Here is a 57671-nt window from a genome sequence, read left to right on the forward strand (position 1 = left end):
GCCGCGGACTTGAACAGAGCAAGCGCTGTCAAGTCCGCTCGACTTGCATGTATTAGGCACGCCGCCAGCGTTCGTCCTGAGCCAGGATCAAACTCTCCAAAAAGTAGTTCGATTGCTCATTTGTTTCAATTGAAATGACGGGCATTTCAATTGAAAGTTTAATTCAAAACGTTGACGTTTTTATTGATTTTGTTCAGTTTTCAATGTTCAATTTGTTTCTTGTTCGCCGCTTTTGTCAGGCGACTTAAATAATATAACATGGCTGAAAACAAAGAGCAAGTCTTTTTTAAAAAAAGACATCATTTTATATTTTTATCTGTTTTGCAATGTTCTCGATAGATAAATCTCTTCTTTTAACAAGATCAATCACTTCTCCATTATGCAATTGCACAAGTGGTCTTGTTCGATGCATTTGCTGAACAAATAATACTTTTGCTTCACGACCGTCTGACAATGTAACGACTGTTTCTGGTGCCAAATCCATTACGAGTGAAAATAATGCATTCATGATGGAAAGATCGAATTTCCCCAATAAATCCTGTTGAATGATTTCAACAACTTTAAAAGTTGACTTGGCACCTTGGGACAACCGTCACCTCTTATTGATAGTCTTTATACCCAATTATAATAAACACCAATAATAAATAAACAAAAAAGCACAGAAATAGTAATTTCTGTGCTTGATCTCTTTATTCTTTTGTTTCTTCTTCCGAATAGACTTCTTCCGCTTCTTCCTCAATCAATTCTTCATCTTCTTTTTCCACTTTTGCTACAGTAGCAACCGTTTCATTCTCACCAAGACGAATCAGTTTGACACCTTGTGTATTACGTCCGGTGATTGAGATGGTACCAATATCCATCCGGATCATCACGCCTCCCATTGTAATCAGCATGAGATCCTCTTCACCGGTAACGGTTTTCACCGCGATCATTGCCCCGTTCTTTTCAGTAATGTTGCATGTTATTAATCCCTTACCGCCGCGCGTTTGAATACGGTATTCAGATTCAGGAGTTAACTTGCCATATCCATTTTCTGTAACGATTAAAATATAATCATTTTCTTCAACGAGCTCCATTCCAACTGCATGATCGTCTTCTGAGAGTGTTATTCCTTTTACACCGGTTGAGGATCTGCCCATTGAACGGACATTGTCTTCCGGGAAACGAATCAGCATCCCCTGTTTCGTTCCCACGACAATATGTTTTTGCCCATCAGTTAATTTAACAGAAATAAGTTCATCTTCGTCTCGGATATTGAGCGCAATTAATCCATTTGTCCGGATATTCGCATAATCCATAAGTGGCGTCCGCTTCACGATTCCTTGCTTTGTAGCAAAAAATAAAAACGCATCATTGGTGAACTCTTCCACAAAGAGCATGGAGTTAACCCACTCATCCTGCTCAACACCAAGTAAGTTCACGAGCGGAATTCCTTTTGCTGTACGGCTGAATTCTGGAATTTGATATCCTTTCAGCCGATACACTTTCCCTTTGTTTGTGAAAAAGAGAATTGTATCATGGGTCGAGGTTGTAAGCAGCTGCTCAACAAAATCATTTTCGTTTGTACCCATACCTTGAATACCACGGCCGCCGCGTCTCTGACTACGGTATGTTGAAACGGGCTGACGCTTAATATAGCCTTTGTGTGTCAAGGTAACGATAATTTTTTCAACTGGAATTAAGTCTTCATCCATTAGGTCACCAGGAGCACCGTCTGTAATTTCTGTGCGGCGTTTATCGTTAAACCGCTCTTTAATTTCAGTCAGCTCTTCGCGGATGATTTGAAGAATTTTTTCTTCGTCTGCTAAAATGGCTCTTAATTCGGCAATAAGCGCAAGCAGGTTTTGGTATTCTTCTTCAATTTTTTCACGTTCCAGGCCTGTTAAACGCTGAAGACGCATATCTAGAATCGCTTGCGCCTGCTTTTCAGATAGACCGAACTGTTCCATCAATCCTTCGCGGGCTATATCGGTTGTTTGAGAGCCGCGAATCAAAGCGATAATGCGGTCGATATGATCAAGCGCAATACGCAGTCCTTCTAAAATATGAGCACGCGCCTCTGCTTTATTTAAGTCAAATTGTGTACGGCGGCGGATGATCTCCTGCTGATGAGCGAGATAATGCGTTAAGCATTCTTTTAAGCTCAGTACTTTCGGATGTCCATCGACAAGCGCCAGCATGTTAATACCAAAGCTTGTTTGCATCGCCGTGTATTTATATAGATTATTCAATACCACACTTGCATTTGCGTCACGGCGAATTTCCATGACGATCCTCATGCCTTCACGGTCGGATTCATCGCGAAGATCAGTAATGCCGTCTATCTTTTTATCACGGACAAGCTCCGCAATTCGTTCGATTAATTTTGCTTTATTCACTTGATACGGAATTTCCGTAACAATAATCGTTTCTTTTCCATTCGCTTTTTCTTCAATTTCAGTACGGGCCCTTAGGATAATGGAACCGCGGCCTGTCTCGTATGCACGGCGGATCCCGCTGCGCCCCATTAAAATGCCCGCAGTCGGAAAGTCAGGTCCAGGTATGAACTCCATCAGATCAAGCACTGTTAAATCGGGATTTTTACTTACAGCAAGAAGCGCATCAATCACTTCGCCGAGCTGATGGGGTGGAATGTTTGTCGCCATTCCGACCGCAATACCAGATGCGCCGTTCACAAGCAAGTTCGGAAAACGCGCCGGCAAAACAACTGGTTCACGTTCGGATCCGTCATAGTTGTCTTTATAATCAATCGTATCCTTGTTCAAATCGCGCGTAATTTCCATAGCGATTTTAGACATGCGGGCTTCTGTGTAACGCATCGCTGCAGCCGCATCCCCGTCAACTGATCCAAAGTTTCCGTGTCCATCGACAAGCATGTACCGGTAGTTAAAATCCTGAGCCATCCGTACCATTGTTTCGTACACAGCGGAGTCACCATGCGGGTGGTACTTACCAATAACGTCCCCAACAATACGGGCGGATTTTTTATATGCTTTATCCGCTGTCATTCCGAGGTCATTCATTGCATATAGAATACGGCGGTGGACAGGCTTTAATCCGTCGCGCACGTCAGGTAATGCCCTCGAAACGATGACGCTCATGGCATAATCTAAAAATGAAGAACGCATTTCCTGGCTTATATTAATCTCTTTTACATTGGAGCTTGGCGTATCAGCCATGAAAAAAATCCTCCCTTTTAAAAAAGTGGGAGCGCCCGCATGAACGGGCGCCATTTCAATTTCTCCCGCATTAACGGGCAGTAAAACCCCAGAAAAAGCGAAGCAGGGGATCAACTGCCCGTGAATACACGATTGATTAAAGGCCGGCATAAAGCGGCGCTTTTCACATAAATCCCTCTTTATTTCAGCGTTGAAAGTCCTACTTGAAATAAAGAGAAAATTTTATATATCAAGATTCTTAACGTATCTTGCATTATCTTGAATAAATTTACGACGGGGTTCTACTTTGTCACCCATTAATATTTCAAATGTTTCATCCGCTTCCATCGCATCTTTCAATGTGACCTGCAAAAGGGTACGCGTGGAAGGGTCCATCGTTGTTTCCCATAACTGGGTCGGGTTCATTTCACCAAGGCCTTTATAACGCTGTAAAATCGGTTTTGCATTGGTAGGCAGTGTTGCCATCACTTCATCGAGTTCATGATCATTGTATGCGTAGCTAATTTGTTTCCCTTGCTGTACTTTGTAAAGCGGTGGCTGAGCGATATACACATAACCCGCTTCAATTAACGGACGCATGTAACGGAAAAAGAACGTTAACAGGAGTGTCCGGATATGAGCACCGTCCACATCGGCATCCGTCATAATAACAAGTTTATGATAGCGTGCTTTTGATAGATCAAATTCTTCGCTAATACCCGTACCTAGTGCCGTAATCATTGCACGCACTTCATTGTTCGATAAAATTTTATCAAGGCGGGCTTTTTCAACGTTTAAAATTTTCCCGCGCAGCGGCAAAATCGCCTGAAAGTGACGGTCACGGCCCTGTTTGGCTGATCCGCCCGCCGAGTCTCCTTCTACGATGTACAGTTCGCTGATTTTTGGGTCTCGAGATGAACAATCCGCGAGTTTCCCTGGAAGGCTTGATACTTCAAGGGCACTTTTTCGACGTGTCAATTCACGTGCTTTCTTTGCGGCGAGACGAGCCCGCGCTGCCATCATTCCTTTTTCAACAATTTTTCGCGCTATTGTCGGATTTTCCAGCATGAATGTCTCAAAACGGCCGGCAAAAACAGAATCAGTCACCGTACGAGCTTCTGAGTTCCCAAGCTTCGTTTTCGTCTGTCCTTCAAACTGGGGATCCGGATGCTTAACAGAAATGATCGCTGTCAATCCTTCGCGCACATCTTCACCTGACAAATTCGTATCGACCTCTTTAACAAGGCCGTTTTTACGTGCATAGTCATTAATGACACGCGTCAGCGCCGTCTTAAAGCCGGATTCATGCGTTCCCCCTTCATGGGTACTAATATTGTTCGCAAATGAATATATATTACCGACATAACCGTCGTTGTACTGCAGGGCAACTTCGACATGAATCCCTTCTCGTTCCCCTTCCATGAAGATCGCTTCTTCGTGCAGTACTTCTTTCGTACGGTTCAAATGTTCAACATACGACTTAATACCGCCTTCGTAATGATATTCATTTTGTTTGCCTTCACCACGCTTATCTTCAAGCGTGATTTTAATGCCCCGGTTTAAGAATGCAAGTTCACGCAAACGCTGTGCAAGCGTATCGTAATCATATACAAGTGTTTCAGTAAAAATTTCTCCATCCGGGCTGAAATGAATGTGAGTGCCAGTAATATCAGTTTCACCAATTACCCTTAGGTCTTCCTGTGGAACACCGCGCTTAAATGCCTGGTAATGAATTTTTCCGTCACGGTGTACATATACTTCAAGAATCGTTGATAGCGCATTTACGACAGAAGCACCGACACCATGAAGGCCGCCTGATACCTTGTAACCGCCGCCGCCAAATTTCCCGCCAGCATGAAGAACGGTCAAAATGACTTCAACAGCAGGACGTCCCATCTTCTCATGAATACCGACCGGGATACCGCGTCCGTTATCTTTGACGGTAATGCTGTTATCTTCTTCAATGATGACATTGATTTCCGTACAGAAGCCAGCAAGTGCTTCGTCAATACTGTTATCGACGATTTCCCATACGAGATGATGGAGACCCCTTGCACTTGTCGAACCAATATACATACCGGGACGTTTCCTAACGGCTTCGAGCCCTTCGAGGACCTGTATTTGATTGGCATCATAGGAAGGTGTCACATTGTGTTGTTCCATTGTCAAATCCAGTCACCTTCTCTTTCAGTAAAAATGTTATTTAATTTGTTGAATTGCCCCGCTTGTAACGCTGTATGCGGAAGCAGCATTTAATGTATCGTGTTCAATTCCGTCCGTGTTCGTCGTCGTCACAAACGTCTGTACTTTCCCGTGAATCGTATTCAATAAATGTGACTGGCGATAATCATCAAGCTCGGATAATACATCATCGAGCAATAAAATCGGGTATTCTCCTATTTCTGACCGAATCAATTCAATTTCAGCAAGTTTCACCGCAAGTGCAGTTGTTCGCTGCTGTCCCTGCGATCCAAAAGTCTGAATGTTTTTTCCGTTCACATAAAAGAGAAGATCGTCTCGATGCGGTCCAGTCAATGTCACACCGCGGTCCACTTCTCTCGTGCGTCCTTTTTGAAACATTTCTTCAAGAACGGATTGCATCTGCTCTTCATTTTGCTCCTCACGAATACCGGCAGCTGGTTCATATAAGATATCGAGCGATTCGATACCACGAGAAATCCCTGAATGCAGCGGCCCTGCCCATTTTTGAAGCATTCGAATAAACTCAAATCGCTTTTTCATCACTTTCACAGCCAGTTCAATCAACTGTTCCGTAAGCACTTCAAGCATGGTGTAATCAGATGCACGTTTCGTTTGCAGCTGTTTTAAATAATGGTTCCGCTGTTGCAGCACTTTATGGTATAAGCTTAAATCATGTAAATAAACAGGGGAAACCTGCCCAATTTCCATATCAATAAAACGCCTTCTTACTTGTGGACTGCCCTTCACCAGCGTCAAATCTTCCGGCGCAAACATCACTACGTTCATATTGCCAATGTAACGGCTTAGACGCGTCTGTTCTAGATGATTTACTTTCGCTTTTTTTCCTTTTTTTGAAATCAGTAGTTCTAACGGGAGCGACTGGTGCTTTTTCTGCACCCTCCCTTTTATTTTAGCATAATCAGATTCCCAGCGAATTAAATCTTTATCATTGGATGTCCGATGCGATTTAGCCATTGCCAATACGTAAATGGATTCGATTACATTTGTTTTCCCTTGCGCATTTTCACCGATGACGACATTGACGGTATTGTCGAATTCAACGAGAAGCGATTCGTAATTTCGGTAATGTTCAAGAGCTAGTTGTTCAATGTGCATGTAAGCATAACACCTTTCGCTGACGGTTAATCGGTTTCTTCCTCAGATCCAAATACAACTTCATATACACCGTCACCCGAAATCTCCACACGGTCACCTTCCCGCAGCTTCCGTCCTCTGCGATTATCTTCTTCCCCGTTAATAAAGACTTCGTGTTCACTTAAAAACCATTTTGCCATGCCTCCTGTTTGAATAACACCTGCAAGCTTTAAAAATTGACCAAGCGTAATAAAATCCGTATCAATACCTACTTTTTTTGTCGTCATATTTTCTTTTCCTCCGTTAAAAAACCCAATACTTTATTTTACTAAATATATGCCATAAATACAAAAAAAGCGGAGCACACGTGCTCCGCTTTGCTATTCGATACATCAATACGTACGAACAGGCAAAATCAATTGCAATATTGAATCATCATGAAGCGGACGAATAACGAATGGGCGCATTGCTCCCGTAAATTGAATATCAATTTCTGCCCCTTCAATTGCTTTCAATGCATCCATCATATATTTAGCACTGAACGAGATTTTCAGTTCTTCACCCTCTGAAGATATACTGTTTACTTGCTCAGTTACTTTTCCGATTTCAGGGGAGTTAGATGAAATTTCGATCGTTCCAGACTCTCCGCTGCTCATTTTGACTACGTTGTTACGTCCTTCACGTGCTAAAAGCGACGCGCGATCGACTGCCTGTAAATATTCTTTCGTGTTCAATTCGATTTTCGTTTTGTACTCTTCTGGAATCAAACGACTTGTATCAGGATAATTCCCTTCAAGGAGCCTTGAGAAAAATAATACATGTTTTGAACGGAAAAGCACCTGATTATCTGTCATCACAATTTCCACCGGTTCGTTTGTGTCATCCAATATTTTGCTCAGTTCTGTCAAGCTTTTCCCCGGAATCACAACATTGTACTCACCTGCCGGCAGTCCCTCAGCGGTCGTTTTCCGCAAAGCGAGACGATGGCTGTCCGTTGCAGTACAGATTAGTGATCCATTCTCGATTTTCCAGTTGACCCCAGTCAAAATCGGACGTGTTTCAGAAGTTGATACTGCAAAAACGGTTTGACGAATTAACGTTTTAACAAGATCAGCCGGTAATTTAAATACATTTTCATCATCAATTTGCGGCAAATGAGGATATTCATCTGCATCCTGCCCGTTCAAACTGAATTCAGCATGTCCGGAACGAATGATCGTTTGGAATGAAGATGATGTCTCAAACTCAATAATGGATGCCGGCAGCTTGCGGACAATTTCATTAAAAAAGCGTGCATTTAATACCACACCTCCCGTTTCTTCTACGAGAGCAATTTCTTTTTCACCTTCATTTTTCGGGATAAATGATTCGATCGAAATATCAGAATCACTTCCTGTTAGTGTAATTCCATCGTCAGAAGCATGAATTTTAATCCCCGTCAAAATAGGAATTGTTGTTCTAGAACTTACCGCTTTTAAAACATCCTGCACGCTGCCAACAAGGCGGTCTTTTTGTATGGAAAATTTCATATGTACCCCTCCGATACTATATTTGAATAGCATTCATTTTAAAGACTTGTTTTTTATTTTTATATTAAAAAAATAATAGCAGTAGTAGTAGGGCTTGTTGATTTGTGGATAACCGTGAAAAAACGAAATAAAGACAGTCTATCCACATGTGGACAGACTGTTGATGAGCGCCCTTTATTATTCACAAGTTATTAAGCTTTTAGAATGGTAATGATTTCTTTTATTTTTTGCTGAACAACGGGATCTGTGTCGAACAGCTTTGATATTTTTTCATGGGCATGAATGACGGTCGTATGATCACGTCCCCCAAACTCTTCACCGATTTTAGGAAGCGAGAAATCGGTCAGCTCTCGTGACAAGTACATAGCTACTTGGCGAGGGAATGCAACAGATTTCGTTCGTTTTTTTGCTGTGAAATCCTCAAGACGGATATTGTATTGCTCGCCGACGACCCGCTGAATATCTGGAATGGTAATGACCTTTGGCCTTGATCCCGGAATAATGTCTTTGAGCGCATCAGCAGCAACGTTTGCGTTCACTTCTTTATTGATTAAAGAAGAATAAGCAACTACGCGGATAAGAGCTCCTTCCAGTTCACGGATGTTTGTATCAATTTGATTGGCGATGTACAGCATTACTTCATTCGGCACATCCAGATTTTCAGCACGCGCTTTTTTACGAAGAATGGCGATTCTAGTTTCTAGATCCGGCGGTGTGATGTCCGTAATCAATCCCCATTCAAAACGCGAACGAAGGCGATCTTCAAGCGTGGGAATTTCTTTCGGAGGCCGGTCACTAGAAATGATAATTTGCTTGCTTTCCTCATGAAGTGTATTAAAAGTGTGAAAGAATTCTTCCTGCGTCTGTTCCTTGCCGGCCAAGAATTGAATATCGTCAATGAGCAGCACGTCTACATTCCGATATTTGTTACGAAACTCAACGGCCTTATTATCGCGGATCGAGTTGATAAATTCATTTGTGAATTTTTCTGATGACAAGTAGACGACCTTGGCTCCTGGATTATGTTCAAGTACGTAATGGCCAATCGCGTGCATTAAATGTGTTTTTCCTAGACCGACACCCCCGTATATAAACAGTGGATTGTAAGCTTTCGCTGGCGCTTCTGCAACAGCGAGTGAAGCGGCGTGGGCAAAACGGTTCCCAGAACCGATAACGAATGTGTCAAATGTATATTTTGGGTTCAGCATGCTCTGAATGGTATCCTGTCCGTTAGTTTTTTCGTTCTTAGGTTCAGACCTATGTTTTGGCGGTGCGTATGTGTCGAAATCATGGACGTCCGGGGAAATAAAATAAACATCTAATTTTTCTCCCGTTAACTCGTCAATAATCTCCGACATAAGGTGCGTATAGTGCCCTTCCAGCCAATCACGGTTGAAAAAATTAGGAGCAGCAACTACAATAGCGTCCCCATGAAGAGAATGAGCTGTTGTTGATTTTACCCACGTATCAAAACTTGGTTTGCTAATTCTCGTTTGAATATTCTCAAGCACTTTGCTCCAGAGATCATCAATATTTTCCATATGGCACCCTCTTTCTTGCTCCCTGTGTACTGTGTTTAATATTTGTACAATGTAATTACAGAAGAAATTAATAATTATGCATGGCAATGATTGTGAATAAATATATAATAAGATAAAACTAGTTTTTTCGACAAATTCTACAGTGTGTGGATAAACTTAAAAACAGGGTGTATATAGTTTTTCCACAATCTATCCACAATTGTGGATATTTTTATTCTGTGTACGAGTTATCCAGAGTGAAAACAAAATAATAATAGCAGAAATAACGAGCAGTTGCAATGACTGGAATGAATTATCCACAAGGTAAAAAACAATGTTAGAAACATTGTCCACAGGGTGAGGACTTGTGAAGAACAGGATGGAGTAGTTGTGGATAATCTAAAAGTGCCGTCGAATGCTGTCCACAATGGTCAGTTACTAAATAAAATGCGCAGGTTGTATAATAGAATTCCGCAGAGAAAAGACAGTGAAAAAAACGGATCAAATCCCTTTTCTAAAATTCAGTTGACAGGATGGATGCTCGTCTTTATAATTAACAAAGACTGTTTTGAAAATATGAATTTGAAAACCTCAGGGAGGTGTTTAAATATGAAAAGAACGTACCAGCCTAACAAGCGTAAAAGAAGCAAAGTTCATGGTTTCCGTGCACGTATGAGTTCTAAAAACGGCCGCCGTGTGTTAGCAAGCCGCCGTGCAAAAGGCAGAAAAGTACTATCTGCATAAGACCACTGACCATTTCAGTGGTCTTTTTTTCTAAGTATTGCTGTGCGAATGAAAGAACCAGCAGGTGTCATAATGAGAAAATCATTTCGGATTAAAAAAAATGATGATTTCCAAACGGTCTTCAGTAAAGGAAAATCGTTCGCAAATCGCCAGTTTGTTGTTTATATGTATAAAAAAGAACAAAATGTACCGTTCCGGATCGGTTTATCGGTTAGTAAAAAAATCGGCAATGCCGTAGTACGAAACCGAATTAAGCGATATATAAGACAAAGTTTTACGGAACTGAAAATGGATATCCGCCCTGGGTATGATTTCATTATCATTGCAAGAAAGCCTGCTGCGGACATGTCATGTATAGAAGTGAAGAGCAGTCTAACTCACGTGTTGAAACTGGCCAAAGCGCTAAAAGGAAAACAATCAAATAAACAAAATAAAGAGTAAGCCAATGACAGGGGGCGTAACGCTTTGAGTAAAAGAACGCTTTCATTCCTGATTCTGGCTCTTTTTTCTGTATTGCTTGCCGGCTGTACAGAAGTCAATCAGGAAATTACAGCGGATAGTGAAGGGTTTTGGAATGAATACGTCATTTATCCGTTTTCACAATTTATTACAGCTACTTCTAATTTAGTAGGTGGATACGGACTTGGGATTGTAGTTGTAACAATCATTATTCGAATTATCATTTTGCCGCTCATGATTAAGCAGACGAAAAGTGCCAAAGCGATGCAAATGGTTCAGCCCGAAATGCAGAAGCTGAGAGAAAAATACAAGTCTAAAGACGCACAAACACAGCAAAAACTGCAGCAGGAAACAATGGCGCTGTTCCAAAAACACGGCATTAATCCACTTGCAGGCTGTTTTCCAATTTTGGTTCAAATGCCGATCATTATCGGTCTTTATCAGGCAATCATGAGAACAGCGGAAATTAAAGAGCATACATTTCTATGGTTTGATCTTGGTTCACCGGACATTATTTTGTCTATTCTTGCCGGTGTATTTACGTTCTTCCAGCAGAAATTGATGATGGCTGGAACAGCAAATCAAAATCCGCAGCTGGCGATGATGCTATGGCTCATGCCGATTATGATTATTATCTTCGGAATTACGCTTCCGGCTGCTTTATCATTATACTGGGTAGTTGGCAGTATCTTTATGATCGTCCAAACACTTGTGATTAATGGTCCGAACAAGGTTCAGGATCCATCTATTATGTAATAAAAAAGACATTGTCTGTTAGACAATGTCTTTTTTTATGTAGAAAAAGGAATACTATTCCTTTGTGTAATGATTTTAAAAAGTTATAAACATGTGGATGATTCTCTGTCTTTTTTTCAATCCACAGCTGTGGTATTCTATTTATTTAGGAAATGAAAATCAAGCAATTGGCTACTATAGATAAAGTTAATCGGAAAGAGGTGAAATGGATGGAATTTGATACAATAGCCGCGATTTCAACGCCGCCTGGTGAAGGAGCGATTGCGATCGTTCGTTTAAGCGGCGATGCGGCAATCGAGATTGCCGATAGAGTGTTTCGGGCTCCTGGGGAAAAAACGTTGTCCACAGCAGCGAGCCATACAATTCATTACGGACACTTAATTGATCCATCCACAAACCGGGTGGCGGAAGAAGTAATGGCATCCGTAATGAAAGGACCGAAAACTTTTACACGTGAGGATGTTGTAGAAATTAACTGCCACGGCGGGATTACAGCGGTAAACCGTGTGCTGCAGATTGTCTTAAATGAAGGAGCGCGTCTTGCTGAACCGGGAGAATTCACAAAACGTGCTTTTTTAAACGGACGAATAGATTTGTCGCAGGCAGAAGCCGTCATGGACTTAATTCGAGCAAAGACAGACAAGGCGATGAACGTAGCGCTCAATCAAGTGGAAGGGCGGTTGTCTAAACTCATTCGAACGTTGCGTCAGGAGATTTTAGAAACACTTGCGCAGGTAGAAGTGAATATTGACTATCCGGAATATGATGATGTCGAAGAAATGACACATCGAGTGCTTTTAGAAAAATCCCAGTTTGTGCAATCTGAAATTGACAGACTGCTTCGGACAGCCGAACAGGGCAAGATTTTACGTGAGGGATTGTCGACTGTCATTGTCGGCCGGCCGAACGTCGGAAAATCATCTCTTTTAAACGCACTCGTCCAAGAAAATAAAGCGATCGTCACGGATATTCCCGGAACGACACGTGATGTGATTGAAGAATATGTAAATGTACGCGGCGTGCCGCTTCGTCTTGTCGATACAGCAGGCATCCGCGAGACAGAAGACATAGTTGAGCGAATTGGTGTGGAACGATCAAGAAAAGTTTTGAAAGAAGCAGATTTAATTCTACTTGTGTTAAACTATTCGGATGAACTGACAGAAGAAGATGAAAACTTATTTAAAGCAGTTTCTGGCATGGATGTCATTGTGATTGTAAATAAAACGGATTTACCGCCGAAAATTAATATGAATCGTGTTAGGGAGTTAACAAAAGACGGCAAACTTGTTACAACATCGCTTTTAGAAGAACAGGGGATTGATGAACTCGAAGAAGCAGTTGCATCGCTCTTTTTTTCAGGAGCTGTTGGCGCACAAGATATGACATATGTGTCAAACTCGCGGCATATTGCGCTCTTAAATCAAGCGAACCGGTCTATTACCGATGCTATTAATGGTGTAGAAGCCGGTGTGCCGATTGATATAGTACAGATTGATTTGACAAGAACGTGGGAGCTGCTCGGTGAAATTATCGGGGAAAGTGTCCATGAAAGTTTGATTGACCAGCTGTTTTCACAATTTTGCCTCGGGAAATAATAAAGGAAAGGAAGTCAGTACATGAATTATTATGATGCAGGCGAATTTGATGTAGTCGTCATTGGTGCAGGACATGCAGGGGTTGAAGCGGGTCTTGCTTCTGCACGCGTGGGTGCTAAAACGTTAATGATTACGATTAACCTGGACATGATTGCCTATATGCCATGTAACCCGTCTGTTGGTGGACCGGCAAAAGGAATAGTCGTCCGGGAAATTGACGCTCTCGGCGGCGAAATGGCTAAGAATATTGATAAAACACACATCCAAATGCGGATGTTGAATACAGGAAAAGGTCCAGCTGTACGTGCGCTGCGTGCGCAAGCGGATAAAGTATTGTATCAACAGGAAATGAAGAAAACCATTGAAAACGAACCGAATTTGACGCTTATTCAAGGAATGGCGGAACGTTTAATTATCGAAGATGGGGAATGCAGGGGTATTATTACGCAAACAGGCGCAATGTACCGCTCCAAAGCGGTCATCATTACGAGCGGAACGTTTCTGCGTGGGGAAATTATCCTTGGCGATTTGAAATACTCAAGTGGACCGAATAACCAGCAGCCATCTTTAAAATTGTCCGAGCATCTTGAAGAGCTCGGCTTGGAGCTTGTGCGCTTTAAAACAGGTACACCACCGCGTGTAAACGCCCGGACAATTGATTATTCGAAAACAGAAATTCAACCTGGGGATGATGTCCCGAGGGCGTTCAGCTATGAAACAGAAGATTACATTACGGACCAGCTTCCGTGCTGGCTCACGTATACGAACGAAGAAACACATAATATTATCGGTGAGAATTTGCATCGTTCTCCGATGTATTCCGGCGTGATTAAAGGGCGCGGACCACGCTACTGTCCTTCAATAGAAGACAAAGTTGTCCGTTTCAACGACAAACCGCGCCATCAAATTTTTCTTGAACCAGAAGGCCGGAATACAGAAGAAGTATACGTGCAGGGATTCTCGACAAGCTTACCGGAAGATGTGCAGTATCGCATGCTTCGAACAATTCCAGGTCTTGAAAAAGCCCAGCTGATGCGTGCTGGTTATGCGATTGAATATGATGCAGTGGTTCCTACGCAGCTGTGGCCGACACTTGAAACAAAACGAGCAAAAAATTTATATACAGCAGGTCAAATTAACGGTACGTCCGGTTATGAAGAAGCAGCTGGACAGGGTCTCATGGCAGGTATTAATGCTGCATGCCGCGTTCTTGGCAAGGAAGAAGTTGTCTTAAGCCGTTCTGATGCTTACATCGGTGTCATGATCGATGACCTTGTGACGAAAGGAACGAGCGAGCCATACCGCCTGTTAACATCCCGTGCTGAATACCGCCTTCTTTTGCGTCATGATAATGCGGATCTTCGCTTAACAGAAATCGGTTATCGTCTTGGCACTATTTCTGAAGAGCGCTATGCGAAATTTACAGCGAAAAAAGCGGCGATTGCCGAAGAAATCGATCGTTTAAAAGTAACGATCATTAAGCCGGATGAAAAAACACAGGCAGTCATCCGTGAAGCAGGCGGAAGTGAATTGAAAGACGGGATTCGCGGTGCGGAGCTTTTACGCCGTCCTGAAATGACATACGAAGACATTAAAAAACTTATTCCGGCTGATATCGAGTTGAGTGAAGAAGTTGAAGAGCAGGTTGAAATCCAAATTAAATACGAAGGCTATATTGAAAAATCGCTTCAGCAAGTGGATCGCATGAAAAAGATGGAGAATAAAAAAATACCGGCTGACATTGATTACGACGCGATTAGCGGCATTGCGAATGAAGCACGGACAAATTTAAAAGAAGTGCGTCCGCTTTCGATTGCCCAGGCATCCCGTATTTCCGGCGTCAATCCAGCCGACATTTCCATTTTGCTTGTCTATATCGAACAGGGCCGTGTTGCACGGACTGGAAGTGAATAAGGAAGGTCTATATGAAAATCGATCAATTTCAATCACAGCTTGCTGAAAAAGGGATCACTCTCTCAGAAGAGCAAATGAAGCAATTTCAACGGTATTATGAGGTGCTTGTCGAATGGAATGAAAAAATGAATTTAACGGCGATTACCGATCAGGAAGATGTGTACGTAAAACATTTCTTTGATTCATTGACTGCTGCGATGCATACCGATTTAACGAAGCCGTTCCGCATCTGTGATATCGGAGCAGGTGCCGGTTTTCCCAGCATTCCGCTGAAAATCGCTTTCCCACAGCTTGACGTAACAATTATTGACTCGCTCAATAAACGAATTACGTTTTTGAATCATCTTGCTTCTGAATTGAAGCTTAAAAACGTTCATTTTGTACATGGACGGGCAGAAGAAATGGGACAAAAATCTGAGCATCGCGGTCAGTATGATATTGTCACAGCCCGAGCCGTTGCCCGTATGTCCGTCTTATCTGAGCTATGCCTGCCTTTTGTCAAAACAGGCGGGAAATTTGTTGCCATGAAAGCGGCCAGTGCAGCTGAAGAAATGGAAGCGGCAGCGAAAGCCATTAACGTACTGGGCGGAAAAACGGAGAACATCTTTTCATTCCGTCTTCCTGTTGAAGACAGTGAGAGGACAATTATTGTGGTTCGAAAAGAAAAAGAAACGCCAAAAAAATACCCGCGCAAACCGGGAACACCAAATAAAACACCAATTGAATGATGATAGCAGGAACAAGGCGCCTCATGGCGAATACTATCAGGTGGAGAATAGAGAAGGTGGTGTAGTCATGAAGCGTCCTTTTTCCCGTTTGTTCGGAGGGAAAAGTGAACAGTCATCCGATGTCGCAATCATGATGCAGGCAGATGAAGTAAAAGAACTTCCCGTAGAAAGCATTCAGCCAAACCGGTATCAGCCTCGTATTGTTTTTCATGAGGAGAAAATTCAAGAGCTGGCCTCAACGATTGCTGTCCATGGCATTATTCAGCCGATTGTCGTACGACAAATAGAAGACCGGTATGAAATTATAGCCGGTGAAAGAAGATTTAGAGCGGCGTTAAGTCTCGGACACTCTGTTGTTCCGGTGATCATTCGCTCGTTCTCAGATGAGCAGACGGCATCCGCAGCTTTAATTGAAAATGTACAGAGGGAAGAACTATCGCCGATCGAAGAAGCAATTGCATACAAAAAACTGCTCGATTTAAATGAGATGACACAGCAGTCACTCGCTGCAATGGTTGGAAAAAGCCAGTCGTTCATCGCAAATAAGCTTCGGCTGCTAAAATTGCCGGAAGATGTGCAGCAGGCAGTGGCTGAAAAGCATATTACAGAACGTCATGCACGTGCGCTTTTACCGCTGAAAAAGCCGGACTTACAAAGCGAACTGCTTCAAATCATGATCGAAAAGCAGCTGAATGTAAAACAGACAGAAGACCGTGTTGTAAAAATGCTTGAAAAAGAGCAGCCAAAGCCGCGCAAAAAAGCATTCAGCCGGGACATCCGTATTGCGGTGAATACAATTCGTCAATCACTGTCACTCGTACAGGAAAGCGGGATTCACGTGGAGCAGATAGAAGAAGAAAGCGATGACTTTTACCGGATTACCATTCAAATACCGAAAAAACCGCAACAATGAAAAACGAAAAGCCGTTTTTGCTCAACTGAGTCGAAAAACGGCTTTTTTTCTTATGAAAAAAAGCAAAAAAACGTTTATTTTGTTAAAATAAGAAACAGACAACACCGACAGAAGAAAGCAGGTGGTTTCCAATGGGACAAGTAATAGCGATCGCCAATCAAAAAGGCGGCGTAGGCAAAACAACAACATCCGTTAACCTCGGGGCTTCTCTAGCCTCGCTTCAAAAAAAAGTCTTGCTTCTTGATATCGATCCACAGGGGAATGCAACAAGTGGTGCGGGCATTGAAAAAAGCAGCGTGGAACAATGTATTTACGACGTTCTTGTAGATGATGTGGAACTGTCGGAAGTAATTAAAAAGACAACGGCAGAAGGGATGTACGCAGCGCCAGCAACAATCGCGCTTGCAGGAGCAGAAATTGAGCTCGTATCTGCCATTTCGCGCGAACTTCGCCTTAAAAAAGCGATTGAACCGCTCCGTGAAAGGTATGATTACATCATCATTGACTGTCCGCCGTCGCTCGGGCTATTAACGATTAACGCATTAACGGCAGCCGATTCCGTAATAATCCCTGTTCAATGTGAGTATTATGCGCTTGAAGGATTGAATCAGCTCTTAAACACAGTGAACCTTGTTCAAAAACACTTAAACAAAGATTTATATATTGAAGGTGTACTATTGACGATGTTTGATGCGAGAACGAATTTAAGTATTCAAGTGGTAGAAGAAGTGAAAAAGTATTTTCGCGATAAAGTATATCAAACGGTCATTCCACGAAATGTAAGGCTTAGTGAGGCACCAAGTCACGGAAAACCGATACTGCTTTACGATGTTCGTTCGCGTGGTGCAGAAGTGTATCTAGACTTTGCAAAAGAGGTGGCTGCACATGGCTAAAGGACTAGGCAAAGGGCTGGATGCGCTTTTTAAAGATTTAGGAACAGATAAGGATCATAATAGCAGCGTTCAAGACATTTCTGTTAAAGACATCCGCCCAAATCCGCACCAGCCCCGTAAAATTTTTAATGAGGAAGCAATTGACGAATTAAAGCAATCTATTCAATCTCATGGCATTTTACAGCCGATTGTGCTTCGCAAAAGCATAAAAGGGTATGAAATTGTTGCCGGCGAACGCCGCTTCCGTGCAGCAAAAGCAGCGGGACTGAAAGAAGTCCCAGCCATCGTAAAAGAGTTAACAGAAGAGCAGATGATGGAACTGGCACTTCTTGAAAACTTGCAGCGTGAAGATTTGACAGTGATGGAAGAAGCGGCGGCCTATCAGCTAATTCTTGATAAGTTAAGGATTACACAGGCAGACCTCGCCGCAAGGATTGGAAAAAGCCGTCCGCACATCGCTAACTATGTTCGTCTGCTTGGTCTTCCAGCTGAAATTCAAGGGTTTATCGCAGAAGGGAAGCTGTCAATGGGGCATGCACGTGCGCTTCTTGGAGTAAAACTAGAAAAACAGCAAAGTGAAGCGGCTAAAAAAGCTGTCAATGAAGGCTGGACCGTTCGTCAGATGGAAGACTGGATCCGCAAACTGAACAAAAAAGTTTCACGTGAAACAAAACCGGTAAAAAGAGATGTTTTTATCCTTGATCGGGAAGAGGCATTAAGGGCCCGGTTTGGCACCCCTGTACAAATTCGCCAGTCGAAAAGCGGGAAAAAAGGCAAAATAGAAATTGAGTATATGTCCGCTGATGATTTAAATCGTATTCTTGAATTGTTGGATCAAGAAACAAAGTAATGAGATACTCGCCAGATTAAGCTGGAAAAAACACGAAAAGACAGCAAATATCTGGCTTTTCGTGTTTTTTTACACTGTATTCACTCCGCTGTTTTTTTAAAATATATGGTCAGTCAGTTCATTATGAGACAGCCGGTAATACCCTTTATTTGAAAAAGAAATGGAGCTTGGCACGTATACTTTATAATTCGGGTTCGCCAAATTTTCTTCTACTCTATGCTTTTCATCCATTTCAAGAACCATTTGAGGATTGTATTCTTTTGTCTCAGCAAAACTTGAAACGTTTTTTACCAAAACAGCAGCCTCCTTTTTATTCATTTCATTAACCTTACACAAGATGATTTTGCCCATTTACCTCAGAGTTATACTTACTCCTAGAAAGGACCTGTGGCTAAACTTGCCGGGCAGGTGAAGGAAACGTGAAGGATCTTTTGAAGAAAGCTGGGGGAGGAACTTCATAATCACCTCACTGTAAATGTTGGTGGTTTCCTGATAAAATGGTGACGTCTCAGGAAACAGCAAGGAGGGTTTCTTTTGGAAGAACAATCATTAACTACGTATCAGCGCGCCCTTGAAAAGTTATGGGCGAAATTTACAAATGAAGAGACATGGCTGGCGTTTGGTGAAGGGTCGATTAAAATTATTTTAACCATTTTCGCCGCCATGTTAATCGTGAAAGTGGGTAAAATTGCAATTCGCAATTTTTTTGCGATTCGCTCGAAAGCACCGCTCACTTTTTCGGAACGGCGTGAAAATACGCTTTTAAAATTGATTGAAAATGTTCTCGCATACGTCGTGTACTTTGTTGCGCTTATTAATATTCTGGCTGTACTATCCTTTGATGTAAAAGGGTTGATCGCTGGTGCCGGTGTACTCGGTTTAGCCATTGGTTTTGGTGCTCAAAACCTCGTCCGTGACGTGATAACTGGATTTTTTATCATTTTTGAAGATCAATTTTCCGTTGGTGATTTCGTACGGATAGGTCAATTTGAAGGGACCGTTGAAGAAATTGGACTGCGTACGACAAAAATTAAACAGTGGACCGGTGAACTGCATATTTTACCGAATGGGAGTATTGTTGAGGTAACAAATTTCTCCTTGCATAATAGTGTTGCAGTAGTGGACGTTGGTATTGCCTATGAAGAAAATATTTCTGAAGCAGAGCGGATTATTAATGAATTACTGGCAACACTTCAAGATAAATATCCAGAGATTGTTCAAACACCGAAGCTGCTGGGCATTCAAATGCTGGCCGCATCCGATGTGACGCTGCGTATTACGGCAGAAACGACACCGATGAATCATTGGTATGTTGCACGAATGATGAGAAAAGAAATTAAAGATTGTCTAGATGAACATGGTATTGAAATTCCGTATCCGCGCATGGTGATGTATTCTAAAACAGAAGAATCAGGAGCAGAAAAGCGGAAAAATGGGGGAACAGCGTGATGGAAGAAAAACAATTTGAATTAAATGATGTTGTTGAAATGAAAAAACCCCACCCATGCGGCGCGAATCGATGGAGAATCATTCGGCTTGGCATGGATATTCGCATTAAATGTGAAGGCTGCGGCCACAGCGTAATGCTGCCACGACGTGAATTTTCGAAAAAAATGAAAAAAGTAATTGAACAGAGCGGCGAATAAGCCGCTCTTTCTTTTTTTACGGACACACAATGGATACATGGGTTAGTAATGGGCTCATAAACCAATTGCGCCGGAAGGAAAAAAGACCCCGTCTAATGCTTGTTCCTCTTGCGCATGATCTGAAATTGCCTTTTTCTGATTCAGTCCATATAATGGGGAAAGGTTGAAAAATATTGTCCGTGGGCCCTTAGGAAGCCAGTTAAGAAGGCGCTGGAAATTTATCCTTTGATCCTAGGGTTACAGGAAGTGGGTCACAAAGGCGTTGCGGCAGCATGACGTGAATGCAGCCTTTGATCCTTTAAAATGATAAGGAGTGAACAATATGGCATTAACAGCAGGTATTGTGGGGCTTCCGAACGTCGGAAAATCCACATTATTTAACGCAATTACGAAAGCAGGAGCAGAATCGGCCAACTATCCGTTTTGTACAATCGATCCAAACGTGGGCATCGTGGAAGTGCCGGATGAACGTCTTGTGAAATTAACAGAATTGGTCTCGCCGAAAAAAACAATTCCAACAGCCTTTGAGTTTACCGATATTGCCGGCATTGTAAAAGGGGCAAGCAAAGGAGAAGGACTCGGCAACAAATTTTTATCACACATTCGTGAAGTAGATGCAATCTGCCAGGTTGTCCGCTGTTTTGATGATGAAAATATTACACACGTATCCGGAAAAGTGGATCCGATTGATGATATCGAGGTCATTAACCTGGAATTGATTCTTGCGGACCTGGAATCAGTGGATAAACGTTTAGCTCGTGTGGCGAAACTTGCAAAACAAAAGGATAAAGAAGCGGCAGCGGAACATGATGTACTTGTCATTGTGAAAGAAGCGCTTGAATCGGACAAGCCGGCCCGCTCTATTGAATTTACGGAAGAGCAGCAAAAAATCGTGAAACAATTACACTTGCTTACGGCAAAACCGATGCTGTATGTGGCGAACGTAAGTGAAGAAGAAATTGCGGATCCATCAGGCAATGAGCACGTCCAAAAAGTGCGCGACTATGCATCAGGTGAAGGCTCAGAAGTCATTGTCATCAGTGCAAAAGTGGAAGAAGAAATTGCCGAACTTGATGACGATGAAAAGGCAATGTTCTTAGAAGAGCTTGGCATTTCACAATCCGGTCTTGATCAATTAATTAAAGCCGCGTATTCATTGCTCGGACTTGCAACATATTTTACGGCAGGTGTGCAGGAAGTACGTGCGTGGACATTCCGCCAGGGAATGAAAGCGCCGCAATGTGCGGGGATCATTCATACCGACTTTGAGCGCGGCTTCATCCGTGCCGAAACAGTTTCTTATGATGACTTGGTATCAAACGGCTCAATGAATGCCGCCAAAGAAGCGGGTAAAGTACGTCTGGAAGGAAAAGAATACGTCATGAAGGATGGCGACGTCGTTCATTTCCGTTTTAACGTTTAAATGGTTCTCTTGCGGCCCGCACTGAAAATACGCTGATTCACTTAGCATAGGTAATCATTACCAGATAGCGCCCGCAGCCGGAAAACAAATTATTGAGCATTAAATAGCTCCACCGGATTAATTTTTCGGTGGAGTTTTTCGTTATAGGGGTGATTTTTTGAAAGATATAGGCTATGCGGCCTTGATTGCTGCTTTTTTATTTATGACTGTGCCGCTCTGGCTTTCACATAAACAACGGCTTGGAATATCAAAAGACATCATTGTGGCGTCAATCCGCTCTTTTGTGCAATTAATGGCGATCGGCTATATTATTACATTTGTATTTTCATTAAAATCCCCTGTTGTCTTCACTCTGCTTATTCTGTTTATGATCATCGTCGCAGCGAGAACCTGTGCAAAGCGGGGAGGCGAATTCCAACATTCATTTTTGATTGCTTTTTTAGCGATTGTAACGGCTGAAATGGTTTCTGTCCTCATATGGGTATCATTCGAAATAGTTGTGTATGAAGCGCAATATATTTTGCCAATGAGCGGGATGATTATCGGCAGCTCAATGGTCGCGGTCAGCTTAACATTCGACCGTTTAAAGCGGGAATTTGATTTGACGAAAGAGTTGATTATGGGAAAACTCGCGCTCGGTGCAACGAATCGGCAGGCATCGCAAGACTTGATTGAGACAACGGTGAAAGCGGCATTGATTCCAAATGTGGAAGCGATGAAAACAATTGGTCTCGTTCAATTGCCAGGCATGATGACCGGGGCAATCATAGCCGGTGCTTCCCCCGTCATTGCGGTTAAATACCAGCTTGTTATTTTATTAACCGCGTTCGGAAATGCGGCTATTACCTCAATTATGGTCAGTAATATGACATATCCAGCTTTTTTTAAACAAAGAATGTTTTAAAAATTGCATAATTCAAACATACGTTCTATAATGGAGATGCCTCTGCCAAGCTGCCATGAGTTGTTGGATAATGTTGCGCTGTTGAGAAATTCATGTTATAATTTCAACTTGTGAGTAATGAAAACTTACTCTTAGGCCCGTAGGAAGCGGGTCACAAAGGTGTTGCGACAGGATGTCGCGTTCTAAACCTTTGATCCTTGCCCTTTTAAAGGGCCGCATAGTCCACGAGGAGGTGAACGAAGATGAGAAAGTACGAATTCATGTACATTATCCGCCCAAACATTGAAGATGAAGCGAAAAAAGCGCTAGTTGAGCGTTTTGACGGTATCCTTACTTCTAATGGTGCGGAGATCATCGAGTCAAAAGATTGGGGTAAACGCCGTTTAGCGTATGAAATCAATGATTTCCGTGAAGGCTTCTACCAACTTATTCATGCTAAAGCTGAAAATGCAGCTGCAGTTGAAGAGTTTGACCGTCTTGCGAAAATCAGCGATGACATTATCCGTCATATCGTTGTTAAAGAAGAAGAAAAATAATCATAACGTAATAAATACACATCTTTTTCAAAATGTTTCAATTTGAAACATTTTAAAAGAAAAGGAGTTGATTCTGATGATAAACCGAGTGGTTTTAGTCGGCCGTTTAACGAAAGATCCAGAACTTCGCTATACGCCAAATGGAGTTGCGGTTGCGACGTTTACGCTTGCGGTGAACCGTGCGTATACGAATCAACAGGGCGACCGGGAAGCGGACTTCATTAATTGTGTGATCTGGCGTAAACCGGCTGAAAACGTGGCGAATTTCCTTAAAAAAGGAAGCCTTGCCGGTGTTGAAGGACGTATTCAGACACGCAATTACGAAGGCCAGGATGGAAAGCGCGTTTACGTGACAGAAGTTCAGGCGGACAGTGTCCAATTTCTCGAACCAAAATCCGGCGGTGGTGGAGGCAGCCAATATGGCAATGCTCCTCAACAGCAGGGTGGTGGTTATGGCGGCGGACAGCAGCAAAGCAATCAGGACTTTCCATTTGGCCAGCAACAGCAGAATCAACAGCGCGGCACTAACAATGCCGGTTATTCTAAAATGAATGAAGATCCTTTTGCAGATAACGGTCAGCCGATCGATATTTCAGACGACGATCTTCCGTTCTAATCAATTAAGAGGAGGGGAAACTCATGGCAGGACGCAGAGGTGGACGTAAGCGTAAAAAGGTTTGTTATTTCACATCTAACGGTATTACACATATCGACTATAAAGATGTTGATTTGCTTAAAAAGTTCGTATCTGAACGTGGAAAAATTCTTCCACGCCGCGTTACAGGAACAAGCGCTAAATACCAACGTCGTTTGACGATCGCAATCAAACGCTCACGGCAGGTAGCACTTCTTCCATTCGTTGGAGAAGAAAGATAAGAATAGAAACAAACACAATGTTGAATTGACAACATTGTGTTTTTTTTATGAAAAATGTGAGAAAAATACATTAAAATAAGCAAACCATAGAAGAAACTTAGCACGAAATCTACATTTGCTTAAACAATTCAGAATCATTGAACTTTTTTAACAAATAATTTACAAAGGCTCAATATTGCTTTAGGTCAATAACACTATAATGGGAAGAAGGGATAGGGAGAAAGGTGTAGTGACTGAAGTGAAAACCATTCGAATGAAATTTGTTGTACCTATTACAATTGTTTTGGTTTGTGCATTTACCTTTATCATTTTTTTTACAGGGTGGAAAACGGAACAGAAAATAGCAGAAGATGCGACAGAGCAAACAGAAGGATTCGTTAAGGAACTGAACAATTCAGCAGCTGTTTTTTTACAAAAGTATGAAGAAAGTATTCAATTGCTGTCAGAATCAGATCAAGTCATTCAATATGCAAATACATATCGTACATCCACTCAGCCAAACAGTGCAGCAGACAGACAGATTCAAACGGTTTTTAACCGCTATACAGAAATATATAAAGATGCGCTGAGTGTATATTATGCTTCTGAAAATGGCGTATTTAAAATAGCGCCGTCAGCAACTTTATCGGATGACTTTAATCCGGTGGAATCCACGTGGTATAAGCAGGCTTTTGAATCAAAAGATCCGGTCTGGAGCGAGCCGTATGAAAGCGAATCGGGCGATTATGTCATCACGATTTCTAAAGCGATTGTGAGCGGTGAGAATGTTCTTGGGGTTATTGGAACGGATATTAATTTAACGAGTATGACAAATCGGATGAATGAACTGAACATCGGATACGACGGCTATCCAGTCATTTTATCAAATGAGGGAAAGGCTATCATTCATCCGACGGAAAAAGGGCAAGACGTCTCGAAAGACCCGGTGATGGCTGGCATAATTAAAGGGGAACAGAACGGTGTTATCGAAACGGCTAACGGCCTTGTCGTGTACGATACAGTCAGTAAAACGGGTTGGAAAATTGGTGCCGTCTATGAAAAAGAGAATTTATTTAGTGTGTCAAATGACTTGAAGAAAAATCTCGCGATTACTGCATTTTCGGTTCTTCTCTTAGTGATTATCGTCGTATCGATCTTGACTTCAAAAATTACAAAGCCGATCAAAAAGCTGAATGAATCAGTCCGTCAGGTGGCTGAGGGGGATCTTCAGACGCATGTACGTGTACCCGGAAAAGATGAAGTGGCATCGCTCGGCAGAAATTTTAACAACATGGTAGAAAAAATGCGCGGTATAGTAGGAGTAACGGATGATGCAGCGGCCAATTTACGTGAGTCGATTCAGCATCTAAACATTGCAGTGCAGGAAATCAATGAATCCGGTACGCAGGCCGTTTCGGCACTGGAAGAGCTAACGGATGGCACTGTACGCGCGGCAAGTGGATCGAAAAAAGCGGCCGATCGTTCAAGTGAACTTGGCCATTTAATCAGTTTGATATCAGAAGAATCAACTGCAATGTCCGAGCTGGCGCAGCAGGCTGCAGGAGCTGCCGGGAAAGGAACAGCGCATGTGGCCGCTGCAGCGTCTTCAATTGATGCATCAGCTGGCCGGATGGACGCTGCAATGACCGCGGTCCGCACACTGGCGGAAGATATTACCCGCATTGAAAGTATTGTTCATGTTATTGAAGACATCTCGGCTCAGACGAATTTACTCGCATTGAACGCATCGATTGAAGCGGCGCGTGCAGGAGCTCATGGGAAAGGATTTGCCGTTGTCGCTCAGGAAGTGAGAAAGCTCGCGGAACAGTCGAACAAAGCAGCAGGTGAAATTCATAAAAAAATTGCGGCTGTACAAAGTGGTTCTGAGCATGCTATCGATACAATGGGACAAGCAGGCGATCATATAATGGGGCAAACTGACGCAGTGAGGGAAACAGAAAGTGTCTTTGCGGCTCAAGTGGAATTGATGAGCAAGATGGAAGCTGCCATTACAGAAATTGCGGATAATATACAAACCGCCAATAAGGAAAAAGACATCGTGGTTCAAACGGCCGGTCATTTAGCAGAAGAGGCTCGTTCATCTGCTGCATCGTGCGAAGAAGTACAGGACAGGACGAAAACACAGCTTTCAGCGATTGAAAGCGTCGCAGCGGCGTCTGAACAGCTTGCTTCATTAAATGAGGAATTGATTAGTGCCATCCGTCAATTTCATATATAAAAGATAACGTAACAGTCCGATCTTTTGTTCGGACTGTTGCGTTTTTAAAGTTGAATGGACATCAAAAGGAAGGTAGAATAAAGAAAGAGAATACCGGATTTACGGTGTATGAACGGAGTGTTGTAGTGGGAAAGACGAAAGTGATTACAGAAGGGGCAATCATGCTGGCGCTATTTACGGTGCTGCTTCTTATTTCAGTTTATGTACCGATTTTATCAATTGTCGGCGTCTTGTTTTTGCTCTTGCCTTTTTTTATTTATAGCGCGAAATATGAGATTGCTCCGGCGTTCATGCTGCTTTTTGGTTCAGTGGCTATTACGTTTTTAATTGCCGGCCCTTTTATTTTGCCGGTGGCCTTCATGTACGGCATAACGGGTGTCGTAATGGGAATAATGGTGCGGAAGAAGTATGATAATTGGATTATTTATATGGCCGGAAGCTTGACGTTTCTACTGAACGTTATCGTGCATTACGTCGGTACCATTTGGCTGTTTGATCTATCTTTTGTAGATGAATTTGGTGCGCTCTTTTCCCAGTCGGTAAAAGATACGAGTGCAATATTAGGCAGTGAACCGGTTTACAAGCCGGAACAAATTAATGAAGCCATTCAATACATTAATGCGATTTTACCAGCATTATTTGTTATGACTTCGTTTGTCATCGTGTTTCTATTAATGCGTATCAACTACCCAATCGCAAAGAGACTGGGGATTCAAATAAAGCCATTCAATCCATTTTGGACTGTAAGGCTTCCGCGGTCTATTTTATGGTATTACCTCTTTTTTATGATCGGGGCACTGCTTGTCCAACCGGAAGATGGGACAATGTGGTATGACATCTATGTAAATGTGATGTTTATTTTGCAAGCCTGCTTATATGTTCATGGTTTGTCATTCGTGTTCTTTTTTGCACACATTAAAAAATGGCCAAAAGTTATTCCGATCATCATTGCGATTTTATCGATTCTAGTCATTCCGGTCCTTTATATTATTCGTTTATTAGGTATAATTGACTTAGGATTTGATTTAAGACAGCGACTGCAAAAAAAGCCGTAATATGCTTTTTAAAATCGGCTCCATTAAGTACCTTAATGGAGTTTTATAATTAGGAGCTGAAGCTATGCTTTCGTATTATAACAGGCGAATTATACAATTGCCGTTAATCTTTATCGCGGTTGTGCTCGCTGCCGCCTCAATCATGCTTCTGGCATACAATTACCTGGCGGGTGTTGTGATGATTGCGGTTACGATTTTTCTTCTCCTGTTTTTGTATTTATCAGAGAAAAGGCTCCATGATGAAGTGGAGAAATATGTGGCTACGCTGTCTCTTCGGCTGCAAAAAGTGGGCGATGAAACGCTTCAGGAGCTGCCAATTGGAATTCTTCTTTACAGTAAAGAATATAAAGTGGAATGGGCGAACCCCTTTTTAACGTCTTATTTTAATGAGAATACGATTGTTGGAGAGTCACTTTATGAAATCGCGGAACACATACCTGCTGCCATTAAAGGAGAGAAAGAAACCATTATTTCGCTCCACGACAGCCTGTTTCGTGTCATAGTGAAGCCGGAAGAGAGGCTTGTGTACTTTTTTGATGTAACAAAACAGGAGGCAACTGTCCAGCAATTTGAGGAAGAAAAGACCGTGCTGAGCATTATTTTTCTTGATAACTATGACGATGTAACGCAGGGAATGGATGATCAATCACGCAGCAGTTTAAATAGTCTTGTGACCTCTTTGCTCAATAATTGGGCAAAAGAAAATGGCATCTATTTAAAACGTACGTCTTCCGATCGTTTTTTCGCTGTTTTGAACGAACGAATTCTACAATCACTCGAGGAAACAAAATTCTCGATTTTAGATGTAGTACGTGAAGAAACAGCAAAGCATCATGCTCCGTTGACGCTTAGCATCGGTATCGGACAGGGAATCATTCCCCTTCCAGAACTCGGTGACATTGCCCAATCCAGTCTAGACCTGGTGCTGGGACGCGGCGGGGATCAGGCGGCGGTTAAGCAAGGTGACGGGAAAGTCAAATTTTACGGCGGAAAAACGAATCCGACGGAAAAACGGACGCGCGTGAGAGCACGGGTTATTTCGCATGCGCTTCGTGATATTGTCATTGACAGCGATAAAGTAATTGTAATGGGACATAAATATCCAGATATGGATGCGGTAGGGGCTTCGATGGGGATCCGTCATGTTGCTGAACTTAACGGCCGCGAAGGATATATTGTCATTGATTTTTCACAAATAGATACGGCCGTGAAGCGGCTTCTGCATGAATTGAAAGAGCAAAATCCAGTCCTTTACTCCCGTGTAATTACACCGGAAGAAGCGATGGAAATAGCGACAAGTAAAACGCTGCTTGTTGTTGTTGATACACATAAGCCATCACTAGTTATTGAAGATAGACTGCTTTCAAAAGCAGACCGTGTTGTCGTTATTGACCATCATCGTCGAGGAGAAGAATTTATTAAAAATCCGATTCTTGTTTATATGGAACCATATGCGTCATCGACAGCCGAGCTGGTTACAGAACTGCTTGAATATCAGCCGAAAACAAAAAAAATATCGATGATTGAAGCGACAGCGCTTTTGTCTGGCATTATTGTCGATACAAAGAGCTTTTCCCTCCGCACTGGTGCGCGTACTTTTGAAGCTGCTGCTTATTTGCGCACATATGGGGCGGATACCATTTTGGTTCAGAAGTTTTTAAAAGAAGATATCAACACGTACATTCAGCGCGGCCAGATCATTGAAACCGTCTATTTTTATAAAGATGGCATAGCCATCGCCAAAGGTGATGACCATCATGTATACGATTCGGTATTGATTGCCCAGGCAGCCGACACGCTCCTCACTATGAACAATGTAAAGGCATCATTTGTCATTGCGAAAAGAGGAGAAGAAACGGTCGGCATCAGCGCCCGATCACTCGGTGAAGTAAATGTCCAAATTATTATGGAACAAATGAACGGCGGCGGCCATTTAACAAACGCAGCGACACAAATTAAAGACGCATCAGTCGAAGATGTTGAGATGGAACTATGTCGTGTAATTGACGAATTGACTAAAGGGGGAACGGAAGAATGAAGGTTATTTTCTTAAAAGATGTAAAAGGAAAAGGAAAAAAAGGTGAAGTGAAAAACGTGGCGGACGGCTACGCGCATAACTTTTTAATTAAAAACGGTTTTGCAGTAGAAGCGACGGCAGGCAATAAAAATATACTCGATGCACAGAAGAAGAAAGAAGCGGCCGCTGCAGCGCAGGAGCTGGAAGAGGCGAAAAAGTTAAAAGAAACCGTTGAAAACATAACGGTTGAACTGCATGCGAAAACAGGTGAAGGTGGCCGTCTTTTCGGTTCTGTCACAGCAAAGCAAGTTGCAGATGAATTGAACAAAAAACATAAAATTAAAGTGGATAAACGAAAAATGGATCTGCCGGACGGCATCCGCGGTCTTGGCTACACAAACGTTCCGGTTAAATTGCACAATGAAGTAACGGCTACTTTGAAAGTACACGTCTCAGAAGAAAAATAAATAAATAACAAATGTGATCGGATTTTTTTCTGGTCACATTTTTTGCGCAAGGAGGCTCGAAAATGAACGATGTATTAACGGACCGCGTACCGCCGCAAAATATTGAAGCAGAACAGGCTGTACTAGGAGCGATCTTTCTAGAACCTTCTGCGTTAACGGTTGCTTCTGAAATATTAATTCCGGAAGATTTTTACCGGAGTGCCCACCAGCAGATTTACTTAACGATGCTGAAGCTTGGCGATCACGGGAAAGCGGTCGATGTTGTAACGGTAACGGAAGATCTTGCCGCCGCGAAACAAATCGAAGATGTCGGCGGAATTTCATATTTAAGTGAACTTGCGGCCTCGGTACCGACGGCTGCCAATATTGAATATTATGCCCGAATTGTTGAGGAAAAATCACTCCTTCGTCGTCTAATTCGGACGGCAACAACGATTGCACAGGACGGCTACGAGCGGGAAGATGAAGTTGAAGGGCTGTTAAGCGAAGCGGAAAAAAGCATTATGGAAGTGGCACAGCGAAAGAATGCTGGCGCGTTTCATAACATTAAAGATGTACTTGTACGCACGTATGACAATATCGAACTGCTACACAACCGGAAAGGCGATGTGACCGGAATTCCAACCGGCTTTTCGGAGCTTGACCGAATGACCGCCGGTTTTCAGCGCAACGATTTAATTATTGTTGCGGCTCGTCCATCGGTTGGTAAAACCGCTTTTGCGCTGAACATTGCCCAAAACGTCGCGACAAATACAGATGAGACTGTTGCTATTTTCAGCCTTGAGATGGGTGCTGAACAACTGGTCATGCGGATGCTTTGCGCGGAAGGCAATATTAATGCACAAAGCCTGCGGACGGGTGCTTTAACGGATGAAGACTGGCGCAAATTAACGATGGCAATGGGCAGTCTGTCCAATTCTGGTATATATATAGATGATACACCTGGTGTGCGCATCGGTGAAATACGGTCGAAATGCCGTCGTTTGAAACAGGAGCAGGGCCTCGGGATGATCTTGATTGATTATTTGCAGCTTATTCAGGGAAATGGCCGCTCGGGCGAAAACCGCCAGCAGGAAGTATCGGAAATATCTCGATCGTTAAAGGCGCTCGCCCGTGAACTAGAAGTGCCTGTTATCGCACTTTCTCAGCTTTCCCGCGGCGTTGAACAGAGACAGGATAAGCGGCCTATGATGTCTGATATCAGGGAATCCGGTTCAATCGAGCAGGATGCCGATATTGTCGCGTTTTTGTATCGTGATGATTATTATGATAAAGAATCGGAAAATAAAAATATGATTGAGATCATTATTGCGAAGCAGCGGAATGGTCCGACGGGTACAGTCGAGCTTGCTTTCGTAAAAGAATACAATAAGTTCGTCAATGTGGAGCGTCGTATGGATGAAATGTCTGCACCGCCCGGAGCATAAGAAGTCAGCGAAACGCTGGCTTTTTTTTGTGTAAAAACGAATGAATTTTAAAAAATATTATAAAAATGTTCGTCTTTTCTGTTTGACGAACACCGTTTTTTACTGGTAAAATAATTGAGGTTGATAAAACGTTTTTCATGAACCTTCGGAGGTGCAAAAAAATGTCATCAGTAGTAGTAGTAGGAACACAGTGGGGCGATGAAGGAAAAGGGAAAGTCACGGATTTTCTTTCAGAAAATGCAGAGGTCGTTGCCCGTTATCAAGGCGGAAACAATGCAGGCCACACAATTAAATTTAATGGTGTTACATACAAACTTCATTTAATCCCATCAGGAATTTTTTATTCGGATAAAATTTGTGTGATTGGCAACGGCATGGTTGTGGATCCAAAAGCGCTTGTAAAAGAACTCGAGTATTTGCATGGACACGGTGTATCCACAGATAATCTTCGTATTTCAAACCGGGCGCACGTCATTCTCCCTTATCATTTGAAAATTGATGAGGTGGAAGAAGAGCGCAAAGGCGCCAACAAAATTGGTACGACGAAAAAAGGAATCGGTCCTGCTTACATGGACAAAGCAGCCCGTATGGGAATTCGTATGGCAGACCTTTTAGACCGTGAAACATTTGAAGAGAAATTAACGCATAACATTGCGGAAAAAAATCGTCTTCTTGAACGTTTTTACGAAACAGAAGGGTTCAAGGTGGAAGATATTCTTGATGAATATTATGAGTACGGACAACAAATTAAACATCTTGTATGTGATACATCTGTTGTATTGAATGACGCGCTGGATGAAGGCCGACGTGTATTGTTTGAAGGCGCTCAAGGCGTAATGCTTGATATCGATCAGGGGACATATCCGTTTGTTACGTCATCAAACCCGGTCGCAGGAGGCGTGACAATCGGTTCCGGCGTTGGTCCGACAAAAATTTCGCATGTTGTTGGCGTTTCGAAAGCGTACACTACACGTGTTGGTGATGGCCCATTCCCAACTGAGTTGAACGATGAAATCGGTGATCTGATCCGTGAAGTTGGACGTGAATACGGTACAACGACAGGCCGTCCACGGCGTGTTGGATGGTTCGACAGCGTAGTGGTCCGCCATGCCCGCCGCGTTAGTGGTTTGACAGATCTTTCATTGAACTCAATCGACGTATTGACTGGGATTGAAACGTTGAAGATTTGTACGGCTTACCGCTACAAAGGCGAACTGATTACCGAGTATCCTGCTAACTTGCGTACGCTTGCTGAATGTGAGCCAGTATACGAAGAGCTTCCAGGCTGGACAGAAGACATTACAGGCGTGAAAAGCTTGAACGAACTTCCTGAAAACGCACGTCACTACATCGAGCGTGTTTCCCAGCTTACAGGCATTCCATTGTCCGTGTTCTCCGTAGGACCGGACCGCAATCAGACGAACGTTGTAAGAAGCGTTTGGAGTTAATAAAAATCTTCACCGACTTCCATTAGGAGTCGGTGTTTTTTTCTTGAGAACAATTTTATTGCTAAAAAGGTTCATTACTCCGGTTCCACCCTATTATAGGGCTTGCTGCCTAATAATGTTAATTTCCCGCATAAAAAGACGATTGTTGTCTTAGAATGTTTGGGAATAGACGCAAAATTGTCAAAATTTCTTCGCCTTGTTCGTTTTTTGCGACAAAATGTATTGTCACTCCCATAGGCATGTGATACTATTAACAACGTTGCTGGTAAACAATTTGGTCCGGTAGTTCAGCTGGTTAGAATGCCTGCCTGTCACGCAGGAGGTCGCGGGTTCGAGTCCCGTCCGGACCGCCATTTTTACTTTAACCTATCGTTATGTTCTGTCTTGGTGGCGGCCGTCCTCACCTTAGTATGTCCTCTAGAATAAACGGCCGCTATATTTTTTAACAGAATTTTGAAAGATATTTTTGATTATATTTTACTACGGCTCAGTAGCTCAGTTGGTAGAGCAAAGGACTGAAAATCCTTGTGTCGGCGGTTCGATTCCGTCCTGAGCCATAAAAAAAGCATCGCGGTGATTTCGCTCCCGTGGTGCTTTTTGTTATTTTCCGCAATGTTTACCGGTCGGACAACGGATGTCATTGAAGCGCTGTTCATGGTAAAGTTAAGAAAGGCGAAAGAAGTACAAATATGATAAAATATAGTATTTGAAGCCATCTTTATCTCATCGAAAAAGAAGTGAGGGAAATAGATAATGCAAAAGAAAATATTGGTTGTAGATGATGAAAGACCAATTGCAGATATTTTGCAGTTTAATTTAAAAAAAGAAGGATATGACGTTCAGTGTGCCTACGACGGGGATCAGGCAGTGGAGATGGTAGAAGAAATGCAGCCGGATCTTGTTCTGCTGGATATTATGCTTCCGGGACGTGATGGAATGGAAGTATGCCGTGAAGTGCGAAAAAAATATGAGATGCCAATCATTATGCTGACCGCGAAAGATTCTGAGATTGATAAAGTTCTTGGTCTTGAACTCGGTGCGGATGATTATGTAACAAAACCATTTTCAACACGAGAATTAATCGCGCGGGTAAAAGCGAACCTGCGCCGTCATCAGGCAGTGCCTGTACAGGTAGAAGAAGAATCAGATACGAATGAAATTGTGGTAGGGGCGCTGACCATTCATCCGGATGCGTACATCGTTTCAAAACGCGGGGAGACGATTGAATTGACTCACCGTGAATTTGAGCTGCTTCATTATCTGGCGAAACATATTGGCCAGGTGATGACTCGGGAGCATTTGCTGCAGACCGTGTGGGGCTATGACTACTACGGAGATGTTCGGACAGTAGACGTGACCGTGCGCCGGCTGCGTGAAAAGATTGAAGATAACCCGAGCCACCCATCTTGGATTGTGACGCGAAGAGGAGTAGGATACTACTTACGCAACCCAGAGCAGGAGTAACGTTGATGAAACGGGTAGGTTTTTTTCGTTCAATTCAGATGAAATTTGTCCTTATATATGTGCTGCTGATTTTATTTGCAATGCAGATTATCAGCGTATATTTTGTAAACTCTCTTGAAGAAAAATTTATTGCAAACTTTAAAAGCTCCCTTCAGGAACGGGTGAATTTGCTTGAATATAATTTGCGGGAAGGAATGTTGAAAGAACGGGACGAGGAAACAATTACGCTCGAACAGGATATTCGGCATATATTAGATGACTTTTCCGCCCCTGATATCATTGAAGTACGGGTGATCGATGAACGAAGCCGGATTATCGGTACATCAGATGTGACGAACCAGGGAGTTGTCGGGCAAAGAATGACCGAAATTGCTGTGAAGCGGGCGCTTTCTGCCGGCTCGGCGCAAGATAATATGCTCATTAATGAACGGACAGGCCAGCGTGTTTGGGTCTTCACCTCGCCAATTTTATCCAACAGTGAAGTGATTGGTGCGGTGTATTTAATTGGCAATGTTGAAACAGTATTCGGCCAGCTCGATGACATTAATGAAATCTTATTTTCTGCGGCAGTTCTGGCACTGGTCATTACAGCCGTGTTAGGTATTACCTTAGCCAGAACAATCACCCGTCCGATTACCGATATGAGGAGGCAGGCGGTTGCACTAGGAAAAGGGAACTTTTCACGGAAAGTAAAAGTATACGGACAAGATGAAATCGGCGAGCTTGCCGTGACATTTAACAACTTGACAAAGCGGCTGCAGGAAGCACAGGCAATGACAGAAGGCGAACGCCGTAAACTCTCATCGGTTCTTTCTTATATGACAGATGGTGTTATTGCAACTGACCGCCGAGGGCGCGTCATTTTGATTAATGAACCAGCTTCAAAAATGCTGAATGTTTCACGTGAAACAGTGATTTCACAACCAATTGTGACACTTTTAAATCTGGAAGAAGACTATTCATTTGATGATTTATTAAATGAACAGGATTCGGTCATTCTTGATTACAGCACACACGACAGACCGTATATTTTACGGGCGAATTTTTCCGTTATTCAAAAAGAAACCGGTTTTGTTAATGGACTTATTACCGTTCTGCATGACATTACGGAACAGGAAAAAATTGAAATGGAACGCCGTGAGTTTGTGACGAACGTTTCACATGAACTCCGCACGCCGCTTACGACAATGCGCAGCTACTTAGAAGCACTTGCGGAAGGCGCGTGGCAGGATCCGGATATTGCCCCGAACTTTCTTGATGTCACACAGACAGAAACAGAGCGGATGATCCGGCTTGTAAATGACTTGCTTCAATTATCAAAATTCGACAGCCACGAGTATAATTTAACGAAAAAAGATACAGACTTTATCGAGTTTTTTAATAAGATAATTGACAGGTTCGAAATGACGAAATCACAGGAAGTGACATTCCAGCGTAAACTGCCGCGTTATCCGATTTACGTCACAATCGACCAAGATAAATTGACACAGGTGATTGATAATATTATCTCTAATGCGTTGAAATATTCACCGGAAGGCGGACTTGTTTCATTTAAGGTAGAAGAGCACGCCAATACCATTCAGGTGAGTATTAGCGATCAAGGGATGGGCATTCCGAAAAAAAGCCTTGAGCGTATTTTCGAGCGTTTTTACCGTGTAGACCGGGCTCGTTCAAGAAAAATGGGCGGGACAGGTCTAGGATTAGCGATTGCAAAAGAACTTATTAGCTCGCACGGCGGTCACATCTGGGCGACAAGCATTGAAGGAAAAGGGACAACCATTTTCTTCACACTGCCTGCGGATCTTTCCGAAGAGGATGATTGGGAATGAATTATGAAAAAATCAAATCCATTGCCCTGGCGTTGCTTGTGCTCATAAGCCTGGCATTCACGTGGGGCATCTGGAACTACCAGCCTTCTTATGAAACGATTAGAGAGGATTCGTCTGAAATTGTAAAGGAAGTGGAAATTGGCCAGCAGCAAAAAATCTCTGTGCTGCTGAAACCGTCCAAAATTATCGTCCATTTGCAGGATAATCATTATGGGACAGTGGCCAAGGAAGAATTGACATGGGTTATGGAGGAAATGGCTTCATGGACATTTTATGAGCCTGAAAATATATCAAGTTCATTGAGTGAGCGGCAATTTGACGAGCTTCTCAGCGGCAATTCACGAGTGGAATTGTTCTTCACATCAGACATACCATTCAATACGATAAAAAATGTATTTGTATTTAATGATTCGGTAGTACCAAATGCTGTCTTTGACCGGATTGTCATTAGCGGAGCAGAAGGACAAGGCAACCATGCATCTGTTTACTTCGTATCTGTAGAGGAACGGCTTGTCTTTAAAAGCGAGATTGAATCACCATCACTCTTAGCATTTAAAACGCGCTTTTTAAAAAAATCGGATCGTCTCGAACCTTACATTTCACATGAAATTCCGAACGGGTCCCGTTTATTTGTAAGAGAAGAGCCGCCTGTATTGCCTGTCCAAAAATATTTACCGGCACCAATTGATACTGATAAGTTTAAAAAAGCTTTATTTACGGATCCAAGCTATGTGAGACGAGGATCAAGGTCCGGACAAGATGAATATACGGACGGTTCGAGCATAATGAGCGTCAATCAGAGCACCAGAGTGATCGAGTATGTGGATCTGGCACAGGAAAGTGAAACGGGTCAGGAGATTACACTCGATCAACTCATTGATAAAAGCATCAGCTTTGTCAATGACCATAACGGCTGGGTTGATGATTACCGTCTTTTCAGTGCAGAAGCGGGTTCTTCTGAAATCAGCTACCGGTTATTTTCCGGTGATTTTCCGGTTTTTAACTCGCTGGGAATGGCAGAGATAAAGCAAAATTGGGGGCGCGACAGTATTTTTGAGTATGAACGTCCATCCTTTACGATTCACAATCCCCTTCCAGAAACGGGCTCTCCGGTTAAACTGGATAAAGGCGAAGATGCACTGAAAAAAGTGCTCGCCAAGGATATTGATCCGACGTTATTGACTGATATGCGAATTGGCTATGAAATGACAGATCAGCCGGAAATTTTAGCGCTAGAGCCTTCCTGGTACTACCGATATAATGGCATGTGGCTGCGGCTTGAGCCAGATGAAGGGGGAGCAGCTGATGGATTGGAATAAAACGAAAACATATTTTATCGCGGTCTTTCTCGTGCTCGATCTGTTTCTGGCGGTCATGTTTTTTAATAAATTCGATGCAACCCGGTTTGAAGTTATTAAGGCAACGTCCATTGAAGATAAACTAAAAAACGATCGGATTGAATATGAAAAAATGCCGGCTGATGCCGGTGAATTATCGATTATTACAGCAAAACCGAAAACATTTTCCAAATCGGATTTTCTTTTTTATACGAATCAAACGATTAAGATTGATAGCATTGACAGTAATGGAACAAAAATTGAAAGCGTATTGGACAAACCGTATGAGACAGATGGGGCAATGCGGGATAAAATGATTTCGTTTGTGAAAAACAATGTGCTTTTGGGCGAGCAATACTCGTATTGGAAGCGGGATCGTGAAGAAAAAACGGTTATTTTTTATCAGCAGTATGACGATAAAAAGCTTTTCCAAAATATAAGCGGTCTAGTCACCTTGAAGCTTGATGATAAAGATAATATTATCAGCTATACGCAGACAATGCTTTCAAATATTGATGAACACACAGATGAGGAAGCGATATTAACAGCTTTCCAGGCAATTGATGCCCTGTATCAAAATGGGCTTATTCAACCGGATACTGAGGTTGCGAATGCTGAACTTGGTTATTATACTCTCGTGCAGCTGACGGAATCGCAGGTGCTGTCACCAACCTGGTATTTTCAGTTGAGAAAAGACGGTGAAACGAAAGAATTTTACGTCAATGCCTATAACGGATCGATTTATCAGACGGAAAAAGAGTCGTAATGAACTGGAGTGGGATAGATGACGATTCAATTTAGTGTGCTTGCAAGCGGAAGTACCGGCAATGCGATTTACGTGGAATCTGACGGTCATTCATTTCTTGTGGATGCGGGATTAAGCGGAAAAAGGATGGAAGAGCTGTTTTCTTCGATTGGCAGACAGATAGCAGACCTTTCCGGTATTCTTGTCACACATGAACATAGTGATCATATTAAAGGACTTGGCGTGCTGGCAAGAAAGTATAAATTGCCGGTGTATGCTAATTCAAAAACATGGCGGGCAATGGACCGGTTGACTGGGACGATTGATGACAGCCAGAAGTTTGTTTTTGAAACGGAAACTGTAAAAACTTTTGGTGCGCTCGATATTCAGTCATTTGGCGTTTCACATGATGCGGCTGAGCCGATGTTTTACATTTTTCACAAAGGTGACAAGAAACTCGTTTTGATTACGGACACAGGCTATGTCAGCGACCGGATGAAAGGCTTGATTGATAACGCCGACGCGTATGTATTTGAAAGCAATCACGACGTGCAGATGCTGCGCATGGGGCGTTACCCGTGGAACATTAAACAGCGCATTTTAAGCGACGTAGGCCACGTGTCAAATGAAGATGCCGCCCTCGCGATGAATGATGTGATTGGACCAAAGACGAAACGAATCTATTTAGCACATTTAAGCACAGACAATAACATGAAAGAGCTGGCGAAAATGAGTGTCACACAAACGCTGCAAATGAAAGATGCAGGAGTCGGTGAACAATTCGATTTGTTCGACACTGATCCGAAAATTCCAACGCAGCTGGCGGTTATATAAGAACGGTCACAGAGAAACTATTCTGTGATCGTTTTTTTGGGGTTCAGAAGGGTAAAGCAAGACTGAATAATGGACGAATCTGGTGCGAACAATGTAATATAGTTTTACACTTTAGAATACTTAGTGGGGTTTTATAAAAGGAGGAATCTATGATGAAAGATACAATTTTGTTTAGTCCAGTAACCTTGGGAACGATCGATTTCGGTAATCGGGCAGGGGTCGCTCCTATGACAAGAACAAGTGCAGCCTATGAAGGTTTGGCAACCGATCAGATGGTATCTTATTACGAGAAATTTGCCCGCGGCGGTTTCGGTTTTATCATTACGGAAGGAATTTATCCAGACGATAAGTATAGCCAGGGATATATGAACCAGCCGGGAATTGTAAATGATGATCAGGTGCAGTCATGGAGAAAAGTAGTGGAGGCCGTTCATCAGCAAGGAAGCAAGATCATTGCGCAGCTTATGCATGCAGGTGCTCTTTCTCAGGGAAACCGTTTTGTCAAAGAGGCCATGGGTCCTTCTGCTGTTAAACCAAAAGGGGAACAGTTAGGTATTTATGGCGGTGAAGGTGCCTTCCCGACACCGAAAGAAGCAGCTAAACAAGATATAGCGGATGTTATTGCTGGTTTTGTAAAAGCAGCGCAGCGTGCGAAAGAAGCAGGATTTGACGGAATTGAAATACATGGGGCGAACGGTTACATATTAGATCAATTTTTAACAGACTATATGAATCAGCGTACAGACGAATACGGAGGCTCTACAGAAAATCGGGTTCGTTTAGCTGTGGAAGTCGTCAAAGCTGTTCGAGAGGCTGTTGGACCCGACTTTACAGTAGGCATTCGCATTTCCCAGGGCAAAGTGAATGATCATACGCATAAATGGGCTGGCAAAGAGAAAGATGCAGAAATTATTTTTGGACAGCTGGGCCGTTCAGGTGTCGATTTTATTCATGTGACAGAATACAAAGCATGGGAGCCTGCATTCTCTGAAGGGCAGGGAGCAAGCCTTGCTGCATTAGCTAAAAAGTTTGGTAATGTACCTGTCATTGCAAACGGACACCTTGAAGATCCTGAACAGGCAAGCGCGATCATCGAAAAAGGCGAAGCCGATGCGGTGACAATTGGCCGGGGCGCACTTGCGAATAGTGATTGGGCAATTAAAGTGCAAAAGGGCGAGAAATTGGAAGAGTTTGATCCAGAAAAAATCTTAAGCCCGGATGCAAAAATAAAAGATTTTGAAGCATAAACGCAACGGGACTGCCTAAAAAAGCAGTCCTTTTTTTGATGAATAAGGGGGAAAGGGCATCGGGCTTCATCGTGTTTGCATATCGGTTGCACATCTTTTTGGCAAAGTCGTATAATTTTTTCAGAATAGACAGAATGAATGGTGAAACAATAAAAGGATGGAAAGGATGAGGCATATATGGGTTATTATGATGAGGGGCGCTCGGATCGTCACAAACGAGGTGGAAAAGGCGGTTATTTTTTATCCGGGCTGGCCGGTGTGATCATAGGAGCGGTACTGGTGGTGACGACACTGCCGTCCATTGCTGATTATCAAAATGATGATACGGCATCAATTGTTGAAAATAATACATCTGACAATCGAAATGCCAAGCAAGTATCGCTTGATGTGACGACAGATGTGACAAAATCAGTCGACAGAGCAAAAGATACCGTCGTCGGCATTACAAACATTCAAGAGTCGATGAATTTTTTCGGCTCAGAAGCAACGACGCAGGAAGCCGGTACAGGAAGCGGTGTGATTTATAAAAAAGAAGGCGGCAAAGCGTTCATTGTGACAAATTACCACGTAATTGAAGGTGCACAGCAGCTGGAAGTGACACTTGCCGACGGCACGAAAGAACCTGCTGAGCTTATTGGCGGTGATGTATGGACAGATCTGGCTGTTTTATCGATCAGAGGGGTAAACGTCGAGAAAACAGCTGAATTTGGCGACTCGGAAGCATTGAAAATCGGCGAACCGGTTATTGCCATCGGGAATCCGCTCGGCCTGGAATTTTCCGGATCGGTTACGCAGGGTGTCATCTCCGGTCTTGAACGCGCCATTCCAGTTGATTTAAACGGCGATATGATTAACGACTGGCAGGCGGAAGTTTTACAGACAGACGCGGCAATCAACCCTGGAAACAGTGGTGGCGCACTCGTGAATATTGCGGGACAGGTTGTCGGCATTAACTCGATGAAAATTGCCCAGAGTGCAGTTGAAGGAATTGGGCTCTCCATCCCGATTGATGCGGCTCTTCCAATCATTCAGGACCTTGAAGCATATGGAGAAGTGAAACGTCCGGCAATGGGTGTGACACTTCAAAACGTAAGTGAGCTGCCATCTTACCATCAGCAGGAAACATTGAAGCTGCCTGAAAACGTAAAAGAAGGCGTGATTATTGAGCAGGTGCTGACAAATTCGCCAGCAGCCAAAGCAGGACTGCGGGAATACGATGTCATCACCGAACTGGACGGCGAACCGGTGAAAGACGTTATTGACCTGCGTAAATATATGTATAACAATAAGAAAGAAGGCGACAGCGTTACGGTTTTTTACTATCGCGATGGACAAAAGAAGGAGACTGTATTAAAACTAGTGGCCGAAAGCGATTTGTAATGGAGGAAAGAATGAATGTATTGTTGCTCGGAACACGTTGAACTGGCACTTGATATTGCTGTTGACGAAAACGAAACCGCACCTGTTATCGAAAAAACGGACGAAGAAACAGCATGCGAGTTTTGTGAAAGAGTTGCCATATATATTGTGGGAAACTAATATTCGGACACAAAATGTGGATGAATCCTGTGGGTATGTGGATAATAACGAAAAATTCCGGTTGTCAACAGGTGGACAACCGGAATTTTTGCGTCGTTTTTTACAATATAAGGTAAAATATATACAATATACACGGCGAGAAACATAAAAATATAAAATAGTGTATAGTAAATGATAAATAGCAAGCTTGTTGATATGTGGATAACTACTGTGGAAAACTTGTTTATAATATGTTTGTAAAGTGGGGTTAATGTGTGAATATCTCTATTATAACTGTCGGAAAGTTAAAGGAAAAGTACTTAAAACAAGGAATTGATGAATACGCCAAACGACTTTCCGCATATGCAAAAATCGACATTATCGAAGTACCGGATGAAAAAGCACCAGAAGTGTTAAGCGATGCGGAAATGATCAAGGTAAAAGAAAAAGAAGGAGAACGCATCCTCTCAAAAATCGGCCAGGATACATACGTCATCGCCCTCGCCATCAACGGAAAAATGAAATCCTCCGAGCAGCTTGCCGCTGACCTGGACAAACTCGCTACATACGGCAAAAGCAAAATAGCATTCGTGATCGGCGGCTCGCTCGGACTAAGTGACACCGTTCTGCGCCGTGCAGATGAGAAGCTGTCGTTTTCCCCTATGACCTTCCCGCACCAGTTAATGCGATTAATCCTGGTGGAGCAAGTGTATCGGAGTTTTCGGATTAATCGGGGAGAACCGTATCATAAGTAAGTGAGGTTTTATTTAACGATATTTAAGGAATGAGCAGTCTTACTAATTAGAAGTAAGACTGTTTTTATTTTTATCGAAATGTTAAAATAAGGTAATTATAATCAATGGAAAAATATTTTAACATTGAAAGGATAAGATAAAATGGTTAATAAAGAAGATTTCTATATTGATATTAAAAACAGAGCAAAGGATATTTATGACCAATATCAATACCTTGTAAAAGAGCTTCTTAAAAGTGATACATCAAACTATAGGTTAGAATTTTATCTTAAAGATGATTCAAGTCTAGGTGGAAAAGCTTGGTCTAAAAATAATTTAGACAATATACAGATAAATAAAGGGGTTATAGATAATTATTTTGATTATTTTTATGGATTTACAAAAATGCAAACAGATGATTTTTTAGAAAAATTACATATTGAAGATGTGGAAGAAGCATCTTATGAGTTTATAAAATTTGATGGGAATGGGAATCCTAATCTTTTCGATAGTAAAGTTATAGATTACAAATTAGCTGGGTTACTTACAATTTTTGTTTCTCGTTTTATTATTACCCATGAGCTAGGTCATCTACTTAACGGGCATTGTGAGTATTTAAATTCAAAAGAGCAGAATGATATTCATTACATTCCAATGTTTGAAAAAGATAATAGTAAAAATATAAAAAACGTTTCGTCATTAGATTTTAGAACTTTAGAAATGGATGCAGATGCATTTGCCGCAACTGATAACTTTAGAAATTTACTCTTAATTTATGAAAAATTTGAAGACATGGTTGATAAGGATTTAAATATAGAACCGATAGAATTATTTTATTGGTGGTCATTTGCTATTAGAAGTAATTTTTTAATTACACAAAAGATTTTAAATGATGAAGAATATAGACCTGATAAAAAGCATTTGCCTAGTGTAGCACGTTGGGTTTTAATACTAGGCTCAATAATAAGTATTATAGATGAAGGGGTATATAAGATAAATTATAGAACTGGAGACAATAAAGAAAAATTATTAGAATATATAACTAAGGGATTCGTATTTGCTGAAAAACAATATAATGAGCGTTTTTATACGAATTTTAATTCTTTAGAAGAGTCCATTAATAGTACAGATTATAGTAATTTCGTAACAGCAACTCAAATGAATTGGGAGAATCTTAGAAATGAATTAAGTAAATTTTCAAGATTGCCTTTGTATAAATCAAATAATGTTTAAAGGTAAGCAGCATTACTAGATATTTAATAATGCGGTTTTATTTTAGAGGATTTTCTAAATTAATATCAAATAAAGCGGAGAAACGAACCATATGTCAGTTCCGCTGTTAAAATACCCAATAACGCCGTTTTAAAATTCCCCAATAATATCAGATAATCGTCACATAGCTTGAAAGAATGAGGATTGTATGTGGCGGTGCTGAAGACAGGGGAATTTTTTATGATTAGAGAATTACATCAAAAAGGATGGACGAAAACGGCGATTGCCGAAAACGGGCTTTGACCGTAAAACGATCAGCAAATACATAAAGAGTGATGAACAGCCCAAAACAAAAAGAAGAAAGAAACGAGAAAGCAAGCTTGAAGCTTTTAAGCCCTACCTTCTGCAGCGCGTGCAGGAAGGAACAACAATTGTGTCGTCCTGCTTGAGGAAATCGAAGCGATGGGCTACGAAGGAAAAAGTACGATTCTGCGTGACTTCATTCAGCCCTATCGGGCTCAGCCAAAGAAACAAGCCACGGTTCGCTTTGAAACACCTCCTGGCAGACAGGCACAGATGGACTGTGCAGAAATCGGTGAATATGAAGTGGATGGCCGTCAAAAGAACGTTTATGCATTTATCATGGTCTTAGGTTATTCACGCATGAAGTATATTGAGTTCACAACAGATATGAAAATAGAAACCTAGATGAAATGTCACATGAACGCATTCAGTTATTTTAACGGCATCCCTGCGCAAATTTTGTATGACAATATGAGGACCGTCGTCACCAAGCACAGTCCTCTGGAGATCCGATTCAATCGCATTTTTGAAGATTTTCTCGCCTACTATGGCGTGGTACCAAAAGCATATAAGCCATATCGGCCCCAGACGAAAGGAAAAGTGGAAAGAACCGTACATTACTTAAAGAATAACTTTCTTCAAAGAAAACGCGAAATGACACTGGAAGCATTGAATCGCGATATCCGGATCTGGCTGGATCAAACCGCCAATAAAAAGAAGCATGAAACAACTCAAAAACCGCCGGTTCAGCGGCTGCAAAAAGAGCAGCCATTTCTACAGGGGTGGGGTGTAAAACCGCTGTTTCCAACGATCAAATGGGAATCCCGCGAAGTCAGCAAAGACTGCTTTATTTCCTACTTGGGCAATAAATATTCCGTGCCTTTTCGATTCGCTGGCCAACGGGTAAAAATCAGACTCACACTGGAACAGCAGCTTGAGATTTACGATGAGCTGGAGTGTATAGCCCAGCACCCTCTTGTATCTGAAAAGGCAAAAACGTCTATGAAAGCAGAGCATTTCGAAGGAATTCATTCTACAAAAAAAGAGCAGAAGCAGAAGAATCATCATGGTTTGGCGACCCCCGATTCTTCCGTTTCTACTCCTGTTCCAAATGTGGAAACCCGCTCTCTCGCTGCCTATGCCGCATTCGAAGAAGGTGATTCAGAATGAAAAAACTTCTTGAAGAACGCCTGGCTCTGTTAGGCTGGAAATATACAGCCAGCTTGATGACATCGTTGAGAACGCATCTAACAATAATGTATCATATTTTGATTTTCTCGACACGGTTGTTTTCCGGGAATGGGAAAATCGAGAAGCTGGCTTATTAGCAAAACATATTCAGCGCTCGAAGCTTCCTTATACAAAGACGATTCACGACTTTGATTTTAGTTTTCAGCCAAGTGTCAGTGAACAGCGTGTAAAAGAGACATTAACCCGTCTGTTTATTAACCGGATTCTTTTAGGACCGCCTGGTGTTGGAAAGACTCATCTCGCTATTTCATTCGCCTTGGAAGCACTAACTCAAGGATTTACGGCCTTATTCTTGACGGCTGAAGAAATGGTGGCAGAGTGCCGGAAGGCAGAAAGCAAAGGAACTCTTACCCGCCTGATCAACCGCTGGAGCCGCCGTCCGGACTTGATTATTCTAGATGAAGTCGGATACTTTCCTTTTGATGAGCTGACAGCTAATGTGTTTTTTCAAGTAGTATCAAAACGGTATGAACATGGAGCAATGATTTTAACCTCTAACAAGTCCTTTATCGAGTGGGGGAAGATTTTTGGAGACGACGTTTTAGCCACAGCGATCTTAGATCGCCTTCTGCATCATTCGGTTACATTCAATATTAAAGGGGATTCGTACCGAATGAAAGAAAAGAAAAAAGCCGGAATTTTATTCCGGCATAAACGGGGATAATTAACCGGGCATTGACAGGGTATGAAAATCTATCTTATAAAGTGAGAAAAAAGATTGAGGAGTATTTACAAGCAGATTGAGAGGTCACTAAACGATATTCCTAATGAATGTAAAAAATCTAAGAGCAAAAGGTAGAAGAATGCTTTCATTCCTCTACCTTTTTATTTGAACTCAAAAAGTTTAGTGTCCTTTATAATATGGTATTAATGGCGGATGCATAGGGTCATCAGGGGTCATATGTTTTTTTATTATACTGACCTTTTTAGAAATCTTTTCTGGAATAGGATAATATTCTTTATCTACAACAATAAATTGTAAATCTTTCAACTCATTTGCTGCTAACTTATAAAGAAAAGTATAAAAGCCTCTAAAAATGTCTTCATTTTCTCGTTCACTAATATTTTTCATTGGTGTATCAATCATGAGGAAACCTGGGAGAGGTACTTTCCTTTGTTTTGCTAAGCGGTGTATTGCTAAAGCAAAGCAACATTTAGAGAACTGCATTTCATATACATCATCATCTTTTGCACGATAGATTTTTGGAATGAAGTCATTTGTGCTAATTGATACGATATCACTTTGGTTAACACCTGGAAGACCTACTTCGACTAAATTTTCAAGGAATAATGACTTAAGCTCTTCGAGGTTGGTATTATCCTTTTCTGCTTTTTCTCTTGCTTCCTTTAGTTCCCGTTTTAAGCGTGCCTCATCAACTAATAAATTATCGGCCTTCTCTTGTAACTCCTTTACTTGATTTGTTAATGGGAGTAATTTATGTAGCGCTAGCTTTTCAGCTTTAAGCTCTCCTAATGTACGTTCATAAGATTTTGCTTTTGCTAAATAAATTGAATCATAAGTAGTTTGTAATTCAAGTAGATCCTCATCAATTACTTGTTTTTCCTCTTTAATTCTACGTAATTCTTTTAACATGGCATCCCTTTGTCGGTTAAGGCGAGTAATAGAATCTTGTAATTCAATATATCTAGATGTTAAGTCAGTTTTTATTACTTCTATGTTATTACTTTCAAAATAATTTTTATCATCAAATGGAACTTTACATAAAGAGCATTGTTTGTTATTAGGGACCCTATTTATTAATTCACGTTCACACTGAGGACAAGTTAAAAATTCCAAATCTTTTAGAGTGTTCCTAGCAATTAACGACCTATTAACTTTCATCTTAGCCGATGCAAATTCACCTAAAAGCCTTTTCCTTTGTGCTATTTGTACCTCAATATCATAAACTGATGTATTAAGTTCATCTAAAAGAATTGCATAAGATCTTGCTTCTTCTCTTAGTTTGTCTACTGGATGGCTATTCTCCTGTTTGATCTCTTTATTGATATTATTAATATTAATTTTTACTTGTTGATTATCCTCATCGATATCCTCAATTCTTTTTAAGATAGTAGAAGTCTCTCCTATCTGGTTCTCTTCTAAAAACACATGTAATTGTTTTGCGGTTGAATAAAGAGTAGCTTTTTCATTGCGAACCTCAAGCAGCTCACTTTCTAGTAAAGCAACACTTTCTTGGTGAAAGCCGAGGATTAATCTCATTACATCTCGACTTTTTAGTCTTTTAAAATTGTTTGCTTCCTTTTCCAAATGAAGCATGGAACTATCAATCTCGTCCTGATTAAGGTAGCAGTACCACATTAAATCTCTAAAACTCAAACGGATAAGATCTGTGTTTTCAGATTTTTTACTCTTCCGAACAAGGGGAGGTTGAAATCCACCTAAATAAAATAATAGGTCCGTTAATAATATTATGTTAGTGTTTGGTACTAAAGGCTGGGGGTTTTCCTGCTTATTAATTGGGGCAATTACGTTTAATACCTCTTGTTTTTGGAGGTCAACCCACTCAACCTGTACTTGATTTGAACCCTTTTCTCGAAAAAGGGTAACTTGATTATTGCCTAGTACAAGTTCTAATTCAGCATTAATGAATTCTTGTTGGAGAGCAGGTGTTACAACAAGTTCATTACCTAAACAATAGTCTATTAATTGTAATATGGTTGATTTACCAGCACCCATTTTTCCGTAAAAATAAGTAATATTTTTTGCAAAGGGAATTTCTATTATTTCTTTTCTACAAGTAAGCGTTAAGTTTTCTATTTTCAAATTCATATTTTTATTTCCTCTCCCTGTTTCATTGTAACCATTTCAGGAAACACTTCATAAAAAAAATTCATAAGTTTCTTTGAAGAATATGGACCAAAATGCCTTTTTATTAGTCCACTCCTTATTACATAATCTTGAAATTCAGAAAAACTAGAAATGTCCTCTACTGTTTTATGACCAGTTTGAGTAATGGAGACATTAACTGTTTTTCCACTAATAATATAAGCAATTAAGCCTTTAGCTTCGAGAATTGTAAGGAATCTCCGATACCTACTATCCCATGGCCCATAATTGAAATGCATTAAATTTGTCTCTACACTTTCTCTTTCATATACTTGTATATCTATTTTAGGTATATCCTTGTCCTTTTTTAGCTTCATTAGAGCTCTTTCTAAGGCTACTGGATAACGTAAGAGAAAATCCAATTTTACTAACTTATTTATCCCATCAATAGTTTGCTTCTGATTTCGGCCTGCCATTTTATCAATCAAGATAAGAATCCTAATTATATTTATTTCATCATTCTCATCGAGTCTAATTATTCTTTCGAGTAGTGATTGATCCATGCTTTTTTCCAACCTCCTGTTGGCTCTTCGCTAAAAGCAACCTTGCATTCATTTGTAAGTATCCCGACTATGCCCTTAAGGATTTCATAAGGTGTTTGATAGACATCATGATGACGATTTTCAACTATCTTTTCCAATCTGTCTTCAATATCGTGAAGCATTATTACACCATATGGTGACCCTTTTAATTTGCTCCTAGATTTTGATTCAATAGCTTGGTTTTTTACAATCGTACGAATTTGGTCTAATTGTTCTAATGTTTCAGTAGGATTTTTAGTTTTATAATAATTTTTTAAAATATAAGTCTCTGAAGATGCCCTTAAGTCATCCATGATTTCAATACTATCGTCTTCAATTAGCCCACATTGCATTTTATAAAACATAAGGTCTGATGTAGAAGAATTGATTTGGATAGGAGGTCCTTTTCTTGAACTAAGAAACAAGTTTTTTGTAAGCGGCTCAGTTATTAATCTGTTAATACTATTTATAGAAATCCTCTTAGTATTTATATACACTTTATCAAGTAGCTGCTCGTTTTCATCTACAAAGGAAATATAATCTTGAAGTGGATTTTCAACCCTCTTAGATGAAGAAAAATAAATTTGACTAACAATAGAATCAAGGATGATTTTTAATTTAGGTAAAGGTGTTTGAAAGCATTCAACCATTCTACCTAAATGATCGGTTATAATTTTTGATTCTATATCTTCAATACTTGGACCTTGTTGAATTTCAATCATGGATAAGACACTAATGACATCATGCTCATTTGACTTGCTTTTTTCACATAGCGATTTAAAAAATTTTTCTAATGTACCTGGCTTGAAGGGATCTTGTGTTTTCTTAGTCTTTGCCTGATTTATTAGGTTATTTAAACTTTTTCCTGTCCCATCATTTCTTGTTGGACAATTAGATACAAAAATAAATTTCTTAAACGAACCTGGAAAATCGTTATTTAGTTTAATGAACCTTAATAGGCTTTTTGTTACTGACTCTTCCTCCAATTCTAATGCCCCGTCTGATATTTGCTTTGTCTTTATTTGTATTCCTTCAAATTTCCCATCATTACGAACACCTAGAATATCTTCATGGTGTTCACATAGTAATTCTTTATAAGCTATTTTTCCTGAAGTCATTTGTATAGCAATAAGAGCAGTATATGTATGCTGGTATCTAAATCTTCTCTGTACTTCATCACCAGGATCAGTAATAGAAAGAACTTCATCAGGCGATACCGATTTTTTATTTACTTGAGGTGTTTCATCGCTCATCGACTATCCTCCTACAGTTCTATAAAAGTAAAAATAATTCATAGTAATTACATTCTACAAAATTTTACAAATACCTCTGCTATTCTTCTTTAAAACTAGTAGTTTAGCAGGATTTCTCTGTGATTTATTGAATAATAGAAATAAATGTAGAATATGTAAGGATAACATGAAAGGGAGGCTTTTTTAATGCCAAACCATTTATCTGTAAGAATTGCCTGGCATGACAATGGTTGGAATGGGAGAGTATGTAATAATCCAAAAGAAAATGTTTATTGTGTAGGAAGATACTCATTTCCAGGAGATGTTATTGCCAGTAAACGTAACCTAGAATGGGAAGAGGAAAACAGCGGTGTACATGCATCAGAGTTACCAAGAGTCCTCCCATGCTCATATAGTATCAATGCTTTCGGTGACAGTGAAATTACTGCTGAGAACGAACCACCAGTATTTTTTAATGATAATACAAAAACAAAAAAATGGAATATGCCGCCATACTCAATTAATACATGGCCATATGAGGCAATGTATGATGAAAGCGCTAAAAGGAATGGAAGATTCGATCCTGAGTTAAGAGCAAAAAATATGAGGGAATACTTTGCCGATCTAGAGCAAGGTACTTCGTTAATTTTTTATTATGCCAACTATGATAACCCTTTTAGCGGGGAGGATAAAAAATATGTGTTGGTAGGAGTGGCTCGCTTAAAAGAAATTGGAGATGAAATGACTTATGAAAACCAAAGTGAAGAAAGCCTAAATAGATTCGGAGGATTTGTATGGGGCCGTGTCATTCAATCTAATTATGCCGAAGAGGGTATGAGAATCCCTTATCACCGTTACATGGACAATGAGGAAATCCTTTCAAAGTTAGCTTTTATTCCTGAAAATCAACGGAACTTCAAATATGGTACCCGTAAATTTAGTGATGACGAAGCGTTAGGGCTAATTGAACGCTTTTTAGATATTGCACATACTCTGAAAGAGCTTGGAGATACCACAGAAGACTGGAACCAAAGAATAAACTGGTTAAGTAGTTTAATAAATGAGCTATGGGAACACAGAGGCTTGCTGCCTGGATTACCAGCAGTTATGAACTATGTGAATTTTTCAAAAGCAATTCCATATGTAAAAACACAAATTGCCAAAACTGATATTAGGGAAATCAAAGAAACGCTTTTTGGTTTGCTTGAAGGAAAAGTTGAGGCGCCACCGTCTTTGAATATTGATAAAACAGAATTGAAAAAAATACAAAGACATTGGAAAATCAAAGATGATGAAGAACGAACGATACTTAAAGACGTTCTTCCACGATTCGATCTTTCAAAAGAGCAAATTGAAAGAATTGTTAGTGAGAATAGAGATGAATCTGGAGTATATTCATCTTTAAGTGAAATAATTGAAAACCCATATTTACTGAATGAAGAGTATATTGGTGATGACTCGGATGATAGAATAACATTTTATAAGATTGACCATGGTGTTTTTCCTTCCCCTGACCTAGGAGAAGAGAGCATGATGGATACAGATGACCCAAGAAGATTAAAAGCCCTTTGTTGTGAAGTACTAAAGCAATTTAACCAGCATGCATTCTTGGATGCAAAACAGATTTTAAACAAGTTGAACAAAAGTCTGTCACATATGCCCGAATATAAAAAGGATTCTTTTACATTGCGGCATATAGAAGTAGATGAAGATGAGCTGGCAAAAAGCCTATACATAAGAAAGACGGATCAGTCAATTTATCTATATCGTAAACATGTATATGAGCTAGAAAGACAAATTGAAAAGGTTATTCGTACTTTACTTTCACGGTCTAAAATTAAGCTCAAGTACCCAGTAACAGATAATGATTGGGAAAATATGCTTTACAGTCCTAAAAGTCCTATTCTTGAAAAAGCTCCAGAGCAATATAAGAATATATTAAATGAGCAAGTCGAGATTTGCCGACAGATATTTAGGCAGCCAATATCTATTATTCATGGAGAAGCTGGGACAGGGAAAACAACAATACTTAAATCTATTATCAATGGAATAATGAAAGCTCACGGTGAAGGAACAACATTTCAGCTATTAGCTCCGACAGGAAAAGCTGCTGATCGATTAAGGGAGAGAACAGGCAAGGCTGCTGAGACGATTCATTCATTTTTGGCAAAGCGTGGCTGGTTAAATAATAATATGACCTTTAAGAGAAGCGGCGGAACTGTAGAGACGAATGTGACTACCTATATTATCGATGAAGCTTCTATGATAGACGTCAATTTGTTAGCTACACTGTTTAAGGCGATTAATTTGAATACGGTACAAAGGTTAATTTTTGTTGGTGACGTGAATCAGCTTCCACCAATAGGAGTAGGTAAGCCTTTTTCCGACATTTTACACTGGTTAAAAAGCAAATTTCCTGAATCAATAGGAATGCTTAAAACTAATTGTAGGCAGCTAGAAAGTGGCGGTATATCTTTAAAGCTTGCCAGCCTTTATACGGAAGGTTCTAATGTGGAAAAGGAGATCAACTCTGAGGATGTACTACAAAAAGTACAAAAGGGTGGAAAAATCGATAAAGATTTATCCGTAGTTTACTGGAATGACGGAGAAGAACTTAAACGGAAGATATACCAAACCATCATTAGTGATATCGAGGAAATGAGAGGAGAAAAAGTTGACCCAGAACGGCTTTGGGAAGACTTTAAGATACTCAACCAAGAAGACGGGAATCACAGTGCAGAGGCTTTCCAAATCATCTCACCTTACAGAGGTGAAGCATTTGGTACGGAATCAATTAATCAGTTAATCCAAGATGTTTTTAACGGATCTAACAAAACAAATAAAGGAAATCTCGGTGGAGTTAGTTACTTCGACAAAGTGATTCAATATAAAAATCGTCCGAAGTCAAACCCATATTGGGCTTATAACATGCAAACAAGATCAAATGAAAAGGTTCAAATATTTAATGGAGAATTAGGATTTGTTCATGTGCATCCGTTTGACAAAAAGAAATGGTACTGGAATAACTTTCGGTTACAACAGTTCCAAGTTCTATTTAACCGAAAAGAACATTACAGAGTAAACTTTAATTCAAAGTCGGCAGTAGAAGAAAACTTGGAATTAGCGTATGCGATATCGGTCCATAAGTCACAAGGAAGTGAATTTAAAAGAGTCTACTTTGTGCTGCCGAAAAGTAAAAAACGTCTACTTTCAAAGGAGCTTTTTTATACAGGTATTACAAGGGCACAAGTGCATACAACTCTGTTTGTAGAAGAAGATATATCACCACTGCTAAGTTTGAGCAGAAAAGAAGCATCTGAACTAATTAAGATCAACTCATCTACTTTTGAATTTGAACCAATACCATTAGAGTTTTTCGATATGGATGAATGGTACGAGGAAGGTAAAATACATAGGACACTTTCTGACCATATGGTTCAGTCAAAAAATGAAGTTATTATTGCTAACATATTGTTTGAAGAGGGCATCCCTTTCCAATATGATGTGCCTTTATATGCAGATGATGGAACATTCTATCGACCAGACTTTACTCTTCAATACAGAGGAGATGAATGGTATATAGAACACCTTGGCATGTTAAATGTTCCAAGTTATCGTGAACATTGGGAAAAGAAAAAGAAATGGTACGATAAACATGGCTTCTCTCAACGCCTCATTGTGACAGCTGACTTAAATGGGGTTGATGCAAAAGCTTGGAGAAATGTGATTCTTGATAGTCTGAATAAATAAAAAGCAGGAGAGGGCAACTCCTCTCCTTAGTTATTTACCCTATCCAACGTTACGGTGAACCGTACCACAAGTGAGATGATGGTTTCCTTCGTTAATATAAAATCTAAAAGCTCATGATGGTCTAGCTTCAGGAGCTTTATTTAAGGTTGTGTGACCGCGCGACAGAAAGGAACAGTTTACGATAGATAAAGTGACACATATTACTGGAAGTTAGCTCAGGCAGCTTGTCGTTTGACATGGAGCCTCTGCGAACATAATTTTATGAAAAAGCCAGTCACAGCAATACTTTTGCCTGCGGAATTAGGCTATTACGTTCGCCTCTCCATGTAAAACGCACGTCTTTTACTGGTAAAAAGTGTCGTGCTTTTATCTATCAGAAGATGTCTCATCTTATCTAGGGGTTACAGTTTGCATCAAAACATTGGAAATTCTCTTTATCCCTTACTCATTTCCAACAGGATACTTCTGTGTATTTTTTTTTAATTTTTCTTCGATAATTTGTGTTACATCTAAATCAAGGTCTGAACATAGCATTAGAGAGTAGATCAATACATCGGCAATTTCTTCTGCAATATTTTCGGAATTTACTTCTAATGCTAGTTCACTGTTTTTCCATTGAAAATTTTCCAGTAGTTCTGATGCTTCAAGGGAGATGGAGATGGCTAGATCTTTTGGGTTATGATATTGACGCCAGTTGCGTTCGTCTCTAAAATTATTAATTGCTTTTATTAATGCCTCTATTTCACTCAATGTTTTCATTCCTTTACTAAAGAGAGTAGCTTACTTCTAAGTTTTTGATCCGTGGCATATATATATAGGCCATGTATTCCGCGTTTCATTAATATATTAATAGAATTTAAAATGATTTCCTCTTTTACCTTTTCGTTTTCCTCAAGTGATAAATCCTTTCTGGAGCGAAATGCTTCGGTATCTTTATATTTAGAAGTATCTATAAGTAATTGATCCTTCTCTTCATCATATCCGATAGAAGGGCCTAGAATAACACCCACATAGTTTAAATCAAATCCTTGCACAGTATAAATGGAGCCGACTTCCTTAATGGTATGAGGCTCTTCTGCCCAAGTCACATTATTTTTTGTAATATTCCATGGCATATTTAGTCCGCTTTCGTCTACATAATATTCCGCCCCATCTTTCTTATGCAGATAATCAAATGTTGAAACGATTCGTGAAAGCCCGTATTTATTATTTTTATTTTCAATCGCCGCTTTAAAATCTTGGCTGTTCTGAAAAATTTTAATTTCATAATTTTCATTTTCTGTTTTAGGGAGGGGTAATAACTGTTTTGAAACAAAATTATCAATCCATTTTGGGATATCAGGACTAGCATTAATTCTAAACTGATCCGTTAATTGAAAAGTTTCTGCCTGATACTTTTGTGTAATATGTTTTAATAAATCTTTATTCCAATAGCTTTTAATTTTCAAAACTTGCTTTGGATCGAAAATGATGACCGATATTTTACTTCTTTTAATAATTTCTTCGAGTTGATTATTAGAAAATTGTTGTAAGAATCTTCCTTGCTAAGCAGCAAGTGGGCCTCGTCAACTAAAACAATGTCTGCCGTGTTAGAAGTCTTATCCATTTGGTTAATGAAAGGAGTAGGTTTTAAAAAATTTTTCTTTTTTAAATTAGGTAAGCTAAATGCAATACTTTGATAAGTTTTAATCATTTCCCCATGGTTAACCAATAAATAATTGTTTGTATCAGCTAATTTAGAACTTTTGTCATTAGCATAGTCTTGAATCGTGTTAAATAGTGAACTTAATAAGACACTTTTACCTGTTCCGGCATCTCCTTCTATTAAAAAAACGTGATGTCCTGCTTTGTTAATGTTTTCCTTACAAAAATCAATTATCTTGTTTTTAATTTCTAATTGTTTTTCAGAAAGTGCTTTATAGGGGGATAATTTAAAAATGTCTTTGTTCTTAAGGTTCTCGATTGTATCAAAAGCGATTTTTTCTTGCTGAAGTCTTTCCCACACCTTGTTAAAGACTTTTTCATTGTAGTATTCTTTTTGATAATAATTATGCATTTGATTTTTAACAGTCTGACTGACATTTTGTAGCTTATAGTGATTATCTGCAATAAAGTAATTGATGAGATTTGTTTCGATATTATATGTGGCAGATTGATTAAATTCCTCGTGACCTATGAGGATTGTGTCATCGTAGAAGGAACGTTTTGGATTGCTAAAATGGTCTTTCATGCGACGTGTTGCATGTACTGTCTGTCCTATATAAGCTGTTGGCCGCTTTTTGTTATATAGGATATAAACGATTGGATAATCGTTTAAGTAAACAGACTTTATCTGATTTAGGCTGCTATAGTTAAATTTCCTTTTTTCAAAAATTAGTTCATTCATAAACTATTTCTCCTAAAAAAACCACTTTCTTAATATCATATCATAAAGATAGAGGATGGTTAATTGTGTGAAATGGTACTCCTTTTCATATGTTTTACATGTAATATAAAAATCGTATACTCCTATATTCCGCTCCTTAATTGACAAGTACAACCTCTCAGTTAACCATCATATTCCATTACAGATATTCATAGGTAAGAACAGGAAGCTCGCCGTCTATTGCTTTGAGATATACCGGAAGCTGCAAATGCCGGTTCCAACCAGGTTATGAAAGTCCTTCCCCGTTCAGCCGTGAATACGCTCGAATGTTTGGTCTGCCTCCATTAAGCGATATCAAGCGTCTTCGCGAGTCTTTAAATGAGTAGTAAAATTTTTAGAAGAAGTTCCTGTGCCTTGTAGACGCATTTTTCACTGTTTACCCGTTTTTTTTTATAACTTATAATTATAGTAGATATTTTAATCTATAAATAATTGGCATACACTATGATATAATTGAAATAGAAAAGGTGTGTGTCTATTTCGCGCCTTGGTTTGGTGTACGCCTAAACAGGAGCGCTTACATCTTTTCTGCGAATCTTAGGGGCATAGGGGAGGTAAAAATGAGCAACAGCGTATCGAAATCAGACGTTATCTTAATTGGTGCCGGAATCATGAGTGCGACGTTGGGGACACTTCTGAAGGAATTAGTGCCGGACTGGAACATTACAGTATTTGAGAAGCTCTCAAACGCAGGAGAGGAAAGCTCCAACGAATGGAATAATGCGGGAACGGGGCATGCGGCACTGTGCGAGCTTAACTACACAGTCGAAAAACCGGATGGATCTTTAGACATTAGCAAAGCGATAAAAATTAATGAACAGTTTCAGGTTTCCATGCAGTTTTGGTCTTATCTTGTAAACAGCAATCTAATACATAATCCAGAAGACTTTATCATGTCATTGCCTCATATGAGTTTAGTACAAGGGGAAGACAATGTAACGTTTTTAAAGAAACGTTTTGAAGCGCTGTCAAAAAATCCCCTATTCCAAGGAATGGAATTCTCGGATGATCCGGAAAAGTTGATGGAGTGGATTCCGCTTATTATGCAAGACCGCGCATCGAATGATCCGATAGCGGCCACAAAAATTGACTCTGGAACGGATGTCAACTTTGGCGCTTTAACGCGCATGTTGTTTGAGCACCTAAAGAGTAAAGATGTTGCAGTAAACTACAAACATAGTGTAAATGATATTAAACGTACGAGCGACGGCATGTGGGAATTGATTGTGCGAAATCTCGATAGCGGGGCTGTTGAACGTCATACGGCAAAATTCGTTTTTATCGGAGGCGGTGGAGGAAGCGTACATTTACTGCAAAAATCCGGTATTCCTGAAGGAAAACATATTGGAGGATTCCCGGTAAGCGGAATATTTATGGTGTGCAATAATCCGGATGTTGTAGCGCAGCATCATGCAAAAGTATACGGAAAAGCGAAGGTTGGCGCTCCTCCAATGTCTGTTCCGCATCTTGACACACGATTTATCGACAATAAAAAAGCGCTGCTGTTTGGACCGTTTGCCGGCTTCTCGCCAAAGTTTTTAAAAACCGGTTCAATGCTTGATTTGGTCACGTCCGTAAAACCGGATAATCTCTTAACGATGTTGTCTGCAGGTGCAAAAAACATGTCATTGACAAAATATCTGATCCAGCAAGTGATGTTATCAAAAGAACAGCGTATGGAAGAACTCCGTGAGTTTATCCCGAACGCCAAAAGCGAGGATTGGGATTTAGTCGTAGCGGGACAGCGTGTGCAAGTGATCAAAGATACGGAGGCTGGCGGAAAAGGAACGCTTCAATTTGGCACGGAAGTTGTTAGTGCCGCTGATGGTTCGATCGCAGCATTGCTGGGCGCTTCTCCGGGTGCTTCTACCGCCGTTCACGTCATGCTGGAAGTAATAACAAAATGCTTCCCTGAACAGTTGAAAGAGTGGGAACCAAAAATTAAAGAAATGATTCCTTCTTATGGCTTGTCACTAATGGATAACCCAGAGCTTTTGCATGAAATTCATACTTCAACTGCACAGGCGCTTGGTCTAAGCGAAAAAAAT

General features: G+C 40.8%; 47 protein-coding genes, 2 tRNA genes, 1 rRNA gene and 3 pseudogenes (1 of these 53 running past the window's edge). 39 read left to right on the forward strand and 14 right to left on the reverse strand.

Annotation, left to right across the window (positions count from 1 at the left end; translation table 11 throughout):
* The 8 genes from BTO28_RS11795 to dnaA all read right to left on the reverse strand — a co-directional run.
* Positions 1-103: ribosomal RNA gene (locus BTO28_RS11795) — 16S ribosomal RNA — on the reverse strand; the annotation flags it as partial.
* A 201-nt stretch (positions 104-304) separates the two neighbouring features.
* On the reverse strand, positions 305-589 hold the full coding sequence (locus BTO28_RS11800) for a hypothetical protein (protein WP_076766514.1): 285 nt from the start codon (positions 587-589) through the stop codon (positions 305-307).
* A gap of 100 nt (positions 590-689) precedes the next feature.
* The gene (gene gyrA / locus BTO28_RS11805) at positions 690-3179 is read right to left on the reverse strand and encodes a DNA gyrase subunit A (RefSeq protein WP_076766747.1); all 2490 of its coding nucleotides are present in this window, start codon (positions 3177-3179) and stop codon (positions 690-692) included.
* Positions 3180-3401: 222 nt separating this feature from the next.
* Positions 3402-5321, reverse strand: coding sequence for a DNA topoisomerase (ATP-hydrolyzing) subunit B (gene gyrB / locus BTO28_RS11810; RefSeq protein ID WP_076766749.1), 1920 nt, complete (start codon positions 5319-5321; stop codon positions 3402-3404).
* Positions 5322-5357: 36 nt separating this feature from the next.
* A complete protein-coding gene (gene recF / locus BTO28_RS11815; RefSeq protein WP_076766515.1) occupies positions 5358-6476 on the reverse strand; it encodes a DNA replication/repair protein RecF in 1119 nt (372 codons plus the stop codon).
* Between the two features lie 26 nt (positions 6477-6502).
* Complete coding sequence (gene yaaA / locus BTO28_RS11820; protein WP_076766517.1) at positions 6503-6742, reverse strand: S4 domain-containing protein YaaA; 240 nt, start codon at positions 6740-6742, stop codon at positions 6503-6505.
* Between the two features lie 105 nt (positions 6743-6847).
* The gene (gene dnaN / locus BTO28_RS11825; protein WP_076766519.1) at positions 6848-7984 is read right to left on the reverse strand and encodes a DNA polymerase III subunit beta; all 1137 of its coding nucleotides are present in this window, start codon (positions 7982-7984) and stop codon (positions 6848-6850) included.
* Positions 7985-8175: 191 nt separating this feature from the next.
* Entirely contained in the window at positions 8176-9525 is a 1350-nt protein-coding gene (dnaA, locus tag BTO28_RS11830; RefSeq protein WP_095532681.1) for a chromosomal replication initiator protein DnaA, read from the reverse strand.
* A gap of 588 nt (positions 9526-10113) precedes the next feature.
* Here dnaA and rpmH point away from each other — a divergent pair.
* The 9 genes from rpmH to BTO28_RS11875 all read left to right on the forward strand — a co-directional run bounded on the left by rpmH (position 10114) and on the right by BTO28_RS11875 (position 18356).
* Entirely contained in the window at positions 10114-10248 is a 135-nt protein-coding gene (gene rpmH / locus BTO28_RS11835; RefSeq protein WP_046180646.1) for a 50S ribosomal protein L34, read from the forward strand.
* A gap of 72 nt (positions 10249-10320) precedes the next feature.
* Entirely contained in the window at positions 10321-10689 is a 369-nt protein-coding gene (gene rnpA / locus BTO28_RS11840) for a ribonuclease P protein component (RefSeq protein WP_076766521.1), read from the forward strand.
* A gap of 24 nt (positions 10690-10713) precedes the next feature.
* Positions 10714-11463 carry a YidC family membrane integrase SpoIIIJ gene (gene spoIIIJ, locus BTO28_RS11845; protein ID WP_076766523.1) on the forward strand — a complete coding sequence of 250 codons (750 nt, stop codon included), beginning with the start codon at positions 10714-10716 and terminating at the stop codon, positions 11461-11463.
* A gap of 209 nt (positions 11464-11672) precedes the next feature.
* Positions 11673-13058 carry a tRNA uridine-5-carboxymethylaminomethyl(34) synthesis GTPase MnmE gene (gene mnmE, locus BTO28_RS11850; RefSeq protein WP_076766525.1) on the forward strand — a complete coding sequence of 462 codons (1386 nt, stop codon included), beginning with the start codon at positions 11673-11675 and terminating at the stop codon, positions 13056-13058.
* Positions 13059-13079: 21 nt separating this feature from the next.
* A complete protein-coding gene (gene mnmG / locus BTO28_RS11855; protein WP_076766527.1) occupies positions 13080-14972 on the forward strand; it encodes a tRNA uridine-5-carboxymethylaminomethyl(34) synthesis enzyme MnmG in 1893 nt (630 codons plus the stop codon).
* 11 nt (positions 14973-14983) lie between these two features.
* A complete protein-coding gene (rsmG, locus tag BTO28_RS11860; protein ID WP_076766529.1) occupies positions 14984-15700 on the forward strand; it encodes a 16S rRNA (guanine(527)-N(7))-methyltransferase RsmG in 717 nt (238 codons plus the stop codon).
* A 67-nt stretch (positions 15701-15767) separates the two neighbouring features.
* On the forward strand, positions 15768-16613 hold the full coding sequence (noc, locus tag BTO28_RS11865) for a nucleoid occlusion protein (protein ID WP_076766531.1): 846 nt from the start codon (positions 15768-15770) through the stop codon (positions 16611-16613).
* A gap of 131 nt (positions 16614-16744) precedes the next feature.
* Positions 16745-17506: a ParA family protein gene (locus BTO28_RS11870; protein ID WP_076766533.1), complete on the forward strand. Its 762-nt coding sequence runs from the start codon at positions 16745-16747 to the stop codon at positions 17504-17506.
* Complete coding sequence (locus BTO28_RS11875; RefSeq protein ID WP_076766535.1) at positions 17499-18356, forward strand: ParB/RepB/Spo0J family partition protein; 858 nt, start codon at positions 17499-17501, stop codon at positions 18354-18356. The genes BTO28_RS11870 and BTO28_RS11875 overlap by 8 nt, the downstream gene beginning before the upstream one ends.
* Positions 18357-18452: 96 nt before the next feature.
* Here BTO28_RS11875 and BTO28_RS11880 read toward each other — a convergent pair whose 3' ends face one another.
* The gene (locus BTO28_RS11880) at positions 18453-18650 is read right to left on the reverse strand and encodes a hypothetical protein (RefSeq protein ID WP_076766537.1); all 198 of its coding nucleotides are present in this window, start codon (positions 18648-18650) and stop codon (positions 18453-18455) included.
* 240 nt (positions 18651-18890) lie between these two features.
* On the opposite strand from BTO28_RS11880, the gene BTO28_RS11885 reads away from it, so the two are divergent.
* The 27 genes and pseudogenes from BTO28_RS11885 (at position 18891) to istB (ending at position 45511) form a co-directional block, all read left to right on the forward strand.
* Complete coding sequence (locus tag BTO28_RS11885; RefSeq protein WP_076766539.1) at positions 18891-19805, forward strand: mechanosensitive ion channel family protein; 915 nt, start codon at positions 18891-18893, stop codon at positions 19803-19805.
* Positions 19805-20002: a DUF951 domain-containing protein gene (locus BTO28_RS11890; RefSeq protein ID WP_076766541.1), complete on the forward strand. Its 198-nt coding sequence runs from the start codon at positions 19805-19807 to the stop codon at positions 20000-20002. Before BTO28_RS11885 ends, BTO28_RS11890 begins: the two co-directional genes overlap by 1 nt.
* 322 nt (positions 20003-20324) lie before the next feature.
* The gene (ychF, locus tag BTO28_RS11895) at positions 20325-21425 is read left to right on the forward strand and encodes a redox-regulated ATPase YchF (RefSeq protein ID WP_076766543.1); all 1101 of its coding nucleotides are present in this window, start codon (positions 20325-20327) and stop codon (positions 21423-21425) included.
* Positions 21426-21582: 157 nt separating this feature from the next.
* Positions 21583-22329, forward strand: coding sequence for an ABC transporter permease (locus BTO28_RS11900; protein ID WP_083711539.1), 747 nt, complete (start codon positions 21583-21585; stop codon positions 22327-22329).
* 242 nt (positions 22330-22571) lie between these two features.
* Positions 22572-22865 (forward strand): 30S ribosomal protein S6, encoded by a 294-nt coding sequence (rpsF, locus tag BTO28_RS11905; RefSeq protein ID WP_076766545.1) that lies wholly within the window; start codon positions 22572-22574, stop codon positions 22863-22865.
* A gap of 76 nt (positions 22866-22941) precedes the next feature.
* Positions 22942-23481 (forward strand): single-stranded DNA-binding protein, encoded by a 540-nt coding sequence (gene ssb / locus BTO28_RS11910; RefSeq protein WP_076766547.1) that lies wholly within the window; start codon positions 22942-22944, stop codon positions 23479-23481.
* Between the two features lie 23 nt (positions 23482-23504).
* On the forward strand, positions 23505-23741 hold the full coding sequence (gene rpsR / locus BTO28_RS11915) for a 30S ribosomal protein S18 (RefSeq protein ID WP_045852641.1): 237 nt from the start codon (positions 23505-23507) through the stop codon (positions 23739-23741).
* Positions 23742-23970: 229 nt separating this feature from the next.
* Positions 23971-25959 (forward strand): methyl-accepting chemotaxis protein, encoded by a 1989-nt coding sequence (locus BTO28_RS11920; RefSeq protein ID WP_076766549.1) that lies wholly within the window; start codon positions 23971-23973, stop codon positions 25957-25959.
* Positions 25960-26084: 125 nt separating this feature from the next.
* Entirely contained in the window at positions 26085-27014 is a 930-nt protein-coding gene (locus tag BTO28_RS11925) for a YybS family protein (protein ID WP_083711543.1), read from the forward strand.
* Positions 27015-27078: 64 nt separating this feature from the next.
* Positions 27079-29052, forward strand: a complete 1974-nt coding sequence (locus BTO28_RS11930) for a DHH family phosphoesterase (RefSeq protein ID WP_076766551.1) — start codon at positions 27079-27081, stop codon at positions 29050-29052.
* Entirely contained in the window at positions 29049-29498 is a 450-nt protein-coding gene (rplI, locus tag BTO28_RS11935; protein ID WP_076766553.1) for a 50S ribosomal protein L9, read from the forward strand. Before BTO28_RS11930 ends, rplI begins: the two co-directional genes overlap by 4 nt.
* Positions 29499-29560: 62 nt before the next feature.
* The gene (gene dnaB / locus BTO28_RS11940) at positions 29561-30925 is read left to right on the forward strand and encodes a replicative DNA helicase (protein ID WP_076766555.1); all 1365 of its coding nucleotides are present in this window, start codon (positions 29561-29563) and stop codon (positions 30923-30925) included.
* 161 nt (positions 30926-31086) lie between these two features.
* A complete protein-coding gene (locus tag BTO28_RS11945; RefSeq protein WP_076766557.1) occupies positions 31087-32373 on the forward strand; it encodes an adenylosuccinate synthase in 1287 nt (428 codons plus the stop codon).
* A 276-nt stretch (positions 32374-32649) separates the two neighbouring features.
* Positions 32650-32726 (forward strand) — tRNA-Asp (locus BTO28_RS11950).
* Positions 32727-32857: 131 nt separating this feature from the next.
* A tRNA-Phe gene (locus BTO28_RS11955) sits at positions 32858-32930 on the forward strand.
* 196 nt (positions 32931-33126) lie between these two features.
* Positions 33127-33837, forward strand: a complete 711-nt coding sequence (gene yycF / locus BTO28_RS11960; protein ID WP_076766559.1) for a response regulator YycF — start codon at positions 33127-33129, stop codon at positions 33835-33837.
* A 5-nt stretch (positions 33838-33842) separates the two neighbouring features.
* Positions 33843-35666 carry a cell wall metabolism sensor histidine kinase WalK gene (walK, locus tag BTO28_RS11965; RefSeq protein ID WP_076766562.1) on the forward strand — a complete coding sequence of 608 codons (1824 nt, stop codon included), beginning with the start codon at positions 33843-33845 and terminating at the stop codon, positions 35664-35666.
* Positions 35663-36985 carry a YycH family regulatory protein gene (locus BTO28_RS11970; protein ID WP_076766564.1) on the forward strand — a complete coding sequence of 441 codons (1323 nt, stop codon included), beginning with the start codon at positions 35663-35665 and terminating at the stop codon, positions 36983-36985. The genes walK and BTO28_RS11970 overlap by 4 nt, the downstream gene beginning before the upstream one ends.
* Positions 36972-37769: a two-component system regulatory protein YycI gene (locus BTO28_RS11975; protein ID WP_076766566.1), complete on the forward strand. Its 798-nt coding sequence runs from the start codon at positions 36972-36974 to the stop codon at positions 37767-37769. Before BTO28_RS11970 ends, BTO28_RS11975 begins: the two co-directional genes overlap by 14 nt.
* An 18-nt stretch (positions 37770-37787) precedes the next feature.
* Positions 37788-38582 (forward strand): MBL fold metallo-hydrolase, encoded by a 795-nt coding sequence (locus BTO28_RS11980; protein ID WP_076766568.1) that lies wholly within the window; start codon positions 37788-37790, stop codon positions 38580-38582.
* 152 nt (positions 38583-38734) lie between these two features.
* On the forward strand, positions 38735-39829 hold the full coding sequence (locus BTO28_RS11985) for an NADH:flavin oxidoreductase (RefSeq protein ID WP_408606667.1): 1095 nt from the start codon (positions 38735-38737) through the stop codon (positions 39827-39829).
* A gap of 177 nt (positions 39830-40006) precedes the next feature.
* Complete coding sequence (locus BTO28_RS11990; protein ID WP_076766572.1) at positions 40007-41209, forward strand: S1C family serine protease; 1203 nt, start codon at positions 40007-40009, stop codon at positions 41207-41209.
* 15 nt (positions 41210-41224) lie between these two features.
* Complete coding sequence (locus tag BTO28_RS11995) at positions 41225-41368, forward strand: CxxH/CxxC protein (protein WP_076766574.1); 144 nt, start codon at positions 41225-41227, stop codon at positions 41366-41368.
* Between the two features lie 254 nt (positions 41369-41622).
* A complete protein-coding gene (gene rlmH, locus BTO28_RS12000; protein WP_076766576.1) occupies positions 41623-42102 on the forward strand; it encodes a 23S rRNA (pseudouridine(1915)-N(3))-methyltransferase RlmH in 480 nt (159 codons plus the stop codon).
* Between the two features lie 141 nt (positions 42103-42243).
* On the forward strand, positions 42244-43314 hold the full coding sequence (locus BTO28_RS12005) for an ImmA/IrrE family metallo-endopeptidase (RefSeq protein WP_076766578.1): 1071 nt from the start codon (positions 42244-42246) through the stop codon (positions 43312-43314).
* A 195-nt stretch (positions 43315-43509) separates the two neighbouring features.
* Positions 43510-44766: pseudogene (gene istA, locus BTO28_RS12010) on the forward strand (IS21 family transposase).
* Positions 44767-44827: 61 nt separating this feature from the next.
* A complete protein-coding gene (gene istB / locus BTO28_RS12015; RefSeq protein ID WP_269843872.1) occupies positions 44828-45511 on the forward strand; it encodes an IS21-like element helper ATPase IstB in 684 nt (227 codons plus the stop codon).
* 180 nt (positions 45512-45691) lie between these two features.
* On the opposite strand, the gene BTO28_RS12020 is transcribed toward istB, so the two are convergent.
* From BTO28_RS12020 to BTO28_RS12030, 3 genes are read right to left on the reverse strand one after another with little or no spacing between them, the layout of a single operon-like run.
* Complete coding sequence (locus BTO28_RS12020; protein WP_076766580.1) at positions 45692-47638, reverse strand: ATP-binding protein; 1947 nt, start codon at positions 47636-47638, stop codon at positions 45692-45694.
* Positions 47635-48198: a hypothetical protein gene (locus BTO28_RS12025; RefSeq protein ID WP_076766582.1), complete on the reverse strand. Its 564-nt coding sequence runs from the start codon at positions 48196-48198 to the stop codon at positions 47635-47637. The genes BTO28_RS12020 and BTO28_RS12025 overlap by 4 nt, the downstream gene beginning before the upstream one ends.
* Positions 48171-49469 (reverse strand): dsDNA nuclease domain-containing protein, encoded by a 1299-nt coding sequence (locus BTO28_RS12030; protein ID WP_076766585.1) that lies wholly within the window; start codon positions 49467-49469, stop codon positions 48171-48173. Before BTO28_RS12030 ends, BTO28_RS12025 begins: the two co-directional genes overlap by 28 nt.
* 186 nt (positions 49470-49655) lie before the next feature.
* Between BTO28_RS12030 and BTO28_RS12035 the strand changes: the two genes are divergently transcribed.
* Positions 49656-53198: an AAA family ATPase gene (locus BTO28_RS12035; RefSeq protein WP_076766587.1), complete on the forward strand. Its 3543-nt coding sequence runs from the start codon at positions 49656-49658 to the stop codon at positions 53196-53198.
* A gap of 441 nt (positions 53199-53639) precedes the next feature.
* On the opposite strand, the gene BTO28_RS12040 is transcribed toward BTO28_RS12035, so the two are convergent.
* Both BTO28_RS12040 and BTO28_RS12045 read right to left on the reverse strand, forming a co-directional pair.
* A complete protein-coding gene (locus tag BTO28_RS12040; protein ID WP_076766589.1) occupies positions 53640-53948 on the reverse strand; it encodes a nucleotide pyrophosphohydrolase in 309 nt (102 codons plus the stop codon).
* A gap of 5 nt (positions 53949-53953) precedes the next feature.
* A pseudogene (locus BTO28_RS12045) lies at positions 53954-55584 on the reverse strand (DUF2075 domain-containing protein).
* A gap of 201 nt (positions 55585-55785) precedes the next feature.
* Between BTO28_RS12045 and BTO28_RS17515 the strand changes: the two are divergent.
* Together BTO28_RS17515 and BTO28_RS12055 are read left to right on the forward strand one after the other, a co-directional pair.
* Positions 55786-55949, forward strand: a pseudogene (locus tag BTO28_RS17515) (AraC family transcriptional regulator); the annotation flags it as partial.
* 234 nt (positions 55950-56183) lie between these two features.
* Positions 56184-57671, forward strand: partial view of a malate:quinone oxidoreductase gene (locus tag BTO28_RS12055; protein WP_076766591.1) — the 5' portion only. The gene runs 18 nt beyond the window's last position; the window shows 1488 of its 1506 coding nt (coding positions 1-1488); it begins with the start codon at positions 56184-56186; its stop codon lies beyond the right edge, outside the window.

Source organism: Domibacillus epiphyticus (genome assembly GCF_001975785.1).
In the GTDB taxonomy this organism is placed as follows: domain Bacteria; phylum Bacillota; class Bacilli; order Bacillales; family Domibacillaceae; genus Domibacillus; species Domibacillus epiphyticus.

Coding starts and splice junctions, on each gene's coding strand:
- gyrA (WP_076766747.1), bottom strand. CDS start 3,179: ATGGCTGATACGCCAAGCTCCAATGTAAAAGAGATTAATATAAGCCAG.
- gyrB (WP_076766749.1), bottom strand. CDS start 5,321: ATGGAACAACACAATGTGACACCTTCCTATGATGCCAATCAAATACAG.
- recF (WP_076766515.1), bottom strand. CDS start 6,476: ATGCACATTGAACAACTAGCTCTTGAACATTACCGAAATTACGAATCG.
- yaaA (WP_076766517.1), bottom strand. CDS start 6,742: ATGACGACAAAAAAAGTAGGTATTGATACGGATTTTATTACGCTTGGT.
- dnaN (WP_076766519.1), bottom strand. CDS start 7,984: ATGAAATTTTCCATACAAAAAGACCGCCTTGTTGGCAGCGTGCAGGAT.
- dnaA (WP_095532681.1), bottom strand. CDS start 9,525: ATGGAAAATATTGATGATCTCTGGAGCAAAGTGCTTGAGAATATTCAA.
- rpmH (WP_046180646.1), top strand. CDS start 10,114: ATGAAAAGAACGTACCAGCCTAACAAGCGTAAAAGAAGCAAAGTTCAT.
- rnpA (WP_076766521.1), top strand. CDS start 10,321: ATGAGAAAATCATTTCGGATTAAAAAAAATGATGATTTCCAAACGGTC.
- mnmE (WP_076766525.1), top strand. CDS start 11,673: ATGGAATTTGATACAATAGCCGCGATTTCAACGCCGCCTGGTGAAGGA.
- mnmG (WP_076766527.1), top strand. CDS start 13,080: ATGAATTATTATGATGCAGGCGAATTTGATGTAGTCGTCATTGGTGCA.
- rsmG (WP_076766529.1), top strand. CDS start 14,984: ATGAAAATCGATCAATTTCAATCACAGCTTGCTGAAAAAGGGATCACT.
- noc (WP_076766531.1), top strand. CDS start 15,768: ATGAAGCGTCCTTTTTCCCGTTTGTTCGGAGGGAAAAGTGAACAGTCA.
- BTO28_RS11870 (WP_076766533.1), top strand. CDS start 16,745: ATGGGACAAGTAATAGCGATCGCCAATCAAAAAGGCGGCGTAGGCAAA.
- BTO28_RS11875 (WP_076766535.1), top strand. CDS start 17,499: ATGGCTAAAGGACTAGGCAAAGGGCTGGATGCGCTTTTTAAAGATTTA.
- BTO28_RS11890 (WP_076766541.1), top strand. CDS start 19,805: ATGGAAGAAAAACAATTTGAATTAAATGATGTTGTTGAAATGAAAAAA.
- ychF (WP_076766543.1), top strand. CDS start 20,325: ATGGCATTAACAGCAGGTATTGTGGGGCTTCCGAACGTCGGAAAATCC.
- rpsF (WP_076766545.1), top strand. CDS start 22,572: ATGAGAAAGTACGAATTCATGTACATTATCCGCCCAAACATTGAAGAT.
- ssb (WP_076766547.1), top strand. CDS start 22,942: ATGATAAACCGAGTGGTTTTAGTCGGCCGTTTAACGAAAGATCCAGAA.
- rpsR (WP_045852641.1), top strand. CDS start 23,505: ATGGCAGGACGCAGAGGTGGACGTAAGCGTAAAAAGGTTTGTTATTTC.
- BTO28_RS11930 (WP_076766551.1), top strand. CDS start 27,079: ATGCTTTCGTATTATAACAGGCGAATTATACAATTGCCGTTAATCTTT.
- rplI (WP_076766553.1), top strand. CDS start 29,049: ATGAAGGTTATTTTCTTAAAAGATGTAAAAGGAAAAGGAAAAAAAGGT.
- dnaB (WP_076766555.1), top strand. CDS start 29,561: ATGAACGATGTATTAACGGACCGCGTACCGCCGCAAAATATTGAAGCA.
- BTO28_RS11945 (WP_076766557.1), top strand. CDS start 31,087: ATGTCATCAGTAGTAGTAGTAGGAACACAGTGGGGCGATGAAGGAAAA.
- yycF (WP_076766559.1), top strand. CDS start 33,127: ATGCAAAAGAAAATATTGGTTGTAGATGATGAAAGACCAATTGCAGAT.
- walK (WP_076766562.1), top strand. CDS start 33,843: ATGAAACGGGTAGGTTTTTTTCGTTCAATTCAGATGAAATTTGTCCTT.
- BTO28_RS11970 (WP_076766564.1), top strand. CDS start 35,663: ATGAATTATGAAAAAATCAAATCCATTGCCCTGGCGTTGCTTGTGCTC.
- BTO28_RS11975 (WP_076766566.1), top strand. CDS start 36,972: ATGGATTGGAATAAAACGAAAACATATTTTATCGCGGTCTTTCTCGTG.
- BTO28_RS11980 (WP_076766568.1), top strand. CDS start 37,788: ATGACGATTCAATTTAGTGTGCTTGCAAGCGGAAGTACCGGCAATGCG.
- BTO28_RS11985 (WP_408606667.1), top strand. CDS start 38,735: ATGAAAGATACAATTTTGTTTAGTCCAGTAACCTTGGGAACGATCGAT.
- BTO28_RS11990 (WP_076766572.1), top strand. CDS start 40,007: ATGGGTTATTATGATGAGGGGCGCTCGGATCGTCACAAACGAGGTGGA.
- BTO28_RS11995 (WP_076766574.1), top strand. CDS start 41,225: ATGTATTGTTGCTCGGAACACGTTGAACTGGCACTTGATATTGCTGTT.
- BTO28_RS12005 (WP_076766578.1), top strand. CDS start 42,244: ATGGTTAATAAAGAAGATTTCTATATTGATATTAAAAACAGAGCAAAG.
- BTO28_RS12020 (WP_076766580.1), bottom strand. CDS start 47,638: ATGAATTTGAAAATAGAAAACTTAACGCTTACTTGTAGAAAAGAAATA.
- BTO28_RS12025 (WP_076766582.1), bottom strand. CDS start 48,198: ATGGATCAATCACTACTCGAAAGAATAATTAGACTCGATGAGAATGAT.
- BTO28_RS12030 (WP_076766585.1), bottom strand. CDS start 49,469: ATGAGCGATGAAACACCTCAAGTAAATAAAAAATCGGTATCGCCTGAT.
- BTO28_RS12035 (WP_076766587.1), top strand. CDS start 49,656: ATGCCAAACCATTTATCTGTAAGAATTGCCTGGCATGACAATGGTTGG.